We start from the raw sequence: 43,677 nt of genomic DNA on the forward strand, positions 1-43,677 counted from the left end.
AACTGAATCATTCACCACCGACCCAGCGCATCCCGCCCAAACCGCCTTTCCCGCTCCCTTCGCGTTCATCGAATCGCGAAGGAACGGAATTCTAGTGACTCCACCGGCAGGATGCAAGGGGGTACGTGGAAAAATCAGATAGACTGGCTTGGCCGTCTCATGTAGCACTCGGACAAACGAGGACCAACCGGGGGCCAAACGGCTATCGACGTCCGCGCGATGAAGTCCTGCGGTAAAACCGGCGGGCAAACGACTACAATCAAAAGTTTCACTGCCTCAATTTACCTGTACAGATATGCGCTCGCGAATCGCAAAACGTATTCCCCCGGATGCCGACAAGCTCGTCAGCTTATCGCTCGCGCTGTTCGCGTCGGGCAGCCGTGTCGAGGATCGCTTCTGGGAAGCTCGACTCGATGCTCTCATCGCCAAACTCGTGCGTAACGGCAATCAAACCACGCTTGATGCTGCGCTCGATCATCTACAACAGAATCGCCCTGACGCGTACGGTGCGCTGGCTGATATGACCGAAACGCATAGCGAGTCGTTCACGGTCGATATCGACGGCGCGCCGCACGACGCGCTTCTGATCGCCGCGCCCGTGCTGGCGTGGACGCGCTATGCGATTCCCTCGGGCGCGCTCAAGCCGGAAACGATCGATGCCCTTCGCACGCAGTTGCAGGCGCATGTGCTCGCAGGCGGTGCGCGCGTTGCCGTCGCGCCTTATCTGTACAGCATCGACCAATTGCCGCGTCATCATGTGGATACGGCGCGGTTGGCGCAGCAACTGGTGCAGACCGCGCTGGGCGGTGCGGCCGCGCGTCTGAATCTCGCCGACCTGCCCGAAACCTCGCCGATTCTCGCGGACCCTCGCTTCCTGCTTGCGATTGTCCTCGTTCCGGCCGGCGAGGCCTTCTTCCGCTGGCAAGAGGATGAGAGCGGAAGCCGCGCCGAACGCGGGCAGTGCCTCGAACAATGGGTCGCGCAAGGCGGTCCGAACTTCGCGACCATTCTTCCTGGCTGCGAATTCGAGTGTTTGCTGCCTGATGCCTACTATTCGGCATGCAGAGATGCCGATGAGCAAGTTCGCCCGCACACCGTCCGCACGGCCGTCCGTTATCTCTTCGATACCCTCGGCACCGCGCCGCAGAAATTGCGCGCGGTCATCGCAGGATTCGGCGAGCGACGCATCGACGAATATCGCATCGGCTTTACGCGACGCGGCAGCAACGACGTGATCTACGGCGTCGTCTGGCCGCTTTACGGTCGCGAGAACGGCGAATTGGGCATGGAAGAAGAGGCCGCCGAACTCGAAGGCGCCGACGGTCCGGTCGAGGAAATCGTCGAGTTGCTCAAGCGATCGGGCGTATCGGATGTACGCCGTCACGCAGGCCGTTTCGAACCCGAGTTCTGCGACGACTGCGGCGTTCCGCTCTACGCCGATCCGCTGGGCGAGATCGTTCACGCCGAGATGCCTGAGGACGCCGAGCCGGCACAACCTCACTTTCACTGACGACGAGCAGCAATAAAGTCGCTTAGGCAGCTGTTAAACCCCGCTTTTCGCGGGGTTTTGTTGTTTACGCCTATGCCATTCGGATGAGGGGCGCGATCGCGTCAAGTTTGTCAAACTATCGCTGCTGACGACATCGTTGTCGGCGGCAAGTCCGAGGAGATGGTCTCGGGAATTTTAATTTGAGGTCAGAAAAATGAAAATCACTGTTTTGGGCGCCGATGCCGAGCGCCGCGCCGGTCTGAAAACCCTCGTGCGCCGCGTGGCGCGTCAGGCGAAGTTCTACGAAGTCCAGAATTGGCAGGAAACCCGCGCGTCCCATAAGCGCAACCGGCCCGAGATGATCGTCATCGATTGGGCGCCGACGCTGCATGCGCTCGATCTGCAATCGCTGCTCGGCTAATATCAGGGCATTCCCGCCGCGATCATGATCGATCAGCCGACCGCGCCGCAGGTCTTGATGCTGATGTCGGCGGGCGCGACGGGCATCATCCCGCGCGCGCTGGATCCGGTTCTGGTACTGCGCGCGCTCGAAATGGTGACCATCGGCGGCCATTACATTCCGCCCGATATCATCGACCCGCAACTCGGACGGGAATTGCTGGCGCGTCGCGGGCAGGCAAAACCGCTGGCGACGCGCAGGCTCCGGCCGGACGTCGATTTGTCGCCTCGCCAGGAGCAGATCATGCGCTGCGTGCATATGGGCAGCACCAACAAGATGATCGCCAAAATGCTGGGAATCAGCGAAGGCACCGTCAAGATTCACCTCACAGTGATTTTCCAGCTTCTGGGCGCGACCAATCGCGCCGCCGCCGTCGCGATTTACAACGGCGTGCAAAGCACGCACCTCGAGATTCTCCGCGCCGCTGCGCCGAAGGTGCCGCAGGAGCCCCAGGAACCGGCTGAACCTGGAACCGGCAGCGCAGGAGGAACCGGTTCTGGTTGCGGAGCAAGCGGAACAAGCCGCCCCGATCGACACCGTTGAAGAACCCGCAACGCCCGGAACAACCGGCCGAAGCTATCGTCCAACCCGATCCCGACGCGCCCGTGGAAGAGGCTTCGACGGAAGAACCGAGTCCGCCGAACAATGTTATCGAGTTGCATACGAAGCGCATGGAATACCCGTCATTGACCGACAACAACCCGGGCTCGCTGCCGATGGCCGCCGAACCAGACTCGGCGTTCTAGCAACAATCGCATGATTCGGGTCCGTCGATTGCGCACACGTTTCACGCGCAACGAGTAATATGCAAGGCATGGGGTTCTTCTACACACCGCTACCGCTTTGGCTTACCGTCGGCAGTTGGATCATTGCCGTGGGGCTGATCGCGTTCGTTATCATGCAACGCGCTTTCAGTCGGCTTCAGGACGCCACGCTGCAAAACGTGTGGTTCGGCACCATCGTCACGGTGACGGTGCTGTGGGCGTGCAATGCATGGTTCGACGACGGACCCGTCATCCATCTGCTAGGCGCTACGCTGATGGTCACGCTGTTCGACTGGCGGCTTGCGCTGCTCGGCACGGCCGCGACCACCGGCCTTGCCGCCGTCGTGCTGGACGCTAACTGGCTCAACGTCGCGCTGACCTACGTGTTGTTTGGCGCTTTGCCGGTCGGTGTGTCGACGCTGCTTCAGCGCCTGTCGAATGCATGGCTGCCGCGCAATCTGTTCACCTTCATCCTCGGGCACGGCTTCGTGACTTCGGGTGCGGCCGTGGCTGCCGCTTGCGGCGGGACGTTGCTGATGGAAATGGCACTCGCCGGCGGACCCATCGCCATTCCTGCCGCGTTCATGCGCGGCTCAGTGCTGCTCTGCGCGGGCGAAGCGCTCTTCACCGGCTTGCTTACCATTTTGATCACGGTGTACAAGCCCGCGTGGATCATGACTTACGACGTGCGTCGCTATCGTCTGGATCGGGGACCGCGCGTCTGAATTTGGCCGCGTGCTCGGGCTGGATTGACATCGCTTTGGCGCACACGGTATTTCAGCCCGTCGGCGCGCAAGCAAAATACGATAAGATTGAACTCCTTCCCTACACGACGCATCTTACATGCTCGTGTCTTCTTAGCGCCAAACTTGATGGAAAGTACCTTCGCACCGCGCCGACTCTTGCGGCTCGTCGGCCGGTTGGCGGTATGCGCATCGCTTGCATGCGCGGTAACCGCCTTTGCCGATACGCTCGATGAGCGCAACGAACTGATTTACCACTTCGTCACCGATCTCCACGCCAACCCGCTCGTCGCGGATTGCGCGGCCCACGGCAGTTTCGTCGCCAGCACGTCGACGGCGTTCGATCACGTCGACTTTCCGCCCGCCTCCTTCGATCCGTCGCATTTCACCATCGAACCGTGGAACGATTCGTTCGACGACAAGAAGCAGAAGATCAAGGTGGACAACGTCGTGACCGTCGAAGGTCAGGGCGTCGCGAAAGACGGCGACAGCGATACCACGACGCTTAAGTTCCGGTGCGGTTACGTCGGCAGTCAGATGCTCGCGTTCGGCTGGAACGACCCGGTGCCGCCGTTGCGCGCGCAATCGCATTCAACGACGCGCAGCGCGAAATCGAAGCATGGCACGAAAACGAAGTCGTCGGCGAGCAAAGGCAAGAGCAGCACGAAGAGCACGGCAAAGAAGTCGACCAGCAGCAAAAAGAAACACTGAGCGGCACCCGCGCAAGACAGCGCATAAGACGAAGGGCGTGACCATCGAAACGGTCACGCCCTTTTGTTTTGTATTGCAATTCGCCCTGACGACGACGGTCAACGCTTTACGCAGAAGCCGATTGCAATTGCCACAGAATCGCCTGCAGCATCGCCGCGCCGAGCGATGCGCTGCGCGCGCCGCTCCAGCCCACGCTTTCATCGGGCAGATTGGCGTTGTCCTTGAACGGCATTTCGAGCGTCAGCGACAGACACTTGTACTCGTTGCCGATGTACTTCGACGCCAGCTTGAGCGCGTCCGTCTGATACCGGCTCGCTTCGTAGCCGTGGACATCCTGAAAGTCCGGGCTCGCCTGCTTGAAGAACTCGATGAACTGCTTCTGCTCCTTGCCCTGCTGCGCGGTGAAGCCCGGCAGCATCTCCGAGCCCGCGACGAACACATACGGAATGGCTTCGTCGCCGTGGATATCGAAGAACATGTCGCAGCCCGTTTCGCGGATCGCGTCGCGCACCAGCAGCACTTCGGGACTGCGCTCGACGCTCGGATCCATCCACTCGCGATTCAGGTTCGCGCCGGCCGCATTCGTGCGCAGGTTGCCGAGCACGCTGCCGTCCGGATTCATATTCGGCACGATATGGAACACCGCATGTTCGAGCGTCGCGCGCGCCACCGGGTCGCCGGCCCAGTCGCCGAAGCCCGCGATACGCTTGATGAGCCCTTCGACGAACCATTCCGCCATCGTCTCGCCCGGATGCTGGCGCGCGATGATCCAGATGTTCTTCTTCGGCGTCTCGTCGGCGAAGTACGGCAAGCCGAGCGTGAGCAGCGACATCGGCCGGCCCTGCACGGTCTGGCCAAGTTCGGTGAGCGTCGCCAGCGGAAACTGCTGGACCGCGCCGAGAAACTCCGAATGACGCTCCTCGCTGTACGGCTCGAAATACGCGTAATAGATGCGATCGAAGTCCGGCGTGTGATCGATCTTCATCGTCTTGCCGTCGTATTCGGTCGAGACGCGGAACCAGTTCACGCGGTCGTAGCTCGCGACCGCTTCGTAGTCGCGCCAGCCTTCCGGGAAGGCGCATTGCGCCGCGTTCTCGAAGCTCATCACGAGGCGCTGGCCGCGCGCGTCCGACACGCGGAAGTAAAACCACTGCGCGAATTCCGAGTGACTGTCGCGCCGCACGCGCAGGCGAATGTCCTCGGGATTGTCGGCGTTGACGACTTCGATCGCGCCCGCGTCGAAGTTGCTGGAGATGGAGATGCTCATCGTCGTTTCCTTGTCTGCTTCAGTACTTCAATGCCTGTGTCCCCGCCTTATTCGGCGATGCGGCGGCGGAACACATAAGTCGTATCGTTCGATGCCTTCGCGTCGAATGCATAGCCTTCGCTGTCGAAACCCTTGAGCCCTTCCGGCTCGTCGATGCGATTCTGCACCGCATAACGCGCCATCACGCCCCGCGCGCGCTTCGCGTGGAAGCTGATGATCTTGTAGCGCCCGCCCTTCCAGTCCTCGAACACCGGCGAGACGACCGGCGCGCTCAGCAGTTTCGGCTTGACGGACTTGAAATACTCCTCCGACGCGCAATTCACCAGCACGCGCGCGCCGCACTGCTTTTTCATCTGCTCGTTGAGCGCCGCCGTGATGCGCTCGCCCCAGAACGCGTACAGATCCTTGCCGCGCGCATTCGCGAACTTCGTGCCCATTTCCAGCCGATACGGCTGCAACAGATCGAGCGGACGCAGCAGCCCGTACAGCCCCGACAGCACGCGCACATGGTTCTGCGCGAAGTCGAGATCGGCCGACGACAGCAATTTTGCCGCGAAGCCTTCGTAGACGTCACCGTTGAAGGCGAGCACGGCCTGTTTCGAATTGTGCGCGTCGAACGTCTTCGACCATTCGGCGTAGCGCTGGAAATTCAGCGTCGCGAGCTGGTCGGAAATGCCCATCATGCCGCCGATCTGCTGCGGCGACAGCGCGCGCAGTCCGCCGATCAATTCGGCGGCTTCATCGACGAATTCGGGCAGCGTGTGCTTCTTGATATGCGGAGGCGTGTCGTAGTCGAGGGATTTCGCGGGCGAGAGAACGATTATCATGGAGGCTCGCCGGGTCGCTGCCGGCGATCATTGGCATAAATCCCCGATTGTATCGAATGGACCATTCCACCGCGCCGCTCGCCGAGCCGCCGTTTTCTCCGCCCTCGCATTCGCCGTTGCGCGTCGTGCTCGATTCCAACGTGTGGATCGACATCCTCGTGTTCGACGATCCCGCCACGCGGCCCATCCTTGCCGCGCTGCAGGCGCGCACGCTCGAGGCGCTGATCGACCGGCGCTGCCTCGGCGAACTGACGCGCGTGCTCGATTATCCGCAGTTCGCGCGTTTCGCCATCGACAAGACGGCGGCGCTCGACACCGTCGCGCGCCTGTCGACGTTCGTCGCGCCGGAAGCGCCCGAGGACGACCGTCCGCTGCCCAAATGCAAGGACCGCGACGATCAGAAATTCCTCGAACTCGCGCATGCGTCGCGGGCGGCGTGGCTCGTGTCGAAGGATCGCGCGGTGCTGAAGCTGGCCAAACGCGTCGCGCGCGACTTCGGCTTTCGCATCGCCGAGCCGAAGCCGTTCGTGCTCGCCATCGCGACGGATGCGGGCGCGGCTGCGTCCATCGACCGAGACTTTTAAAATACACATCAGAGACAACGACAACACCACGACCATGAACGCATCGCACGACCTGCCTCAAACGCCGCCCGAACTGTCCTTTCCGTCGCGTCTGCCGAATGTCGGCACGACCATTTTCACCGTGACGAGCGCGCTCGCCGCGCAAAAAGGCGCGGTGAATCTCGGTCAGGGTTTTCCCGATTTCGACTGCGATACGCGCATTGTCGATGCCGTCGCCGACGCCATGCGCGCCGGTCACAACCAGTATCCGCCGATGGCCGGCGCCGCGCCGCTGCGTCAGGCGATCGCGCGCAAGATCGAGGCGATGTACGGCCGCGCCTACGACGCCGATCGCGAAATCACCGTGACGGCGGGCGCGACGCAGGCGCTGCTCACCGCCGTGTTGTGCTGCGTGCATCCGAGCGATGAAGTCATCGTGATCGAGCCGACTTACGACAGCTATCTGCCCGCGATCGAAATGGCGGGCGGCAAACCGGTGTTCGTGCCGCTGGAAGCGCCCGATTACGCCCTGCCCTTCGACAAGATCGCCGCCGCGATCACGCCGAAGACGCGTCTTCTGATGATCAACACGCCGCACAATCCGACCGGCCGCGTGTGGCGCGCCGAGGACATGAAAAAGCTCGCGGACATCGTGCGCGACACCAACGTGCTGATTCTCTCCGACGAAGTCTACGAGCACATGGTCTACGACGGCGCGCCGCACGAAAGCGTGTCGCGCTATCCGGAACTGGCCGCGCGCAGTTTCGTGGTGTCGAGTTTCGGCAAAACGTTTCATGTGACCGGCTGGAAGATCGGCTACGTGGCCGCGCCCGCCGCACTGACTGCCGAATTCCGCAAGGTGCATCAGTTCAACGTGTTCACCGTCAACACGCCCATGCAGATCGGGCTCGCGCATTTTCTCGACGATCCGAAACCGTATCTCGAGTTGCCGGCGTTCTATCAGAAGAAGCGCGACTTCTTCCGCGACGGTCTCGCCAATACGCGCTTCTCGCTGCTGCCTGCGACGGCACGTATTTCCAGTGCGTCGATTACTCGAAAATCAGCGATATGCCCGAAGCCGAATTCTCGAAGTGGCTGACGACGGAAATCGGCGTCGCGGCCATTCCGGTGTCGGCGTTCTATCACGAAAGCCATGAATCGGGCGTCGTGCGTTTCTGCTTCGCGAAGAAGGAAGAGACGCTGGCGCTGGAGCGCCTCGCCCGGATCTAGGCCTCACTCTCAAGCGATAAGGAGTCGGACCGCACCATGAGTACGCAAGACTTCAGAATCGACACGCTCGGCATCGCGGGCAGCGGCGCGATGGGACGCGGCATCGCGCAGATCGCCGCGCTCGCGGGCCTGACCGTGTATCTGTTCGACACGAATCCGAAAGCGCTCGCCGCCGCGCGCGCGTATCTGTCGGAGACGTTCGACAAGCTCATCGCAAAGGGCAAGCTCAAGCAAGCCGACGCGCACGCCGCGCTTGCCCGCGTCCGCGATGCGCAGTTCGCAAACGAATTGTCCGATTGCGATGCCGTCATCGAGGCGATCGTCGAGGATCTCGACATCAAACGCGAGCTGTTCCGCGAACTCGAAGCCGTCGTCGACGCGCGCTGCATTCTGGCGTCGAACACGTCGTCGCTGTCGATCACCGCAATCGCGGCGGGCTGCGAAAAGCCCGAACGCGTCGCGGGCTTCCACTTCTTCAATCCGGTGCCGTTGATGCGCGTCGTCGAAGTCATCGACGGCTTGCGCGGCGACCCGCGCTCGGGCGATGCGCTGATGGAACTCGCGCGCCGCATGGGCCACACGCCGGTGCGCGCGAAGGACATGCCGGGCTTCATCGTCAATCACGCGGGGCGCGGCATGAATACCGAAGGCCTGCGCGTGGCGAGCGAAGGCATCGCGAGTTTCGCGGATATCGATCGCATCATGCGCGAACAGGCCGGGTTTCGGCTCGGGCCTTTCGAATTGCTCGATCTCACCGCGCTCGACGTGTCGCATCCGGTGATGGAATCGATCTATCATCAGTTCTACGAAGAACTGCGTTTCAAGCCGTCGCCGATCACGGGCGCGCGGCTCGCCAGCGGTTTGATCGGGCGCAAGGCGGGCGAAGGGTTCTATCGCTATGTCGACGGCAAGGCTCAGGTGCCGCCGGAAGCGCCCGCGCCGACGCAACTGCCCGCGCGCATCTGGATCAGCCGCACTTCGCCGCCGCGTCGCGAGCAGGTGCTCAAACTGATCGCCAAAAGCGATGCCGCGTGTCATATCGATACCGGTCACACGCCCGCGCCGGATTCGCTGATCATCGTGACGCCGCTCGGTCTCGACGCGACCACGATCGCGATCAACGAGCATCTCGATGCAAAACGCGTCGTCGCCGTCGATACCTTGTTCGCGCTCGATACCGTCGCGCGCCGCACGATCATGACGACGCCCGCCACCACGCCCGCGATGCGCGACGCCGCGCACGCCCTTTTCGCCGCCGACGGCGTGCCCGTCACCGTGATCCGCGATTCGACCGGCTTCGTCGCGCAGCGCGTGGTGGCGACCATCGTCAATATCGGCTGCGATATCGCGCAGCAAGGCATCGCGTCGCCGGAAGACATCGACCTCGCGGTGATGCTGGGCCTGGGCTATCCGCACGGCCCGCTCGCGCTCGGCGATACGCTCGGCGCGTCGACCATTCTCGCGATTCTGCGCAATATTCACGGCGTGCTGGGCGATCCGCGCTATCGGCCATCGCCGTGGCTCGCGCGGCGCGCTCAGCTTGGACTATCGCTTACCCATCTCGAGGAGCTCAGATGAGCGCCGAATTGCTTACAGACCGTCCCGCGGGCAGCGACACCACGCTCGTGCTCAAGCTGTCGAATCCCGGCACGCGCAACGCGCTGCATCCGGACATGTACGCCGCCGGCATCGAGGCGCTCAACACGGCCGAACGCGACAGCAGCGTCCGCGCGATCGTGCTGACCGGCGCGGACAACTTCTTCTGCTCGGGCGGCAATCTGAATCGCCTGATGGAGAATCGCGCGAAAGATCCTTCCGTGCAAGCGCAGAGCATCGATCTGCTAGCCGAATGGATCAGCGCGCTGCGGGCATCGACCAAGCCGATCATCGCGGCAGTCGAGGGCGCGGCGGCCGGCGCGGGCTTTTCGCTCGCGCTCGCCTGCGATCTGATCGTCGCCGCCGACGACGCCAGGTTCGTCATGTCCTATGCACGCGTCGGCCTGACGCCGGACGGCGGCGCATCTTGGTTCCTGTCGCGATCGTTGCCGCGCACGCTCGCCGCCGAAGTGCTGCTCGAGGCAAAGCCGATCGGCGCATCGCGTCTGCATGAAGTCGGCGTCGTCAATCGGCTGACGAAGAAAGGCATCGCGCTCGATGCGGCGATCGCCTGGGCCGACGATCTCGGCAGCGTCTCGCCGAAAGCGATGGCGCGCATCAAGTCGCTGATCAACGCCGCCGACGTGCAGCCGCTCGCGGCGCATCTCGACATGGAGCGCGACGCGTTCGTCGATTCGCTGCATCACGGCGACGCGCTCGAAGGCATCACCGCGTTTCTGGGCAAGCGTCAGCCGAACTATCGTTAAAGCCATGCCGCCATACGAATTGCCCAAGCGCCGCCGCATCTTCCTGATGCGTCATGGCGACGTGACGTATTTCGACGACACCGGCCGCGCGATCGACCCCGAAAGCGTGCCGCTCAACGAACGCGGCCGCGAGGAAGCGAGCGCGGCGGGCCGTGAGTTCGCGGCGCAGAAGATCGTCTTCGATCGCGTGATCGTCAGCGGTTTGCCGCGCACGCTGGAAACCGCGCGACGTGTGCTCGCGGAAACCGGGCAAAGCATCGAGCCGGAAATCTGGCCGGAATGGCAGGAAATTCGCGGCGGCAAACTCAAGTCGATTTCGACATCGGATGTCGAGCGCGCGTTTCTGTCGGTGTTCGACGGCGTCGTGCCCGAAGACACGCAGTTTCTCGGCGGCGAGACCATCGGCAAATTGCTGGATCGCGCGTTGCCAGCGCTCACGCGCCTGCGCGACGACAAAAAGTGGGACACCGTGCTGCTGGTGCTGCACGGCGGCGTGAATCGCGCGCTGCTTTCGCACGCGATCACGGCGGGCGGGCGCGCGTTTTTCGGGCATCTGTCGCAGGCGACGGGCTGCATCAACGCGCTCGATGTCGGTGAAAAACCCGGCGACTGGATCGTCCACGCGATCAATCATTCGCCGCCCTTGCCCTTGCATGCCGGCGTGCGCAACACGACGATGGAGTTGTTGTACCAGCAGTTCCTGCGCTTCAAGTCCGACGATATCGACTGAAGACGCGCTCCAACCCGGAGGAGACATGACGGACAGCGATTTTTCCGCGTTCGAAGGCACGCGGCCGATCAACGAGCAGCAGCGTTTCTTCGATGCCGATGCGCTCGCGGCGTGGCTCGCATCGAACGTCGCCGGTTTCGATGGGCCGATGCGGATCGAGCAGTTCGCGGGCGGCCAATCGAATCCGACCTTCAAGCTGATCACGCCCACGCGCAGCTACGTAATGCGCGCGAAGCCCGGACCGGCGGCGAAACTGCTGCCATCGGCGCATGCGATCGAACGCGAATATCGCGTGATGGACGCGCTCGCCGCCACCGACGTCTCCGTCGCACGCATGCTCGCGCTCTGCGAGGACGAAAGCGTGATCGGCCGCGCGTTCTATGTGATGGATTTCGTCGAAGGCCGCGTGCTGTGGGATCCGTCGCTGCCCGGCATGACGCCCGCCGAACGCGCCGCGATCTACGACGAAACCAATTGCGTGATCGCGGCCTTGCATACGGTCGATGTCGAAGCAGCAGGTCTGTCGACCTACGGCAAGCCGGGCAATTACTTCGAGCGGCAGATCGGACGCTGGAGCAAGCAATACGTCGCATCGGAAACCGAAACGATCGACGCGATGAACAAGCTGATCGACTGGCTGCCGCGGCATATTCCGCCGTCGAACAATGCGAAAGTCAGCGTCGTGCACGGCGATTTCCGGCTCGACAATCTCATCTTTCATCCCACCGAGCCGCGCGCGCTCGCCGTGCTCGACTGGGAACTGTCCACGCTCGGCGATCCGCTCGCCGACTTCGCGTATCACTGCATGGCGTGGCATGTGGAACCGTCGCAGTTTCGCGGCATCGCCAGACTCGACTGGGCCGCGCTCGGCATTCCAGATGAGACCGCCTATGTCGCGCGTTATTGCGCGCGCACGGGCCTGACGATCGAAGGCGACTGGAACTTCTATCTCGCCTACAACATGTTCCGCATCGCCGCGATTTTGCAGGGCATCATGAAACGCGTGGTCGATGGCACCGCCGCGAGCGCGCAAGCCGTCGACGCCGGAAAACGCGCGCGCCCGATGGCCGAACTCGCGTGGCATTACGCTCAAAAAGTCGCGTAACCGGGAGGAACCCAACGCATGGACTTCGACTACACGCCCAAGGTGCAGGCATTGCGCGAGAAGCTGCTCGCCTTCTTCGACGCGCACAACTATCCGAACGAACGCGCCTTCGCCGAGGAAATCGCCGCCAATCGCGCGGCCGGCAATGCATGGGTGCCGACCGTGCTGATGGAGAATCTGAAGGAAAAAGCGCGCGAAGCCGGTTTGTGGAATCTCTTTCTGCCCGCCTCCGAACGCGGCGCGGGCCTGACGAATCTCGAATACGCGCCGCTCTGCGAGATCATGGGCCGCGTGCCGTGGGCGCCCGAAGTCTTCAATTGCAATGCGCCCGACACCGGCAACATGGAAACCATCGAGCGTTACGGCACCGATGCGCAGAAAGCGCAATGGCTCGAACCGCTGTTGCGCGGCGACATCCGCTCGGCGTTTCTGATGACCGAGCCGGAAGTCGCGTCATCCGATGCCACCAATATCCGCTGCAGCATCACGCGCGACAGCGACAGCTACGTGATCGACGGCCATAAATGGTGGTCGTCGGGCGCGGGCGATCCGCGCTGCAAGGTGTATATCGTGATGGGCAAGACCGATCCCGATGCGCCGAAGCACGGCGCAGCAGTCGATGATCCTCGTGCCGTCCGATGCGGCGGGCATCACCGTGCATCGTCCGTTAAGCGTGTTCGGCTACGACGACGCGCCGCACGGCCACATGGAGATCACGCTGGATCAGGTGCGGGTGCCGGCATCGAACATTTTGCTCGGCGAAGGACGCGGCTTCGAGATCGCGCAAGGGCGGCTCGGGCCGGGTCGCATTCACCATTGCATGCGGCTCATCGGCCTCGCGGAACGCGCGCTCGAACTGATGACCAGACGCACGATGTCGCGCGTCGCGTTCGGCAAGCCGATCGCGCAGCACGGCGTCACGCAGGAGCGTATCGCGGAGGCGCGCATCATGATCGAGCAGGCGCGGCTGTTGACGCTCAAGGCCGCGTACATGATGGACACCGTCGGCAACAAGGGCGCGCGCGGCGAGATCGCGATGATCAAGGTCGTCGCGCCGAACGTCGCGTGTCAGGTGATCGACTGGGCGATCCAGGCGCACGGCGGCGGCATCTGCGACGACTTTCCGCTCGCGTACGCGTATGCATCGGCGCGCACGCTGCGGCTCGCGGACGGCCCGGACGAAGTGCATCGCAACGCCATCGCCAAACTCGAACTGGGCAAATACGCCGTCGATCAGAAAACGTGACGCGTGATGAACTCGGCGATGCACGCGGGCTTGTCGACGCCCTCGCCCGCGATCGTCACGAGCCACGTCACCTGCACGCCGCCGGTTTCGACCTCGACCGCCTTCTCGATCTCGAACGACGCGCGCAGCCGCGTGCCAACGCGCACCGGCGACATGAACCGCACGCGATTCAGGCCGTAATTCACGCTCATGCGCGCATCGAGCGGCACGCATTGCGCGAGCCACATCGGCACGAGCGACAGCGTGAAAAAGCCGTGCGCGATCGTGCCGCCATAAGGCGATTCGTCGCGCGCGCGGGCTTCGTCGAGATGGATCCATTGATGATCGCCGGTGGCGTCGGCGAAGCGGTTCACGCGCGCCTGATCGATCGTCGTCCACTCGCTCACGTAACGCGCGACGCCCGCCGCCGCGAAGACATCGGCGACACTCTGCAAGGACGCGCCGCTCATGCGTTCGCTCCGGGCGCTTCGGGATGGTGCAGGCCGAACAGCGCGTTCGAATCGACCGTGAGCACGAGTTCGCCGTTCTGGTTGTGCGCCTCCCAGCGCGTCTTGACGATGCCGCGATCCGGCTTGCTCTTCGAAACGCGCTTGTCCAGCACGCGCACCGTCAGCCGCACCGAATCGCCGACGCGCACAGGCAGCAGCCAGCGGATGTTGTCGAGACCGGGCGAACCCATCGAGGTCGAATCGGCGAGCATGTCGCGCACGAGAATGCTCATCATCGCCGAACAGGTGTTCCAGCCGCTCGCGACCAGTCCGCCGAAGTGCGACGCGCGGCCCGCTTCCTCGCTCAGATGGAACGGCTGCGGATCGTAGCGTCCGGCGAATTCGACGATCTCCTCGCGCGTGAAAATGTGCGCGCCGAGTTGCACGGCGTCGTCGACGTTGAAGTCTTCATAGGCGTAGGTCATGCGGGTCTCCGTTTGTTTTATGCGTCCGATACAGCGAATGACGGCAACGCGGCAAAGCGCGCCAGATGATGATCGACGTCGCCGAGCATCGTCTCGATGATCGACAGGCGCTTGAACCAGTGCGCCGCCGGCAATTCGTTCGTCACGCCCATGCCGCCGTGAAGTTGCACGGCCTGCTGTCCGACGAAGCGCGCGGCCTGCCCGATGCGCACTTTCGCGGCCGAAACCGCTTGCGCGCGGATGACGGGATCGTCGCTCGCGTAGCGCGCGGCGGCGAGATAGACAATCGAGCGCGCCTGCTCCGCGTGGATCAGCATATCGACCATGCGATGCTGCAAGGCCTGAAATCGCGCGATCGGCATGCCGAACTGCTGGCGCTGCTTGGTGTAATCGACGGTGGCGGCGTCGAGCGCGCCGATGGCTTCAGCGCAAAGCAGAAACGTCGCGTAGTCGGCGATGTGTTCGAGCGTCGACGCGTCGCCGTTCAGGCGCACGGCGGGCGTGTCGTGGAATGTGAGCGTCGCGGCGCGCTGGCCGTCGATCGTGCGGTATTCGGCGATTTGCGCGCGCGGCGCATCGCGCGCGACGAGAAACACTCCGACGTCGCCGTCGATGCGCGCCGGCACGATCCAGTAATCGGCCTGCGCGCCGTGCCGAACCATCGATTTGACGCCGTCGAGCGTGTAAGGCGTGTCGTGCCCGTCTTGCGCGCGCGCTGTCGTGCGCAGGTCGACAAGCTCGTACCGCGCGTGCGGCTCATTGAACGCGACCGCCAGACGAAGCGCGCCGCGCGTTCGAGCAGATCGTCCGTTGCGGCGAGCCGCAGCGCTTCGATACCGACCGCCGTCGCCCAATACGGCTCGACGACCTGCGCGCGCCTCAGTTCCTGCATGACGACGAGCATATCGACCGCGCCGCCGTCGAAGCCGCCTTGCGCTTCGGGAACCGGCAGCGCGAACAGGCCGAGCTCGGCGAACGCGCGCCAGTGTTTCGCATCGACGCCGGCATCGGACGCGACGATTTTCTGGCGTGCATCGAACGTATATTCGCGGTCGAGATAACGGCGCAGTGCGTCGCGGAACTGGCGTTGTTCGTCGGTAAAGTCGAAGTTCATGCGCCGCTCCTCACAGTCCGAGAATCATCTGCGCGATGATGTTCTTCTGAATCTCGTTCGAGCTGCCATAGATCGAGGTCTTGCGGAAGTTGAAGTAGTACGCGGCGAGCGGCGCGGCTTCGTCGTCGCCGGTCGCGCTGTTGTGCTCGCGGTCGCCTTCGAGAAACGCGGGATCGAACGCCGCGGCTTGCGGACCGATCGCTTCGACCATCAGTTCGGTCAACGCCTGCTGCACTTCGGTGCCCTTGATCTTGAGCATGGACGCTTCCGGTCCCGGACCCTTCCCTGCACCCTCGCTCGCGAAGACGCGCTGCACCGTCACTTCGAGCGCCATCAGTTCGATTTCGAGCGCGGCGACTTTTGCGGCGAACAGCGGATCGTTCAGCAGCGGCTCGCCGTTCTTCGTGCGATTCGACGCGAGCCGCTTCAGAAACGACAACTCGCGCTTCGACTGCCCCACGCGCGCGATGCCCGTGCGCTCATGTCCGAGCAGATATTTCGCCACGGTCCAACCGCGATTTTCCTCGCCGACGAGATTGGCGAGCGGCACGTCGACATCGTCGAAGAAAATCTCGTTGACTTCGTGATCCTCGTCGAGCGTGATGATCGGCCGCACGGTGATGCCGGGCGTTTTCATGTCGATCAGCAGGAAGGAAATGCCCTCTTGCTTCTTCGCCTGCGGATCGGTGCGCACGAGGCAAAAAATCATGTCGGCGTGCTGTCCGAGCGTGGTCCAGGTCTTTTGTCCATTGACGACGTAGCGATCGCCGCGACGCTCGGCACGCGGGCGCAGCGACGCGAGATCGGAGCCGGAACCGAGTTCGGAGTAGCCCTGACACCACCAGTCGGTGCCATCGAGGATGCGCGGAAGATAGCGGGATTTTTGCGCGTCGGTGCCGTATTTCATCAGCACGGGCGCAACCATCGATACGCCGAAAGGTATCACGGCGGGCGCACCGGCGCGGGCGCATTCCTCGTCCCAGATGTGGCGTTGCGTGGCGTCCCAGCCGGGACCGCCGTATTCGCGCGGCCAGGCAGGCGCCGACCAGCCGCGCGCGCCCAGCAGCTTGTGCCAGTTCGCGTAATCGTCGCGGAACAGTCGTTTGTGGTGGAGAACCTTGTCGCGCAGTGCGTGCGACAGATTGGCGCCGAGCCAGGCGCGGACGTCGGCGCGAAAGGCGTCGTCCGCAGGCGAGTAATTCAGATCCATGCGCAGTGTCTCCTCACATGGCCCGCGCCGGGGCCACGGAAGACGCCGCGTCATGCGATTACTGCAGCGGCTCCTTCAGCGCATCCGGAACAGGCAACGGCATCACATCGATCCCTTCTTCCAGCAAGGCGTGAGCGTCTTCGGGCGTGGTGATGCCGCGAATATTGCGCGCCGGCGCTTCGTTATAGTGGATACGGCGCGCCTCTTCGGCAAAACGCTCGCCCACGTTCTCGGTCTTGTCGATCAACGCGCGCATGAAGTTCAGCGCGTGCGCCTGCAATGCCTGCGCATCGGGCGCGCCTCCGGCCGGCGCTTGCGGCTTCGCGGCCGGTTGCGGCGCCGCCTCGCCTCGCGCCGATGTCAGATTCAGACGCGGCGCGGACGGCATGCGGCTCACGTCCGTCGCCGAGCATACCGAGCATGCGACCAGTTTGCGCGACAACTGCGATTCGAACTCTTCCGTCGAGGCGAACCAGCCTTCAAAACGGTGTTCGTGCGAGCACTTTAAATCGAGGACCTTCATGCTGATGGGGCTTGGGTTGAGTGTATCTCAAAATTGCAGGTTTTGAACGGTCGTGCGGAATGAGCCGCTTTTTGCCGTTCGTGGTTCGATTTTAGCTGGTCGTTTCGGGTGGTGCTTGGGGGTGGCCATTCGGACGAGTCAGAGGGCAAGCGCCGGCATGACGCAATACCGCATTCAGGTACGCATTTACCCTTTTCCGGTAACCAAAGCGCATAGAGACCAAAAGGCTGCATGGGCGCCCTTCCCATGCAGCCTTTTGTCTGTTCGACTCAGCCTCGACGCTCAGGACTCGAGCTTCCACTCCCCCGCCATCAACTTCTCCAGCCAGAACGCGCCGATGATCGTCTTCACGTCGCTGATGCTGCCGTCCTTCACCCACGCCATCAACTGCTCGGCATCGACGATGAACGTCTCCAGAAACTCGCCTTCGTCGAGCTTGGCATCGCCCGCCGTCAGGCCGCGCGCGAAATAAACATCGATGAATTCCGTCGAATACGAAATCACCGGATGAATGCGCGTCAGAAACGTCCACTCACGCGCGGTATAGCCGGTCTCTTCCTGCAGTTCGCGCTTGGCGCAGGTCAGCTCGTCTTCGTTGGGATCGAGCTTGCCCGCCGGAAACTCCAGCAGCACGCGGCCGACCGGATAGCGGAACTGGCGCTCCAGCAGCACGCGGCCATCGTCGAATACGGGCAGGATCATCACCGCGCCGGGATGCGTGACGAATTCGCGATACGCCTGCTTGCCGTCGGGCTAGCTCGACCGTATCGCGCTTGAGCGTGAGGAATTTGCCCTCGTGGAGCGTGGTGCTATCGACCTTCTTTTCGATCAGGCCGTCGTCATTACCGGGAAAGGTGCGTTGGTCTGCCATCTTGAGCCCTATGCTTGAGGAACAAACGGCCGCCGATGGCCGATGCCATCAGCGGCGTTTGACGAGATATTGATAGGTAAAGCCCGGGAAGGCCAGCACCACGAAGAGACTGAAGGTAATGGCATAGAACTGCCATCCTTGATCGAAACGGTTGCCGGCGCGCGCTTCGAGCATGAAGCCGAGCGCGCCGACCACGAAGTAAAGAACGATCAGCTCGCCGATCCTGAGCCACGCGTTCTTCTTCGGCGCCTTGCTGTGTCCCGGATCGCGAAGCGGAACGGGCACGACGCCGAACAGACGCTGATTCAGGAAAGGCACGTTGGCGCCGACCAGCGCCAACAACACGATAAACCAACCCGCCGCCGACATTACAGCGGCAGCGTATGCGTGATCGCTTGCAGGCATGCCGACATCAGCGGACCCGGCACCAGACCGAGCACGAGCACAGCGAAACCATTGAAGGCGAGCAACGAACGATTCAGACCGCCGGCGACGATTGGCGACGCGTCGGTCGGCGCATCGAAGTACATCAGCTTGACGATACGCAGGTAGTAGAACGCGCCCACCAGCGACGTCATCACAGCGAGGACGGCGAGCCACGTCAGGCCGGCGTTCATCGTCGCTTCGAGCACGGCGAGCTTCGCGTAGAAGCCGACCGTCGGCGGGATGCCGGCGAGCGAGAACATCATGATCATCATGACGAACGCGAACACCTGGCTGCGCTGATTCAGGCCCTTGAAGTCGTCCAGCATTTCGGCTTCGAAATCGCGGCGCGCCAGCAGCATCATGATGCCGAAGGAACCGAGCGTCGTCACCAGATAGATGATGCTGTAGAACATCGCCGAGCTATAGGCGCCGGCCACGCTGTCCGCCTTACCGTCGACCACGCCGGCCAGCAGGCCGAGCAACACGAAGCCCATATTCGAGATAGCCGAGTACGCCAGCATCCGCTTGATGTTCCGCTGCACGATACCCGTCACGTTACCGACGATCAGCGACAGCGCCGCGAGAATCACGAGCATTTCCTGCCAGTCGACCGCCAACGGCAGCAGGCCCATCACCAGCAAACGCAAGCCCCACGCGAATGCCGCGACCTTCGGGCCGCCGCCGGTAAGCAGCGTCATCGCGGTCGGCGCGCCTTGATAGACGTCCGGCACCCACATATGGAACGGCACCGCGCCCATCTTGAACGCCACGCCCGCCACCACGAAGATCACGCCGAACAGCAGCACCGCGTCGTTGATCCGGCCCGACGCCACCGCCTTCAGCACTTCGCCAAGTTCCAGCGATCCGGTCGCGCCGTACAGCATCGAGATACCGTAAAGCAGGAAGCCCGATGCCAGCGCGCCGAGCACGTAGTATTTCATCGCCGATTCGTTCGACTGCGGCACGTCCTTGCGCAGCGCGATCACCGCGTAAAGCGACAGCGACATCAGTTCGAGGCCGAGATACAGCGTGAGGAAGTTGTTGCCCGAGATCATCACGCACTGGCCGAGCAGCGAAAACAGGCCGAGCAGAAAGAAGTCGCCGCGGAACAGATCGCGATCTTCGAGATACTTCTTCGAGTAGATGATCGACACCGCGTAGCCGAGACAGACCACGGCCTTCATCGCGCTCGCGAACGGATCGACGATATACATGCGCGAGAAGAAGTAACCCGGCGTCGGATTGAGCGCGGTGAAGGCGAACCAGATGCCGACGACGATCGTCGAGACCAGCGCGATCGTGTACGTGCCGCGTCGGCCGTTGGTGCCGAAGACCGTATCGTTCAGCCAGGCGATGACGACCGCGGCCATCAGGATGCCGTCCGGCAACAACATACTCATAGGAGCGTTTTGCATGATTTCTTAGTTCCTCCGCACGGCGTTACTGAGCCAGCGGCAGCTTGGACTGCGCGACGTGGGAGAGCAGGTTTGCCACCGACTCGTGCATCACGTCGGTGAAGGGCTTCGGATACAGGCCCATGTACAGCGTGAAGATCGCGAGCACGGCCAGCATCAGGAATTCGCGACCGTTGATGTCCGCGAGATGCGCGACATGATCGTTCGCCACCGCACCGAAGTACACGCGCTTGTACATCCACAGCGTGTAGGCCGCGCCGAGAATCAGCGTGAACGTGGCGAGGAAGCCGATCCAGAAGTTGAACTTCACGGCCGCCAGAATCACCATGAACTCGCCGACGAAACCCGAGGTGCCCGGCAAACCGCAATTGGCCATCGCGAAGAACATCGCGAACGCGGCGAACTTCGGCATCACGTTGACGACGCCGCCGTAATCCGCGATCTGACGCGAGTGCACGCGATCGTACAGCACGCCGATGGACAGGAACATCGCGCCCGACACGAAGCCGTGCGAGATCATCTGAATGATCGCGCCTTCGACGGCGAGCTGGCTCGACGGTCCGAACATGAAGAACCCGAGCGTGACGAAGCCCATGTGCGCGATCGACGAATACGCGACCAGCTTCTTCATGTCGGCCTGCACCATCGCGACCAGACCGATGTAGATCACCGCCACCAGCGACAGCGTGATGACGACCGGCGCGAGGAAATGACTCGCGTCGGGCGCGATCGGCAGCGAGAAGCGCAGGAAACCGTATGCGCCGAGCTTCAGCATGATCGCCGCCAGCACGACCGAGCCGCCCGTCGGCGCTTCCACGTGCGCGTCCGGCAGCCAGGTGTGGACCGGCCACATCGGCACCTTGACGGCAAACGCGAGGAAGAACGCGATGAACAGCAATATCTGCGGGGTCATGCCGATCTTGGCGGCGTGCCACGTCGCGAGATCGAAGGTGTGCGCCTGCGTGTACAGGTACAGCAGCGCGACCAGCATCAGCAGTGAACCGGCCAGCGTGTACAGGAAGAACTTGAACGCCGCGTACACGCGATTCGGGCCGCCCCACACGCCGATGATGATGTACATCGGAATCAGCGTGGCTTCGAAGAACACGTAGAACAGCAGGCCGTCCGCCGTCGAGAACACGCCGATCATGATGCCCGAGAGGATCAGGAACGCGGCGAAGTACTGCGACACGCGCTCGGTGATCACTTCCCAGCCGGCGATCACGACGATCACCGTGATCAGCGCCGTCAACACGACGAACCACATCGAGATGCCGTCGACGCCCAGGTGATACGTGATGTTGAACCGCTCGATCCAGGTCGACTGTTCGACGAACTGCAGCGCAGCCGTCGAGCTATCGAAGCCGGTGATGAGCGGAATCGTGACGATCAGCCCGAGTACCGAGCCGATCAGCGCGATCCAGCGCGCGGACGCCGGATTTCGATCGTTGCCTACCGCCAGAACGAGCAGGCCGAAGAGGATCGGCAACCAGATGGCGACACTGAGAATCGGAAAAGAGCTCATGTGTTCTCTCGCCTCCTCACTTGCCGCCAAGCGTCACGAAGAGCGTCAGCAGGCCGAGCATGCCGATGATCATCGCAAACGCGTAGTGGTAGATGTAGCCCGACTGGAGGAAGCGGATCACGCCGGCGAACCAGGCCATGAACTTCGCACTGCCGTTGACGACGCCGTCGATGATGACCACGTCGCCCTCTTTCCACAGGCCGCGGCCGAGCGCCAAGGCGCCCTTGGCGAACACGACTTCGTTGATCTTGTCGCAGTAGTACTTGTTGTCCAGCAGCGTGTAGATCGGGCCGAACGTCTTGGCGATGACCGGCGGCAGATCAGGACGCTTCATGTACAGGAACCACGCGACCACCACGCCCGCGAGCGCCAGCCACAGCGGCAAGCCGGACACGGAATGCAGGCCCATCGCGAACCAGCCGTGGAATTCCTCGCCCATTTCCTTCAGCGCTTCGTGATGCTCGCTGATGAAGATGACCTTGTCGAACGCGACGCCGTGCGAGAAGAAGTCGCCGAACAGCATCGGACCGACCATGATCGCGCCGATGATCACCGACGGAATCGCCAGCAGGATCAGCGGCAGCGTCACCACCCACGGGCTTTCGTGCGGGATATGCGGACCGTGGCCATGACCGTGGTCGTCGTGACCGTGGCCGTAATCGTCATGTCCGTGGCCATGCGCTTCGGCTTGGCCCATCGGCGAATCGGGATGCTTCGGACCGCGGAAACGCTCCGGACCGTGGAACACCAGGAAATACATGCGGAACGAGTACAGCGCCGTGACGAACACGCTCGCCACCACCGCGAAGTACGCGAAGCCCGAACCCGGCAGATGCGAGAGCTTCACCGCATCGATGATCGAGTCCTTCGAATAGAAGCCGGAGAAGAACGGCGTGCCGATCAGCGCGAGCGAACCGAGCAGCGACGTGATCCACGTGATCGGCATGTACTTCGCCAGGCCGCCCATGTTGCGCATGTCCTGATCGTGGTGCATCCCGATGATGACCGAACCCGCGCCGAGGAACAGCAGCGCCTTGAAGAACGCGTGCGTGCCGAGGTGGAACACGGCGACCGGATACGCCGACACGCCGAGCGCGACCGTCATGTAACCGAGCTGCGAGAGCGTGGAATACGCCACCACGCGCTTGATGTCGTTCTGCACGACGCCGAGGAAACCCATGAACAGCGCTGTGATCGCCCCGATGACCGTGACGAAGGACAGCGCCGCATCCGAATGCTCGAACAGCGGCGACATGCGCGTGACCATGAAAATACCGGCTGTCACCATCGTCGCCGCGTGAATCAGCGCGGAGATCGGCGTCGGGCCTTCCATCGAATCGGGCAGCCACACGTGCAGCGGGAACTGCGCCGACTTACCCATCGCGCCGATGAACAGGCAGATACACGCGACCGTCAGCAGGCCCCAGCTCGTGCCGGGGAAGCTCAAGCCGGCCAGCTTGTCGCCTTGCGCGAACACGTCGCTGTAGTTCAGCGAGCCCGCGAACGCGAGGATCAGACCGATGCCGAGCAGGAAGCCGAAGTCGCCCACGCGGTTCACGAGGAACGCCTTCATGTTGGCGTAGATCGCGCTCTCACGCGTGAAGTAGAAACCGATCAGCAGGTACGACACCAGACCCACCGCTTCCCAGCCGAAGAACAGCTGCAGGAAGTTGTTGCTCATCACGAGCATCAGCATCGAGAACGTGAACAGCGAGATGTACGAGAAGAAACGCTCGTAGCAGCCCACCTTTTCGTCGGCCATGTAGCCGATCGTGTAGATGTGCACCATCAGCGAGACGAAGGTGACGATCACCATCATCATCGCGGTGAGCGAGTCGACCAGGAAGCCGACTTCCATCTTCAGGTTGCCGATGCTCATCCACTCGTAGACGGTCGCGTTGAAGCTCGCGCCGTGCAGAACGTCGGTGTAGACGATCGCCGAGAGGACGAAGGAGACGAAGACGCCGAGAATCGTGACGCTGTGCGCGCCCTTGCGTCCCACTACCTTGCTGAACAAACCTGCGATCAGCGAGCCGACGAGCGGTGCGAGGGGAACCGCGAGCAGGAGGTTTTCGTTGAGTGTCGTGGACATAACAGCCTATCCTGTGATTAACCTTTGAGCTGATCGAGGTCCTCGACATTGATCGTGTCGAGGCTGCGGAACAGGGTCACGAGAATCGCGAGACCGATGGCGGCTTCAGCCGCGGCCACGGTCAGCACGAAGAACACGAAGATCTGGCCGTGCACGTCGCCCAGATAGTGCGAGAACGCGACGAAGTTCGTGTTCACCGCGAGCAGCATCAGTTCGATCGCCATCAGGATTATGATGACGTTGCGGCGGTTCAGGAAGATACCGACGATGCTGATCGCGAACAGAATCGCGCCGAGCACCAGGTAATGGGCAAGACTCAACATTTTCTTATCTCCTAATCTCAGCCCTTGTTGTCCACCGTGCCCGCACCGATGTTGCCGGTGACGGGCGGCTCGGTCATGGCGTCGGGCGACTGGGTTCCGCCGGCATCTTCACCAGACGCACGCGATCCTGACGACGCACCTTGACCTGCTGGCTGACCGTTTGGGTCTTCTTATCCTTCTTGTCGCGAATCGTGAGCGAGATCGCCGCGATGATGGCGACCAGCAGCACCAGACCCGCGATTTCGAACGCGAATATGTAATCCGTGTAGATGACCTTGCCGATGAGCTGCGTGTTCGGCATCAGCGCGGCGCCCGAGACGCCCGCGCCTGCCGCAGCCGTGTTGGCATCGCGCAGCGGCGTGACGGTCGCGCCGTAGCCGTGCCACAGAATCAGCGCCGTTTCGATCACGATGATCGCGCCGACGAAGCTCGCCAGCGGCACGAAGCGTTTGAAGTCTCGCCGCAGCACGTCGATGTTGATGTCCAGCATCATCACCACGAACAGGAACAGCACCATCACGGCGCCGACGTAGACCAGAACCAGCAGGATCGCGAGGAATTCGGCTTGCAGCAGCATCCAGATCGCGGCCGCGTTGAAGAACGCGAGCACGAGGAACAGCGCGGATGACACCGGGTTGCGGGAGGTGATCACCTTCAGCGCGGACACCACCAGCAGCAGCGCGAAGATATAGAACAGTACGGTTGTGAATTCCATGATTACCGGTTCATCGTTAGGCCATCGTCAGGCTTTGTATGTCGGGCGCTTGCAGCCTTGACCCGCACACACGGAGAAAGACCTCGGCGCGAGCCGCAGTGTGCCATACACCCACGGCAAAATCGCTTCGACTTCGAATCCGGCGCGCGTGAAAACTCCGATTGTGTTTCTGTCGCGCGACGCCGGATCCGTTTGTGCATCAACGATAAGGCGCGTCCGCTGCCTTCGATGCGGCGATTTCCGTTTCGTAACGGTCACCCACCGCCAGCAGCATGTCCTTCGTGAAATACAGGTCGCCGCGCTTTTCGCCGTGATATTCGAGGATATGCGTCTCGACGATCGAATCGACCGGGCAGCTCTCCTCGCAGAAACCGCAGAAGATGCACTTGGTCAGGTCGATGTCGTAACGCGTCGTGCGGCGCGTGTTGTCCGCGCGCGTTTCCGACTCGATCGTGATGGCCATCGCCGGGCACACGGCCTCGCACAGCTTGCATGCGATGCAGCGCTCTTCGCCGTTTTCATAGCGGCGCAGCGCGTGCAGGCCGCGAAAACGCGGGGAGATCGGCGTCTTTTCTTCCGGGAACTGCACCGTGACCTTGCGCTGGAACGTGTACTTGCCCGTCAGCGCGAGACCCTTGAGGAGTTCGGTCAGGAAGAAGGTCTTAAAGAAGCTTTGAATTGCGTTCATGATGGTTTCGTCCGCTCTTCTCTCATTACTTCCAGATGTTGAGCGGCGACATGATCCAGAAGCCGACCACGACCACCCAAATCACCGATACCGGCAGGAACACCTTCCAGCCGAGACGCATGATCTGGTCGTAGCGGTAACGCGGGAAAGTCGCGCGCGCCCAGATGAAGACCAACAGCAACAGGAAAATCTTGAATGCGAACCAGAACACGCCCGGAATGAATGTCAGGAAACCGAACGGTGCATCCCAGCCGCCCAGGAACAGCGTGGTCGCGATCGCCGAGATCACGATCATATTGATGTACTCGGCGAGGAAGAACAGCGCGAAGGCCATGCCCGAGTAATCGATCATGTGACCCGCGACGATTTCCGATTCGCCTTCCACCACGTCGAACGGGTGACGGTTCGTTTCGGCGATGCCCGAGATGAAGTACACGACGAACATCGGCAGCAGCGGCAGCCAGTTCCACGACAGGAAGTTCAGCCCGAAGCCCGCGAAGATGCCGCGCTGCTGCGAGTGGACGATCTCCGACATGTTCAGCGAGCCCGCGACCATCAGCACCACGACGAGCGCGAAGCCCATCGAGATTTCGTAGGAAACCATCTGCGCGGCCGCGCGCATCGCGCCGAGGAACGCGTACTTCGAGTTCGACGCCCAGCCCGCGAGAATCACACCGTACACGCCGATCGACGAGATCGCCATCACGTACAGCAGACCCGCGTTGACGTCGCCGAGAACGGCTTGTGCCTGGAACGGAATGACCGCCCACACCGCGAACGCGGGCACCACGGTCATGATCGGCGCGATCACGTAGATCCACTTGCTGGCGGCCGTCGGCTGAATGACTTCCTTCAGCAGCAGCTTCAGCACGTCGGCGATCGGCTGGAGCAAGCCGGCGGGGCCGACGCGGTTCGGGCCGAGACGCACGTGCATCCAGCTGATGAGCTTGCGCTCCCAGAGAATCAGGTACGCGACGCACAGCAGGATGACCACCGACACCACGAGGATGCGGACCACCGCCCACACTGTCGGCCATGCGACGCCCAGAAGCTGCGTGCCGCCTGCGTTGATCGTATCGAACAAGCCCATTTACGCCTTCTCCACTACGAGTTCGCCGAAGAAGCCGCCGAGCGCGGCGCCGGCCGGCGTCCCCGCCGACACGCGGACAACCGATTCCGCCAGATTCGCATCGCGAACCGCGGGCAACGTGACCGACAGACTGCCTTGCTTGATGCGCACGGCGTCGCCGTCTTTCAGACCGAGCTTGTCGAACAGCGCGGTCGGCAGACCGGCGACGTTCGCATCGCGTGCGGCGGCCGTCAGATGCAGCGACGGCGCGCGGCGCACAAGTGCGTCGGCGTGATAGATGGGCACATCGGCCAGACGCTGCAGGCCGCTGCCGTTCAGCGCGACGTTCGATGCCGCGCGCTTGGCCGATACCGTCGTTTTGTTCGACAGACGCGCGGACAGATCGCCCGTGCCGAGCGCGGCATTGCGCACTTCTTCCGCCGTGTCGTATTCGAAGCCCTTCAGGCCGAGAATCGAACCCAGCACGCGCAGCACCTTCCAGCCCGGGCGCGTATCGCCAAGCGCGCGCACGACGCCGTTGAACGACTGTGCCGTGCCTTCCGCGTTGACGAAGGTGCCCGACGTTTCGGTGTACGGCGCGATCGGCAGCAGCACGTCCGCGTAGTCCATGCCGTGCTTGAACGGCGACATCACGACGACCATTTCCGCCGCCTTCAGCGCGGCGATGGCTTGCGCCGGATTGGCCGTATCGAATTCCGGTTCGGCGTTCAGCAGCACGTAGCCCTTGCGCGACTGCTCGAACGCTTCGCGCGCGTTGAGACCGCCCTCGCCCGGCACGGCGTCGACCAGATACGCGCCGACCGAGTTCGCGCCTTCCGTGAGGAAGCCGAGCGTCGCGCCGGTCGCATCGGCGATCCATTGCGCGGCGGCCTGAATCTGTGCGAAATCGGGATGCTGAACCGCGACGTTGCCGAGCAGCACAACGCGCGTTTCGCCCGCCGACAGCGATGCCGCGACATCCTTCGCCGCTGCCGACACTTCGCGGCCCGCGAATGCTTCCGGCAACTCGACGCCGCGTGCTTCCGACACGGCCGCCGCGATACCCGCGAGCTGATCGAGCCACGCCGAGGGCGCGGCGACCAGACGATGCGCGGTCGGGATCAGCGAGTCGTCATTGCTGGCGTTGAGGAACGTGACCATGGCGCCGTTCTTCGCTGCCTGACGCAGACGCGCGGCGAATAACGGATGATCGCGACGCAGGAACGAGCCGATCACGAAAGCCGTATCGACGTTCGACAGATCGGCGATCTTCACGCCGAGCCACGGCGCGCTGTCGCCGACCGGAGCGGAGAAATCGCTCTGACGCAGACGGAAATCGACGTTCGGCGTACCGACGCCTTCGGCCAGTGACTTGAGCAGATGCAGTTCTTCGACCGTGCTGTGCGGCGTGGCCAGCGCAGCGATAGCGTTTGCGCCATGATCCGCCGTGATGCCCTTGATGCCCTTGGCGACGTATTCGAGCGCGGTCTGCCAGTCGGTCTCGATCCAGTTGCCGCCTTGCTTCAGCATCGGCGTGGTGAAGCGCTCGTCGCTGTTCAGGCCTTCGTACGAGAAGCGGTCCTTGTCCGACAGCCAGCATTCGTTGATGGCTTCGTTTTCCATCGGCAGGACGCGCATCACGCGGTTGTTCTTCACCTGCACGACGAGGTTCGCGCCGACGGAATCATGCGGACTCACCGACTTGCGGCGCGACAGTTCCCACGTCCGCGCGCTATAGCGGAACGGCTTGCTCGTGAGCGCGCCGACCGGGCACAGGTCGATCATATTGCCCGACAGTTCTGAATCCACCGTCTTGCCGACGAAGGACGTGATTTCCGAATGCTCGCCGCGGCCGAGCATGCCAAGTTCCATCACGCCGGCCACTTCCTGGCCGAAGCGCACGCAACGCGTGCAGTGGATGCAACGCGTCATCTCTTCCATCGAGATGAGCGGACCCACATTCTTGTGGAACACGACGCGCTTTTCTTCGCTGTAGCGCGACTGCGACTTGCCGTAACCGACGGCCAAATCCTGCAACTGGCACTCGCCGCCCTGATCGCAGATCGGACAATCGAGCGGATGGTTGATCAGCAGAAATTCCATCACCGACTGCTGCGCCTTGACGGCCTTGTCGGAAGTGGTGCGCACGACCATGCCGTTCGACACGGGCGTGGCGCAGGCGGGGACGGCCTTCGGCATCTTTTCGACTTCGACGAGGCACATCCGGCAGTTCGCCGCGATCGAAAGCTTCTTGTGATAGCAGAAGTGAGGGATGTACGTATCGACCTTATGCGCAGCCTGTATCACCATGCTGCCTTCAGGCACCTCGACCGACTTGCCGTCAATTTCTAGTTCAACCATGATGGATATAGATCCTCAACCTCTGTCTCCGCGCAATTGACTGCGCGTCAATTTACGCGGTAAGCGCCTCGGTGCTCGCGTGATGCGCGTGCCCGCCGACGAGACAATGCTTGTGCTCGACGTGATATTCGAACTCGTTCCAGAAATGCTTGAGCATGCCGCGCACCGGCATGGCCGCTGCATCGCCGAGGGCGCAAATCGTGCGACCCATGATGTTTTCGGCGACGGAGTTCAGCAGATCCAGATCTTCCTTGCGCCCGAGACCGTGTTCGATACGATGCACCACGCGATACAGCCAGCCCGTGCCCTCACGGCACGGCGTGCACTGACCGCATGACTCTTCGTAATAGAAGTACGACAGACGCAACAGCGAGCGCACCATGCAGCGCGTTTCGTTCATCACGATGACCGCGCCCGAACCAAGCATGGAACCTTGCTTGGCGATCGAGTCGTAGTCCATGTCGGTGGCGAGCATCGCTTCGCTGGGAATCACCGGCGCCGACGATCCACCCGGAATCACCGCCTTGATCGACTGGCCGCGCACGCCGCCCGCCAGTTCCATCAGCGTCTTGAACGGCGTGCCGAGCGGGACTTCGTAGTTGCCGGGACGGTTCACGTCGCCCGACACGGAGAAAATCTTCGTGCCGCTGTTGTTCGGCTTGCCGATCTCGAGAAAATTCTGCGGCCCGATGGCCAGCAGGAACGGCACCGCCGCGAACGTCTCGGTGTTGTTGATCGTGGTCGGCTTGCCGTACACGCCGAAACTCGCCGGGAACGGCGGCTTGAAGCGCGGCTGGCCCTTCTTGCCTTCCAGCGATTCGAGCAACGCGGTTTCTTCACCGCAGATGTACGCGCCGTAACCGTGATGCGCGTGCAGTTCGAACGAAAAGCCCGAGCCGAGAATGTTCGCGCCGAGATAACCGGCCGCGCGCGCTTCTTCCAGCGCCGCTTCGAACACGCGATAGACCTCGAAAATCTCGCCGTGGATATAGTTGTAGCCCACGGTGATGCCCATCGCGTACGCGCCGATGGCCATGCCTTCGATCAGCGAATGCGGATTCCAGCGCAGGATGTCGCGATCCTTGAACGTGCCCGGTTCGCCTTCGTCCGAATTGCAGACGAGATACTTCTGCCCCGGGAACTGACGCGGCATGAAGCTCCACTTCAGGCCGGTCGGAAAGCCCGCGCCTCCGCGACCGCGCAGACCCGACGCTTTCACCTCGGCGATCACCTGCTCGGGCGGAATCTTTTCTTCCAGAATGCGGCGCAGCTGCTTGTAGCCGCCGCGCGCGACGTAATCTTCGAGATGCCAGTTCTCGCCGTTGAGGCCGGCGAGGATCAGCGGCTTGATATGACGATCGTGGAGGGAAGTCATTTCGAAAGTTCCTCGATCAACTGGTCGATCTTTTCGCGGCTCATGAAGCTGCACATGCGATGGTTATTCACCAGCACCACGGGCGCATCGCCGCATGAACCGAAACATTCGCCTTCTTTCAGCGTGAACTTGCCGTCGGCCGTGGTCTCGCCGAAGTCGATGCCGAGCTTCTGCTTGAGATATTCGGCCGCGCTGTCCGAACCGCCGTCCGGACCCAGCTGGCAAGGCAGGTTCGTGCAGAGCGTGATCTTGTGACGACCGACCGGTTTCAGTTCGTACATGGTGTAGAACGTCGCCACTTCCTGTACCGCGACCGGCGGCATGCTCAGGTAATCGGCCACGAACTGCATGAGTTCGGGCGAGAGCCAACCGTGCTCGTCCTGGGCAACAGCCAACGCCGCCATCACCGCCGACTGCTTCTGCTCGGGCGGATATTTCGCGACACAGCGATCGATTTCTTTCAGGCCTTCAGCTGAGATCATTTTCAGACACGACTCTTTCAATTCCTACCGAACGAACACCTGCCGCGCTTGAGGCTGCGGCAGACCTGGCGTCCTGCGGTTTCCTGTTAGTGCTTCCGCGCTTGCTTGCGCGGTGCTTACGGCAGCACCGCGCGAGCGGCCGAGTGAGATCAGCGATCGATCTCGCCAAACACGATGTCTTGCGTACCGATGATCGTCACGGCGTCGGCGATCATGTGGCCGCGCGCCATTTCGTCCAGTGCGGCGAGATGCGCGTAACCCGGCGCGCGAATCTTCAAGCGATACGGCTTGTTCGCGCCGTCCGACACCAGATAGATGCCGAACTCGCCCTTCGGATGCTCGACGGCGGCATACGTCTCGCCTTCGGGCACGTGGAAGCCTTCGGTGAAGAGCTTGAAGTGGTGAATCAGCTCTTCCATGTTGCTCTTCATGCCGACACGGCTCGGCGGCGCAACCTTGTGATTATCGATCATCACAGGGCCCGGATTTTTGCGCAGCCAGTCAATACACTGTTTGGCGATACGCGTGGATTGACGCATTTCCTCGACACGCACCAGATACCGGTCGTAGCAATCGCCGTTCACGCCCACCGGAATATCGAAATCGAGCTGGTCGTACACTTCGTACGGCTGCTTCTTGCGCAAATCCCACTCGACGCCCGAACCGCGCAGCATCGCGCCGCTCATGCCCAGCTGCAGCGCGCGCTCCGGACTCACCACGCCGATACCGACCAGACGCTGCTTCCAGATGCGGTTATCCGTCAGCAGCGTTTCGTACTCGTCGACGCAGCCCGGAAAGCGGTTGAAGAAGTCTTCGAGGAAGTCGAGCAGCGAACCCTGGCGCGTCTCGTTCATCTTCTCGAGCGCCTTCGCATTGCGAATCTTGGACGCCTTGTATTGCGGCATTGCGTCAGGCAGATCGCGATACACGCCGCCCGGACGATAGTACGCCGCGTGCATGCGCGCGCCCGACACCGCCTCGTACACGTCCATCAGATCTTCACGCTCGCGGAACGCGTAGAGGAACACCGCCATCGCGCCGACGTCGAGCGCGTGCGAGCCGATCCACATCAGATGGTTCAGCACGCGCGTGACTTCGTCGAACAGCACGCGGATGTACTTCGCGCGGATCGGCACGTCGATGCCGAGCAGCTTTTCGATGGCGAGCACATAGCCGTGCTCGTTGACCATCATCGACACATAGTCGAGACGGTCCATGTACGGCACGGATTGGATGAAGGTCTTGGTTTCCGCCAGCTTCTCGGTCGCGCGATGCAGCAGACCGATGTGCGGATCGGCGCGCTGAATGACTTCGCCGTCGAGCTCCAGCACCAGGCGCAGCACGCCGTGCGCTGCCGGGTGCTGCGGGCCGAAGTTCAGCGTGTAGTTCTTGATCTCTGCCATGACGTTCCCTTAATGTTTCAGACCGCCGTAGCGATCTTCGCGAATCACGCGCGGCGTGATCTCGCGCGGTTCGATCGTCACAGGCTGATACACGACGCGCTTCTCTTCCGGGTCGTAGCGCATTTCGACGTAGCCGGAAATCGGGAAGTCCTTGCGGAACGGATGGCCGATGAAGCCGTAGTCCGTGAGAATGCGGCGCAGGTCGGGATGGCCTTCGAACACGATGCCGTACAGGTCGAACGCCTCGCGCTCGTACCAGTTCGCCGACGACCAGATATCGACCACGGACGGCACGATGGGTACTTCGTCGTCCGGAGCAAATACGCGGACGCGCACGCGCCAGTTGTTCGTCACGGACAGCAGATGCAGCACGGCGGCGAAACGCGGACCGTCGTAGGCGCCTTCGCCGTAAGTCGAATAGTCGACGCCCGCGATATCCATGCACTGCTCGAAGCGCAGCGACGTGTCGTCACGGAGTTGCTTGCAGACGTCCAGATAATGGGCCGCCTTGACGACGACCGTCACTTGACCCAGCGATTCGGTGATGCTCTGCAGACGGCCGCCAAGCGCCGTCTCGAGGTTCGCCTTCAGGGTCTCGAGTTTGCTTGCCATAGTTGGGGAGCTCAGCCCTTACTGACGGGCGATGGTGTTGGTACGGCGAATCTTCGCCTGCAACTGGATCACGCCATAGACCAGCGCTTCGGCGGTCGGCGGGCAACCGGGAACATAGACATCGACGGGCACGATGCGATCGCAGCCGCGCACGACGGAATACGAGTAGTGGTAGTAACCGCCGCCGTTCGCGCACGAACCCATCGAAATGACCCAGCGCGGCTCGGCCATCTGGTCGTACACCTTGCGCAGCGCGGGCGCCATCTTGTTGCAGAGGGTGCCAGCGACGATCATCACGTCGGACTGACGCGGACTCGGACGGAACACGACGCCGAACCGGTCCAGATCGTAGCGGGCCGCGCCCGCATGCATCATCTCGACGGCGCAGCACGCGAGACCGAACGTCATCGGCCACAGCGAGCCGGTGCGCGTCCAGTTGATGAGCTTGTCAGCCGTGGTGGTGACGAAGCCTTCTTTCAAGACCCCTTCGATACTCATTTGATTTCACTCCAGATGAGCAGCCAGCCAGTGCCGCTCATGAATCCGGTGACTCTTGCCGTCACTCCCAGTCCAACCCGCCCTTTCTCCAGATGTAGGCGAAGCCGAGCAGGAACTCGAGCAGAAAGATCATCATCGCGATGAAGCCGGGCCAGCCGATGTCGCGAAGGGACACACCCCACGGAAACAGGAATGCCGTCTCAAGGTCGAAGATGATGAAAAGAATCGCGACGAGATAGTAACGCACATCGAACTTCATCCGTGCGTCTTCGAATACTTCGAAGCCGCATTCGTACGGGGCGTTTTTCTCGGTGTCGGGCTTATTGGGACCGAGAATCTTGCCGATTCTGACCAACGCGATTCCTAAACCAAGGCCGACCAAGAGAAACAAGAAGACGGGGTAATAGGGTGCGAGGTTCAAGGCTATCCTCAGATCGGTGATGTGGTCTGTAATTGTTCGTAATCGACTGAACGCTTCAACCGGGACGGACCACCCGGAAGGATCACTTGGGACCGCTCACGATCATACCGTAAGGGTACGCCAGATGTGAAAATGCCAGCCGAAGCGAAGCAGCGGCTGGCATTGGATAACTTTGGTGCCGACGGCGAGACTCGAACTCGCACAGCTTTCGCCACTACCCCCTCAAGATAGCGTGTCTACCAATTTCACCACGTCGGCACTGTACTGCAATCCGGGAAAACAAACTTCTTAATTGCCGCGAATCGCTTCAAGACTTGAATTATAACCAGCCCTTGTGAATTGTTCAACGCACAAAAAGCGAATTCGGCGAAAATTTGTTCCGGATGAATTTTGGCCTGTTATGCGACCGCAATTCCAGCGTAACGGACGCAAGCGCAAGGACGCGTGCTTATTTAGGCACGTCCGAACCCGGGGCCTGCGATGCAGGAGTCGCCGTCGCAGCCGATGCCGGTGCTGCCGCCGAGGTCGCCGCCGGTGCGGAGCCCGCCGCCGGAGCCGAAGCCGCGGGTGCGGGACCTGCGCCGAGCAAGCCAGCCGACGTCTGCGGCTTGTAGCTGCCGAGATAAGTCAGCGCCAGCGTCGTGACGAAGAAAACCGCCGCCAGAATGGCCGTGGTGCGCGAGAGGAAGTTCGCCGAACCGGTCGCGCCGAACAGACTGCCCGATGCGCCGCTGCCGAAAGCCGCGCCCATGTCCGCGCCCTTGCCGTGCTGCAGGAGCACGAGGCCGATGACGCCGAGCGCCGACAACAACTGGACGACGATGATCAAAGTCTTCAAATACAGCATTTAAACTCACCCAATACTTGATGTTTCCGTGACACTCGCGTGTCTCGATACGTTCTTCCGAACCGCTATGCCGCGCGTGCCGCTTATTGCAGCACAGTTTGCGCGGCCTGGCAGATCGCCAGAAAATCCTTCGACTTCAACGATGCGCCGCCGATCAGGCCGCCATCGATATCCTGCTGCGCGAACAACTCCTGCGCGTTCTCCGGCTTGACGCTGCCGCCGTATAACAGCGACACGCCTTCGGCCGCCGCGCCCTTGCTCGCGAGCCTCGAACGCAGGAACGCGTGCACATCCTGCGCCTGTTCGGCCGTCGCGCTCTTGCCCGTGCCGATGGCCCAGACCGGTTCGTAAGCGATCACGATCTTCGCGACCTGCTCCGGCGTCAGCACGTCGAGCACTGCATCCAACTGCTCGGCGATGACGCGCTCCGTCGAACCCGCTTCGCGCTCTTCGAGCGTTTCGCCGACGCAGACGATCGGCGTGAGGCCCGCATCCAGCGCGCGACGCGTCTTGTTCGCGACCAGTTCCGGACTTTCACGATGATATGCGCGTCGCTCCGAATGCCCGACGATCGCATACGTCACGCCGAAATCCGCCGCCATTTCCGCGGCGACTTCGCCCGTGTACGCGCCATGCGAATGCGCCGACACATCCTGAATCCCCCAGCGCACCACCGAGCCGCCCAACAGCGCCTGCGACTGCGCGAGATATGGACACGGCACGCACACACCGACGCGCACGTCGTTCTGCAAAGCCGATGCCCCCGCCGCGACTTCGGTCAGCAGGGCCGCATTCTCATTGATGCGACCGTGCATCTTCCAGTTGCCCACCACCAGTTTTGCTCGATCTCTGGACATATGTCTCGCCACTCGGCGGCGGCTGCGTCGTTGCCCGATAAGGCCCGATAAGCCGCCTGTTTATTGGAATAAACCGCTGGGACCTGCAAACTGCTTGCAAAATAGGCGATTTTACTGTGATAAAGCGAAAGCGGTCAAACTGCCAGAATCGTGCCTGCAACAATTCCGAAGTGATTTACTGCGTTTTATTCGGCGCTCCAGTCCAGCACGATCTTGCCGACGTGCGTGCTGTTCTCCATCAACGCATGCGCCTCGGCGGCTTCGGCGGCCGGGAACACTTGATGGATCACCGGCTTGATGCGCCCCGCCTCGATTTCCGGCCACACGCGCTCCTTGAGCTTCGCGGCGATCTTCGCCTTGAACGCGACCGGACGCGGCCGCAGCGTCGAACCGGTGATGACCAGCCGCCGCCGCAGAATATCGTTCAGGTTGATCTCCGCCTTCGAGCCGCCCAGCAGCGCGATCACGCAGATGCGTCCGCCATCCGCGAGCGACTTGAGCTCGCGCGGCAGATAGTCGCCCGCGACCATGTCGAGAATCACGTCGACGCCGCGATCGTTGGTCAGCGATTTCACCACTTCGACGAAATCTTCCGTCTTGTAGTTGATCGCGCGTTCCGCGCCGAGCGCTTCGCACGCGCGGCATTTTTCGTCGGAACCGGCCGTCGCGAACACGCGATGACCCAGCGCCTTCGCAATCTGAATGGCCGTCACGCCGATTCCGCTCGATCCACCCTGAACCAGCAGCGTCTCCTCCTCGCCGTTCTCGCCCGCGCCGAGAAGCGCGCGTTCGAAAACGTTGCTCCACACGGTGAGGAACGTCTCGGGCAAGGACGCCGCCTCGATATCCGTCAAACCCTCGGGCACGGGCAAGCACTGTTCGAGCGGCGCGACCGCATATTCCGCATAGCCACCGCCCGCGAGCAGCGCGCACACGCGATCGCCCTTCTTCAGGCCGAACGGATTGTGCTTCGGATCGAAGTCGCCATCGACGATCTCGCCCGCCACTTCCAGCCCCGGCAGATCGGAGATGCCCGGCGGCGGCGCATACGCGCCCTTGCGCTGAAACACGTCCGGACGATTCACGCCCGACGCCGCGACCTTGATGAGCACTTCGTTCTTGCCTGGCGCGGGCGTCGGGCGCTCGCCCAGTTTCAAGACTTCGGGTGCGCCAAACTCGGTGATTTCGACGGCCTTCATATCCTCTCCCTGGATGCCCGGTCGCCGTCCACGCACGGCAGACCAGACGGTTCGAACCGGATGACACTGTGCGCGCCAAAGCAATCGACACACCACACTGCCATCGAGTCCGCGCGTGCATCGGACAAAGCATCGCCGCTTTGCTGTATGTGCACCCGTCAGACACAAAAACGGCCGGCTCGCATTCGCGGCCGGCCGTCACCACCTTAACGCATTACTGCTGCGGCTGCGTCGGTTCCGCTTCCTGCGCGGCGGCTGCTTCGTTCAGCAGCGCCTTGGCCGACAAACGCACGCGACCCTTCTCGTCCGTCTGGATGACCTTGACCTTCACGACCTGGCCTTCCTTCAGGTAATCGTTGATGTCCTTCACGCGCTCGTTGACGATCTCCGAGATATGCAGCAGACCGTCCTTGCCCGGCAGGATGTTCACGATCGCGCCGAAGTCGAGCAGCTTGAGCACCGGGCCTTCGTAGACCTGGCCGACTTCCACTTCCGCCGTGATGTTCTCGATGCGCTTCTTCGCCTCGGCCATGCCTTCGGCGCTGGTGCTCGCGATCGTCACGACGCCGTCGTCCGAAATGTCGATGGTCGTGCCGGTTTCTTCCGTCAGCGCGCGGATCACCGAACCGCCCTTGCCGATCACGTCGCGGATCTTCTCCGGATTGATCTTGATGGTGATCATGCGCGGCGCGTAGTCCGACAGATTGGTGTTCGTGGTCGGAACGGCCGCCGTCATCTTGCCGAGGATATGCATGCGGCCTTCCTTCGCCTGTGCGAGCGCGACCTGCATGATTTCCTTCGTGATGCCCTGAATCTTGATGTCCATCTGCAGCGCGGTCACGCCTTGCGCCGTGCCGGCCACCTTGAAATCCATGTCGCCGAGGTGATCTTCGTCGCCGAGGATGTCGGTCAGAACCGCGAACTTGTTGCCTTCGAGGATCAGGCCCATTGCGATGCCCGCGACGTGCGCCTTCATCGGCACGCCGGCGTCCATCAGCGCGAGGCAGCCGCCGCAGACCGAAGCCATCGACGACGAACCGTTCGATTCGGTGATTTCCGACACGACGCGGATCGAGTAGCCGAATTCGTCGGCGCTCGGCAGGCACGCGACCAGCGCGCGCTTGGCCAGACGGCCGTGACCGATTTCACGGCGCTTCGGCGAACCGACGCGGCCCGTTTCGCCGGTCGCGAACGGAGGCATGTTGTAGTGGAGCATGAAGCGCTCGCGGTATTCGCCTTCGAGTGCGTCGATGCTCTGCTCGTCGCCCTTCGTGCCGAGCGTGGCGACGACCATCGCCTGCGTCTCGCCGCGCGTGAACAGCGCCGAGCCGTGTGTACGCGGCAGCACGCCGGTGCGGATTTCGATCGGGCGAACCGTGCGCGTGTCGCGGCCGTCGATACGCGGCTCGCCGTTCAGGATCTGCGTGCGGACGATCTTCGCTTCGATGTCGAACAGCACGTTGCCGACGGTCGCCTTGTCGGCGGCGGCCGTGCCGCTCGCGGCGGCTTCTTCTTCCAGCTTCGCCGACGTCGCTGCGTACACTTCCTTCAGCTTGGCCGAACGCGCCGTCTTGTTGCGCAGTTGATAAGCGGCTTCGAGTTCCGGCTGAGCAATCGCCGTGACGCGCGAAATGAGCGCTTCGTTCTTCGGCGCGGGCGCCCAGTCCCATTCCGGCTTGCCGCCTTCACGCACCAGTTCGTGGATCGCGTCGATGGCGGTTTGCATCTGCTCGTGGCCGAACACGACCGCGCCCAGCATGACTTCTTCCGACAGCTGCTGCGCTTCGGATTCGACCATCAGCACCGCGCGTTCCGTACCGGCGACGACCAGATCCAGCGCCGATTCCTTCATCTGCGGGCGGGTCGGGTTCAGCACGTATTCGTTGTTGATGTAGGCGACGCGCGCGGCGCCGACCGGGCCGTTGAACGGCAGGCCGGACACGGCCAGCGCAGCGGACGCGCCGATCAGCGCGGGAATGTCCGCCGGAACGTCCGGGTTCAGCGACAGGACGTGGATCACGACCTGCACTTCGTTGTAGAAGCCTTCCGGGAACAGCGGACGCAGCGGACGGTCGATCAGACGCGAAATAAGCGTTTCGCCTTCCGACGGACGGCCTTCGCGACGGAAGAAGCCGCCGGGGATCTTGCCGGCCGCGTAGGTCTTTTCGAGGTAATCGACGGTGAGCGGGAAGAAGTCCTGGCCCGGCTTGGCGGTCTTCGCGCCAACGACGGTTGCGAGGACAACGGTGTCTTCGACATCGACGATCACCGCGCCGCTCGCCTGACGGGCGATCTCACCCGTTTCGAGGCGGACGTTGTGCTGTCCCCACTTAAATTCCTTGACGATCTTATTGAACATTGTGACTCCTTCTTCGTTTGCGCCGCGCCGCGAGGGCGCTGGCGGGACGGTGCCGAGCCGCGCTTGAGAGGTGTGTTATGCCATTCCAGCGCGGCACGTCCGCGACGGACGCCGACGAAGCGCGCTGGAATGACACAAAGCTCCGCCGCGAGGCTGGACCGGGTGTCTATCCGGATACCTTCATCCGGGTAAAGCGAATGAACTGCGAAACTACGGGAACGACGAAATGCGTGTGCGGATCGGCGAAACTCGATCCGGCACCACTTCGCAACCGAAACGCACAAAAACAAAATGCCTGTATCAGCGGACTGACACAGGCACTTCGTTGGAACGCTGGTCGCGTGGCGCCAATTACTTGCGCAGACCCAGCTTCTCGATCAGCGAGCGATAACGATCCGCATCCTTGCCCTTCAGGTAGTCGAGCAGCTTGCGACGACGGCTCACCATGCGCAGCAGACCGCGGCGGCTGTGGTGATCCTTCGAGTGCGACTTGAAGTGGACGGTGAGTTCGTTGATGCGGCTCGTGAGCAGCGCGACTTGCACTTCGGGGGAGCCGGTGTCGTTGGCGCCGCGCGCGTATTCTGCGACGACGTCGGACTTCTTGATTTCTGCTACGGTCATTTGCTTTTCCTTGAATCTAACTGGCGGTCACGTAAGAAAGGCCGTGCCGTGGTTGTTTCGTGGTGTTGAGTGACTACTTTCACTACTTTCGGCATGCTTCACTTCGGATTAGCCTCAAAGTATAGCACGGCGCCCTGCCTCATTGACAGGGTTCCTTCCGATGCAAATCAACGGTTTAGCGAGCCGGCCGCGTCATCCGGCAGGTCGTCGGCTGCGCGGTGGCGTCGGCGGGGACGGCGAGCAGCGTGCGAAAGCCGTATCCCGAGCCTTCGTTGTCGAGTTTGACGCCCGGCGTGCCGGCCTTGTCCATCTCCATCACGTAAAGGGGCTGGATCACCTGATGATCGTCGGCACGCATCGTCATAGCGTGGAAACCTTCGCCGTCGAAGGTGATGCCTTCGAGCGCGCGCGCGACCGCCAGCGGATCGGCGCTGCCGGCGCGGGTCATCGCGGCGGCCAGCATTTCGATCATCAACGGCATGCGCGCGACCAGATAATCGTCCGATGCGGCCGGAAAGCGCGCGCGGAACGCCTGATAGTACGCATCCGACTTCACGCCGCCCACGTTCGGATGCCAGTCGGCGACCGCGATCACGCGCTTCACGCCGGCATCGCCCAGCGCGGCGGGCGCGCCGAGATTGTTGCCGTAGAACGTGTAGAACTTCGTGTCGAGGCCCTGCTCGCGGGCCGCCTTGACGAGCAGCGTCAAATCGTTGCCCCAGTTGCCGGTGATAACCGCGTCCGCCCCGCTCGCGCGAATCTTGGCGATATACGGCGCAAAATCCTTGACCTTGCCGATCGGATGAAACTCGTCGCCCGCGATCGCGATATCCGGTCGCTTCTCTTTGATCGCGCGCTGCGCCTCGCGACTGACGTCGTGACCGAAGCTGTAATCCTGGTTCAGCAGATACACCTTCTTCACCGCCCGATCCTGCTTCAGCGCGTCCATCCGCATGCCGGCGTGGGCATCGAAACGGAAATGCCAGAAACTGCACGACGCGTTGGTGAGCGCGGGATCGTCCGCCGAGTAGTTCAGAAACACCGCGCGCCGGTCCGGTTCGCGCGCGTTCTGCTTGTCGATGGCCGCGATCAGCGCCGCCGCCACCGCCGAGCTGTTGCCCTGCATCACGAAGCCGATCTTGTCGTCGATGGCCGCGCGCAGTTGCACGAGACTCGCCTCGCTGCTGCCCTTGCCGTCGAGCACGACCAGTTGCAGCGGATGCATGCCGTCGGCGAGCTTCACGCCGCCTTTCGCGTTGACGCGCTCGACGCCGAAGCGCAGATTGCGCTCGACCATCGCGCCCGCGTTGGCGAACGGGCCGGACATGCCTTCGATCAGCGCCAGCTTGACGGGCGGAAGATCGGCAGCGGCCGCGTGCAGCGCGACGCCGGTCAACAAGGCACCGCATAACCATCGTTTGAAGCGTTCGCCTGTCGACATCGGACTATTCGGAAAATGGAAGAAGCGCGGATCATAGGCCGTCTCGCGTCGGCCGTGCAACTTTCGCGGGATGGATTATCGACAGATCGGCGCGAATCGCGCGACGTTGGCAAGAATGTTTTGTCCCTCGCGCGTGTCAAAATCACAGCAAACAAGCACGAGGAGGCTCACATGCGGTCATCATTCAAGCGTCTGCGCGGCGCGCTCGTCGGCGCGAGCGCCGCGTTGCTGCTCGCGGCGTGCGCACAGCCGTGGCAAAACGTCCCGCCCGGCGCGGATGCATCGGTGCTCACGGCGCGGCTCGGCCCGCCGCGCGAAGTCTACGATTTGCCCAACGGCGGCAAACGTCTGATGTGGCCGACGCAACCGCTCGGCGAATTCACGACCGCCGCCGATGTCGATGCATCCGGTAAGGTCGTCACCGTGCGGCAAGTGCTCGATGAAAACGAGTTCTACAAGGCGCAGATCGGCGTGTGGACGAAGAAAGACGTGCTGGTGAACTTCGGCCGTCCGGTGGAGACGTCGTATTTTCCGCTCATGAAGCGCGAAGTCTGGACCTATCGCTACATGGAGGCGAACATCTGGTACATGATGTACAGCTTCTATTTCGACGATCAGGACATCGTGCGGCTGACGCAGAAGACGCCCGATCCGCTGCACGATCCGGATCGCCGCAACATGTTCTGAGCGCGGCGTCCGGAAACGAAAAAGCCCTCGTCTTTCACAAAGCGAGGGCTTTTTTTTTTTACGCCTGCAGGATCAAAGCTGCGGATTGAGCTTTTCGACCTTCGAATGCAGCTTGTTGAGCGCCGCGATATACGCCTTCGCCGATGCCGCGACGATATCCGGATCGGTGCCCACGCCGTTCACGATCCGCCCGCTCTTCGACAGACGCACCGTCACTTCGCCCTGCGCCTGCGTGCCCGTCGTGATCGCGTTGACCGAATACAGCACCAGTTCCGCGCCGCTGTCGACCTTCGATTCGATCGCGTGCAGCGTTGCATCGACCGGGCCGTTGCCGCGCGCTTCGCCCATCACTTCGGTGCCTTCGACTGCGAACACGACGCTGGCTTGCGGCTGCTCGCCCGTTTCCGAATGCTGCTTCATCGACACGAAACGGAAGTGTTCCTTCGCCTGCGCTTCGGCGGATTCTTCCGAGACGATCTGCATGATGTCTTCGTCGAAGATTTCGGCCTTGCGGTCCGCCAGTTCCTTGAAGCGCCCGAACGCGGCGTTCACATCGGCTTCGGATTCGAGCGTGACGCCGAGTTCTTCCAAACGCTGCTTGAACGCGTTACGGCCGGACAGCTTACCGAGCACGATCTTGTTCGCGCTCCAGCCCACGTCTTCCGCGCGCATGATTTCGTAGGTGTCGCGCGCTTTCAAAACGCCGTCCTGGTGGATGCCCGACGCGTGCGCAAACGCGTTCGCGCCGACCACGGCCTTGTTCGGCTGCACGACGAAACCGGTGATCTGCGACACGAGCTTGGAAGTCGGCACGATTTGCGACGTGTCGATGCCGAGATCGAGACCGAAATAGTCCTTGCGCGTCTTCACGGCCATGACTATTTCTTCGAGCGACGTATTGCCTGCGCGCTCGCCGAGACCGTTGATCGTGCATTCGACCTGACGCGCCCCGCCGATCTGCACGCCCGCGAGCGAATTGGCGACCGCCATGCCGAGGTCGTCGTGGCAATGCACGGACCAGACGGCCTTGTCCGAATTCGGCACGCGTTCGCGCAGCGTCTTGACGAGGTTGCCGTACATTTCCGGCACGCCGTAACCGACCGTATCGGCGATATTGATGGTGCGCGCGCCTTCCGCGATCACGGCTTCGAGCACGCGGCAGAGGAAGTCGATATCCGAGCGGCTGCCGTCTTCCGGCGAAAATTCGACGTCGTCCGTGAACTTGCGGGCGAAGCGCACCGCGAGACTCGACTGTTCGAGCACCTGCTCCGGCGACATGCGCAGCTTCTTTTCCATATGCAGCGCGGACGTCGCGATGAACGTATGGATGCGGAACTGGTTGGCCGGCTTGAGCGCGTCGGCGGCGCGCTGGATGTCCTTGTCGTTCGCGCGGGCGAGCGAGCAGACCGTGCTGTCCTTGATCATCGACGCGATGGTGTGAATGGCGTCGAAGTCGCCGTTCGAGCTGGCCGCGAAGCCCGCTTCGATCACATCGACCTTCATTCGCTCCAGCTGCTTCGCGATGCGGATCTTCTCTTCCTTCGTCATCGACGCGCCGGGCGACTGCTCGCCATCACGCAAGGTCGTGTCGAAAATGATCAACTTGTCTGCTGCCATGTCGGGGCTCCTGGGGGCAGATTTATCGATTATGAGAATCGGATATTGGAAAGATAGTGCAAAAGGGAATTCGGGTGTTCGCGCCATCGCTGGCGTCGAAAACCGAAGATCGAACGAGCAGACGGGAAGCGAGCGGGATTAGCGCGGTAGGCGCGCTAGTAGCGATAGTGCGTTTAGCGACGCACTTGCCGTGGACAGCGAGAAGGGGAACGTGGGGAAGTTCATTCGAAAACTATAGCGGAGTTCGGAATTGGACGCAATTGTGCTTTTTGTGTCTGCGACGCTTTGGTGGACGATCCTTAGCGCTTCAGTTGTCGTGTCGGACTTCCCGTCGGCAGGCTTGGTTCTCTTGTCGCTTGGTTTATTCAGTAACCGCCTTCCCGGCGGAGGGGTCACTTTCTTTGCGGCGGCAAAGAAAGTAACCAAAGAAAGCCGCTTGGCCGATCCTAAGCACCTTCTTGAGCGGCCCCGGCACAGAACCTTAGACTTGGCACAGCGATAGCGAGTGTTCGCGG

The 43,677-nt window shown here is 62.3% G+C and carries 40 protein-coding genes, 1 tRNA gene and 4 pseudogenes; 14 read left to right on the forward strand and 31 right to left on the reverse strand.

The features are described 5' to 3' along the window. Positions 1-295: 295 nt before the first annotated feature. From BVER_RS06685 to BVER_RS06710, 6 genes are all read left to right on the forward strand, one after another. A complete protein-coding gene (locus BVER_RS06685) occupies positions 296-1,510 on the forward strand; it encodes a DUF2863 family protein (RefSeq protein WP_050452619.1) in 1,215 nt (404 codons plus the stop codon). Positions 1,511-1,703: 193 nt separating this feature from the next. Next, on the forward strand, positions 1,704-1,910 hold the full coding sequence (locus BVER_RS33480; RefSeq protein WP_232316419.1) for a hypothetical protein: 207 nt from the start codon (positions 1,704-1,706) through the stop codon (positions 1,908-1,910). Positions 1,911-1,967: 57 nt separating this feature from the next. Further along, positions 1,968-2,492, forward strand: a complete 525-nt coding sequence (locus tag BVER_RS06695) for a helix-turn-helix transcriptional regulator (RefSeq protein ID WP_232316420.1) — start codon at positions 1,968-1,970, stop codon at positions 2,490-2,492. Continuing rightward, positions 2,489-2,695: a hypothetical protein gene (locus tag BVER_RS06700; RefSeq protein ID WP_050452622.1), complete on the forward strand. Its 207-nt coding sequence runs from the start codon at positions 2,489-2,491 to the stop codon at positions 2,693-2,695. The genes BVER_RS06695 and BVER_RS06700 overlap by 4 nt, the downstream gene beginning before the upstream one ends. A 68-nt stretch (positions 2,696-2,763) precedes the next feature. After that, the gene (locus BVER_RS06705) at positions 2,764-3,438 is read left to right on the forward strand and encodes an energy-coupling factor ABC transporter permease (RefSeq protein WP_050452652.1); all 675 of its coding nucleotides are present in this window, start codon (positions 2,764-2,766) and stop codon (positions 3,436-3,438) included. Between the two features lie 147 nt (positions 3,439-3,585). Next, positions 3,586-4,167, forward strand: a complete 582-nt coding sequence (locus BVER_RS06710; protein WP_050452623.1) for a BspC domain-containing protein — start codon at positions 3,586-3,588, stop codon at positions 4,165-4,167. A gap of 106 nt (positions 4,168-4,273) precedes the next feature. Here BVER_RS06710 and BVER_RS06715 read toward each other — a convergent pair whose 3' ends face one another. Next, positions 4,274-5,434: a M14 family metallopeptidase gene (locus tag BVER_RS06715; RefSeq protein WP_050452624.1), complete on the reverse strand. Its 1,161-nt coding sequence runs from the start codon at positions 5,432-5,434 to the stop codon at positions 4,274-4,276. A 47-nt stretch (positions 5,435-5,481) separates the two neighbouring features. Then, positions 5,482-6,261, reverse strand: coding sequence for a peroxide stress protein YaaA (gene yaaA / locus BVER_RS06720; RefSeq protein WP_050452625.1), 780 nt, complete (start codon positions 6,259-6,261; stop codon positions 5,482-5,484). Between the two features lie 56 nt (positions 6,262-6,317). Here yaaA and BVER_RS06725 point away from each other — a divergent pair, with 56 nt between their 5' ends. The 7 genes and pseudogenes from BVER_RS06725 to BVER_RS06755 all read left to right on the forward strand — a co-directional run bounded on the left by BVER_RS06725 (position 6,318) and on the right by BVER_RS06755 (position 13,498). Next, positions 6,318-6,845: a putative toxin-antitoxin system toxin component, PIN family gene (locus BVER_RS06725; RefSeq protein ID WP_083452071.1), complete on the forward strand. Its 528-nt coding sequence runs from the start codon at positions 6,318-6,320 to the stop codon at positions 6,843-6,845. Between the two features lie 34 nt (positions 6,846-6,879). After that, positions 6,880-8,054: pseudogene (locus BVER_RS06730) on the forward strand (pyridoxal phosphate-dependent aminotransferase). Between the two features lie 36 nt (positions 8,055-8,090). After that, entirely contained in the window at positions 8,091-9,632 is a 1,542-nt protein-coding gene (locus BVER_RS06735) for a 3-hydroxyacyl-CoA dehydrogenase (RefSeq protein WP_050452626.1), read from the forward strand. After that, positions 9,629-10,417: an oxepin-CoA hydrolase, alternative type gene (locus BVER_RS06740; protein WP_050452627.1), complete on the forward strand. Its 789-nt coding sequence runs from the start codon at positions 9,629-9,631 to the stop codon at positions 10,415-10,417. Before BVER_RS06735 ends, BVER_RS06740 begins: the two co-directional genes overlap by 4 nt. A gap of 4 nt (positions 10,418-10,421) precedes the next feature. Beyond that, on the forward strand, positions 10,422-11,147 hold the full coding sequence (locus tag BVER_RS06745; RefSeq protein WP_050452628.1) for a histidine phosphatase family protein: 726 nt from the start codon (positions 10,422-10,424) through the stop codon (positions 11,145-11,147). A 25-nt stretch (positions 11,148-11,172) separates the two neighbouring features. Next, the gene (locus BVER_RS06750; protein WP_050452629.1) at positions 11,173-12,252 is read left to right on the forward strand and encodes a phosphotransferase; all 1,080 of its coding nucleotides are present in this window, start codon (positions 11,173-11,175) and stop codon (positions 12,250-12,252) included. Between the two features lie 18 nt (positions 12,253-12,270). Further along, positions 12,271-13,498: pseudogene (locus BVER_RS06755) on the forward strand (acyl-CoA dehydrogenase family protein). On the opposite strand, the gene BVER_RS06760 reads toward BVER_RS06755, so the two are convergent. The 28 genes and pseudogenes from BVER_RS06760 to BVER_RS06895 form a co-directional block, all read right to left on the reverse strand. Then, a complete protein-coding gene (locus BVER_RS06760) occupies positions 13,486-13,947 on the reverse strand; it encodes a MaoC family dehydratase (protein ID WP_050452630.1) in 462 nt (153 codons plus the stop codon). The pseudogene BVER_RS06755 and the gene BVER_RS06760 overlap by 13 nt on opposite strands. Next, entirely contained in the window at positions 13,944-14,411 is a 468-nt protein-coding gene (locus BVER_RS06765) for a MaoC family dehydratase (protein WP_050452631.1), read from the reverse strand. Before BVER_RS06765 ends, BVER_RS06760 begins: the two co-directional genes overlap by 4 nt. A 17-nt stretch (positions 14,412-14,428) precedes the next feature. Beyond that, positions 14,429-15,525, reverse strand: a pseudogene (locus tag BVER_RS06770) (acyl-CoA dehydrogenase family protein). 10 nt (positions 15,526-15,535) lie between these two features. After that, on the reverse strand, positions 15,536-16,735 hold the full coding sequence (locus BVER_RS06775; RefSeq protein ID WP_050452632.1) for an acyl-CoA dehydrogenase family protein: 1,200 nt from the start codon (positions 16,733-16,735) through the stop codon (positions 15,536-15,538). A 58-nt stretch (positions 16,736-16,793) separates the two neighbouring features. Then, positions 16,794-17,258, reverse strand: coding sequence for a DUF1178 family protein (locus BVER_RS06780; protein WP_050452633.1), 465 nt, complete (start codon positions 17,256-17,258; stop codon positions 16,794-16,796). A 282-nt stretch (positions 17,259-17,540) separates the two neighbouring features. Then, positions 17,541-18,129: pseudogene (locus BVER_RS06785) on the reverse strand (NUDIX domain-containing protein). A 48-nt stretch (positions 18,130-18,177) separates the two neighbouring features. Then, positions 18,178-18,498 carry a DUF2818 family protein gene (locus BVER_RS06790; protein WP_050452634.1) on the reverse strand — a complete coding sequence of 107 codons (321 nt, stop codon included), beginning with the start codon at positions 18,496-18,498 and terminating at the stop codon, positions 18,178-18,180. Continuing rightward, a complete protein-coding gene (nuoN, locus tag BVER_RS06795) occupies positions 18,498-19,970 on the reverse strand; it encodes an NADH-quinone oxidoreductase subunit NuoN (protein WP_050452635.1) in 1,473 nt (490 codons plus the stop codon). Before nuoN ends, BVER_RS06790 begins: the two co-directional genes overlap by 1 nt. A 25-nt stretch (positions 19,971-19,995) precedes the next feature. Beyond that, entirely contained in the window at positions 19,996-21,495 is a 1,500-nt protein-coding gene (locus BVER_RS06800) for an NADH-quinone oxidoreductase subunit M (RefSeq protein WP_050452636.1), read from the reverse strand. A gap of 16 nt (positions 21,496-21,511) precedes the next feature. Further along, positions 21,512-23,587, reverse strand: coding sequence for an NADH-quinone oxidoreductase subunit L (nuoL, locus tag BVER_RS06805; RefSeq protein WP_050452637.1), 2,076 nt, complete (start codon positions 23,585-23,587; stop codon positions 21,512-21,514). A gap of 17 nt (positions 23,588-23,604) precedes the next feature. Then, positions 23,605-23,910 carry an NADH-quinone oxidoreductase subunit NuoK gene (nuoK, locus tag BVER_RS06810; RefSeq protein WP_007588140.1) on the reverse strand — a complete coding sequence of 102 codons (306 nt, stop codon included), beginning with the start codon at positions 23,908-23,910 and terminating at the stop codon, positions 23,605-23,607. Positions 23,911-23,983: 73 nt separating this feature from the next. Beyond that, positions 23,984-24,625, reverse strand: a complete 642-nt coding sequence (locus BVER_RS06815) for an NADH-quinone oxidoreductase subunit J (protein ID WP_157055951.1) — start codon at positions 24,623-24,625, stop codon at positions 23,984-23,986. A 199-nt stretch (positions 24,626-24,824) separates the two neighbouring features. Continuing rightward, positions 24,825-25,313, reverse strand: a complete 489-nt coding sequence (gene nuoI / locus BVER_RS06820) for an NADH-quinone oxidoreductase subunit NuoI (RefSeq protein ID WP_050452638.1) — start codon at positions 25,311-25,313, stop codon at positions 24,825-24,827. A 25-nt stretch (positions 25,314-25,338) separates the two neighbouring features. Further along, entirely contained in the window at positions 25,339-26,403 is a 1,065-nt protein-coding gene (gene nuoH, locus BVER_RS06825) for an NADH-quinone oxidoreductase subunit NuoH (RefSeq protein WP_050452639.1), read from the reverse strand. Then, the gene (gene nuoG / locus BVER_RS06830) at positions 26,404-28,743 is read right to left on the reverse strand and encodes an NADH-quinone oxidoreductase subunit NuoG (RefSeq protein WP_050452640.1); all 2,340 of its coding nucleotides are present in this window, start codon (positions 28,741-28,743) and stop codon (positions 26,404-26,406) included. A 52-nt stretch (positions 28,744-28,795) separates the two neighbouring features. Beyond that, entirely contained in the window at positions 28,796-30,118 is a 1,323-nt protein-coding gene (nuoF, locus tag BVER_RS06835) for an NADH-quinone oxidoreductase subunit NuoF (protein ID WP_050452641.1), read from the reverse strand. Then, a complete protein-coding gene (gene nuoE, locus BVER_RS06840; protein WP_050452642.1) occupies positions 30,115-30,600 on the reverse strand; it encodes an NADH-quinone oxidoreductase subunit NuoE in 486 nt (161 codons plus the stop codon). The genes nuoF and nuoE overlap by 4 nt, the downstream gene beginning before the upstream one ends. Before the next feature lie 149 nt (positions 30,601-30,749). After that, on the reverse strand, positions 30,750-32,003 hold the full coding sequence (locus tag BVER_RS06845; RefSeq protein WP_050452643.1) for an NADH-quinone oxidoreductase subunit D: 1,254 nt from the start codon (positions 32,001-32,003) through the stop codon (positions 30,750-30,752). 9 nt (positions 32,004-32,012) lie between these two features. After that, positions 32,013-32,615, reverse strand: coding sequence for an NADH-quinone oxidoreductase subunit C (locus tag BVER_RS06850; protein WP_050452644.1), 603 nt, complete (start codon positions 32,613-32,615; stop codon positions 32,013-32,015). Between the two features lie 18 nt (positions 32,616-32,633). Beyond that, positions 32,634-33,113 (reverse strand): NuoB/complex I 20 kDa subunit family protein, encoded by a 480-nt coding sequence (locus BVER_RS06855; RefSeq protein ID WP_006052903.1) that lies wholly within the window; start codon positions 33,111-33,113, stop codon positions 32,634-32,636. 61 nt (positions 33,114-33,174) lie between these two features. After that, a complete protein-coding gene (locus BVER_RS06860) occupies positions 33,175-33,534 on the reverse strand; it encodes an NADH-quinone oxidoreductase subunit A (RefSeq protein WP_050452645.1) in 360 nt (119 codons plus the stop codon). Positions 33,535-33,707: 173 nt separating this feature from the next. Then, a tRNA-Leu gene (locus BVER_RS06865) sits at positions 33,708-33,792 on the reverse strand. Between the two features lie 190 nt (positions 33,793-33,982). Then, positions 33,983-34,381, reverse strand: a complete 399-nt coding sequence (gene secG, locus BVER_RS06870; protein WP_050452646.1) for a preprotein translocase subunit SecG — start codon at positions 34,379-34,381, stop codon at positions 33,983-33,985. 83 nt (positions 34,382-34,464) lie between these two features. Further along, a complete protein-coding gene (gene tpiA, locus BVER_RS06875; protein WP_050452647.1) occupies positions 34,465-35,238 on the reverse strand; it encodes a triose-phosphate isomerase in 774 nt (257 codons plus the stop codon). 185 nt (positions 35,239-35,423) lie between these two features. Then, positions 35,424-36,437: an NAD(P)H-quinone oxidoreductase gene (locus BVER_RS06880; protein WP_198155185.1), complete on the reverse strand. Its 1,014-nt coding sequence runs from the start codon at positions 36,435-36,437 to the stop codon at positions 35,424-35,426. Between the two features lie 214 nt (positions 36,438-36,651). After that, complete coding sequence (pnp, locus tag BVER_RS06885; RefSeq protein WP_050452648.1) at positions 36,652-38,796, reverse strand: polyribonucleotide nucleotidyltransferase; 2,145 nt, start codon at positions 38,794-38,796, stop codon at positions 36,652-36,654. Positions 38,797-39,147: 351 nt separating this feature from the next. Further along, positions 39,148-39,417 carry a 30S ribosomal protein S15 gene (gene rpsO, locus BVER_RS06890; RefSeq protein WP_050452649.1) on the reverse strand — a complete coding sequence of 90 codons (270 nt, stop codon included), beginning with the start codon at positions 39,415-39,417 and terminating at the stop codon, positions 39,148-39,150. A gap of 175 nt (positions 39,418-39,592) precedes the next feature. After that, entirely contained in the window at positions 39,593-40,858 is a 1,266-nt protein-coding gene (locus BVER_RS06895) for a branched-chain amino acid ABC transporter substrate-binding protein (RefSeq protein WP_050452655.1), read from the reverse strand. Positions 40,859-41,029: 171 nt separating this feature from the next. Between BVER_RS06895 and BVER_RS06900 the strand changes: the two genes are divergently transcribed. Beyond that, positions 41,030-41,545 carry a hypothetical protein gene (locus BVER_RS06900; protein WP_050452650.1) on the forward strand — a complete coding sequence of 172 codons (516 nt, stop codon included), beginning with the start codon at positions 41,030-41,032 and terminating at the stop codon, positions 41,543-41,545. Positions 41,546-41,617: 72 nt separating this feature from the next. Here the strand turns inward: BVER_RS06900 and BVER_RS06905 are convergent, their stop codons facing one another. Further along, entirely contained in the window at positions 41,618-43,162 is a 1,545-nt protein-coding gene (locus tag BVER_RS06905; protein WP_050452651.1) for a 2-isopropylmalate synthase, read from the reverse strand. Positions 43,163-43,677 lie beyond the last annotated feature (515 nt).

The sequence above is a fragment of the Candidatus Burkholderia verschuerenii genome (assembly GCF_001189365.1).
Classification (GTDB): domain Bacteria; phylum Pseudomonadota; class Gammaproteobacteria; order Burkholderiales; family Burkholderiaceae; genus Caballeronia; species Caballeronia verschuerenii.

What these genes read in the sequence shown, in the direction of transcription:
- BVER_RS06685 (WP_050452619.1), top strand. Translation starts at nt 296, where the DNA reads ATGCGCTCGCGAATCGCAAAACGTATTCCCCCGGATGCCGACAAGCTC.
- BVER_RS33480 (WP_232316419.1), top strand. Translation starts at nt 1,704, where the DNA reads ATGAAAATCACTGTTTTGGGCGCCGATGCCGAGCGCCGCGCCGGTCTG.
- BVER_RS06695 (WP_232316420.1), top strand. Translation starts at nt 1,968, where the DNA reads ATGCTGATGTCGGCGGGCGCGACGGGCATCATCCCGCGCGCGCTGGAT.
- BVER_RS06705 (WP_050452652.1), top strand. Translation starts at nt 2,764, where the DNA reads ATGGGGTTCTTCTACACACCGCTACCGCTTTGGCTTACCGTCGGCAGT.
- BVER_RS06710 (WP_050452623.1), top strand. Translation starts at nt 3,586, where the DNA reads ATGGAAAGTACCTTCGCACCGCGCCGACTCTTGCGGCTCGTCGGCCGG.
- BVER_RS06715 (WP_050452624.1), bottom strand. Translation starts at nt 5,434, where the DNA reads ATGAGCATCTCCATCTCCAGCAACTTCGACGCGGGCGCGATCGAAGTC.
- yaaA (WP_050452625.1), bottom strand. Translation starts at nt 6,261, where the DNA reads ATGATAATCGTTCTCTCGCCCGCGAAATCCCTCGACTACGACACGCCT.
- BVER_RS06725 (WP_083452071.1), top strand. Translation starts at nt 6,318, where the DNA reads ATGGACCATTCCACCGCGCCGCTCGCCGAGCCGCCGTTTTCTCCGCCC.
- BVER_RS06735 (WP_050452626.1), top strand. Translation starts at nt 8,091, where the DNA reads ATGAGTACGCAAGACTTCAGAATCGACACGCTCGGCATCGCGGGCAGC.
- BVER_RS06740 (WP_050452627.1), top strand. Translation starts at nt 9,629, where the DNA reads ATGAGCGCCGAATTGCTTACAGACCGTCCCGCGGGCAGCGACACCACG.
- BVER_RS06745 (WP_050452628.1), top strand. Translation starts at nt 10,422, where the DNA reads ATGCCGCCATACGAATTGCCCAAGCGCCGCCGCATCTTCCTGATGCGT.
- BVER_RS06750 (WP_050452629.1), top strand. Translation starts at nt 11,173, where the DNA reads ATGACGGACAGCGATTTTTCCGCGTTCGAAGGCACGCGGCCGATCAAC.
- BVER_RS06760 (WP_050452630.1), bottom strand. Translation starts at nt 13,947, where the DNA reads ATGAGCGGCGCGTCCTTGCAGAGTGTCGCCGATGTCTTCGCGGCGGCG.
- BVER_RS06765 (WP_050452631.1), bottom strand. Translation starts at nt 14,411, where the DNA reads ATGACCTACGCCTATGAAGACTTCAACGTCGACGACGCCGTGCAACTC.
- BVER_RS06775 (WP_050452632.1), bottom strand. Translation starts at nt 16,735, where the DNA reads ATGGATCTGAATTACTCGCCTGCGGACGACGCCTTTCGCGCCGACGTC.
- BVER_RS06780 (WP_050452633.1), bottom strand. Translation starts at nt 17,258, where the DNA reads ATGAAGGTCCTCGATTTAAAGTGCTCGCACGAACACCGTTTTGAAGGC.
- BVER_RS06790 (WP_050452634.1), bottom strand. Translation starts at nt 18,498, where the DNA reads ATGTCGGCGGCGGGTTGGTTTATCGTGTTGTTGGCGCTGGTCGGCGCC.
- nuoN (WP_050452635.1), bottom strand. Translation starts at nt 19,970, where the DNA reads ATGCAAAACGCTCCTATGAGTATGTTGTTGCCGGACGGCATCCTGATG.
- BVER_RS06800 (WP_050452636.1), bottom strand. Translation starts at nt 21,495, where the DNA reads ATGAGCTCTTTTCCGATTCTCAGTGTCGCCATCTGGTTGCCGATCCTC.
- nuoL (WP_050452637.1), bottom strand. Translation starts at nt 23,587, where the DNA reads ATGTCCACGACACTCAACGAAAACCTCCTGCTCGCGGTTCCCCTCGCA.
- nuoK (WP_007588140.1), bottom strand. Translation starts at nt 23,910, where the DNA reads ATGTTGAGTCTTGCCCATTACCTGGTGCTCGGCGCGATTCTGTTCGCG.
- BVER_RS06815 (WP_157055951.1), bottom strand. Translation starts at nt 24,625, where the DNA reads ATGGAATTCACAACCGTACTGTTCTATATCTTCGCGCTGCTGCTGGTG.
- nuoI (WP_050452638.1), bottom strand. Translation starts at nt 25,313, where the DNA reads ATGAACGCAATTCAAAGCTTCTTTAAGACCTTCTTCCTGACCGAACTC.
- nuoH (WP_050452639.1), bottom strand. Translation starts at nt 26,403, where the DNA reads ATGGGCTTGTTCGATACGATCAACGCAGGCGGCACGCAGCTTCTGGGC.
- nuoG (WP_050452640.1), bottom strand. Translation starts at nt 28,743, where the DNA reads ATGGTTGAACTAGAAATTGACGGCAAGTCGGTCGAGGTGCCTGAAGGC.
- nuoF (WP_050452641.1), bottom strand. Translation starts at nt 30,118, where the DNA reads ATGACTTCCCTCCACGATCGTCATATCAAGCCGCTGATCCTCGCCGGC.
- nuoE (WP_050452642.1), bottom strand. Translation starts at nt 30,600, where the DNA reads ATGATCTCAGCTGAAGGCCTGAAAGAAATCGATCGCTGTGTCGCGAAA.
- BVER_RS06845 (WP_050452643.1), bottom strand. Translation starts at nt 32,003, where the DNA reads ATGGCAGAGATCAAGAACTACACGCTGAACTTCGGCCCGCAGCACCCG.
- BVER_RS06850 (WP_050452644.1), bottom strand. Translation starts at nt 32,615, where the DNA reads ATGGCAAGCAAACTCGAGACCCTGAAGGCGAACCTCGAGACGGCGCTT.
- BVER_RS06855 (WP_006052903.1), bottom strand. Translation starts at nt 33,113, where the DNA reads ATGAGTATCGAAGGGGTCTTGAAAGAAGGCTTCGTCACCACCACGGCT.
- secG (WP_050452646.1), bottom strand. Translation starts at nt 34,381, where the DNA reads ATGCTGTATTTGAAGACTTTGATCATCGTCGTCCAGTTGTTGTCGGCG.
- tpiA (WP_050452647.1), bottom strand. Translation starts at nt 35,238, where the DNA reads ATGTCCAGAGATCGAGCAAAACTGGTGGTGGGCAACTGGAAGATGCAC.
- BVER_RS06880 (WP_198155185.1), bottom strand. Translation starts at nt 36,437, where the DNA reads ATGAAGGCCGTCGAAATCACCGAGTTTGGCGCACCCGAAGTCTTGAAA.
- pnp (WP_050452648.1), bottom strand. Translation starts at nt 38,796, where the DNA reads ATGTTCAATAAGATCGTCAAGGAATTTAAGTGGGGACAGCACAACGTC.
- rpsO (WP_050452649.1), bottom strand. Translation starts at nt 39,417, where the DNA reads ATGACCGTAGCAGAAATCAAGAAGTCCGACGTCGTCGCAGAATACGCG.
- BVER_RS06895 (WP_050452655.1), bottom strand. Translation starts at nt 40,858, where the DNA reads ATGTCGACAGGCGAACGCTTCAAACGATGGTTATGCGGTGCCTTGTTG.
- BVER_RS06900 (WP_050452650.1), top strand. Translation starts at nt 41,030, where the DNA reads ATGCGGTCATCATTCAAGCGTCTGCGCGGCGCGCTCGTCGGCGCGAGC.
- BVER_RS06905 (WP_050452651.1), bottom strand. Translation starts at nt 43,162, where the DNA reads ATGGCAGCAGACAAGTTGATCATTTTCGACACGACCTTGCGTGATGGC.